Annotated in this window: 41 protein-coding genes and 2 tRNA genes (1 of these 43 cut by a window edge); 24 read left to right on the top strand and 19 right to left on the bottom strand. The window is 67.3% G+C overall.

The window, feature by feature from the left end; all coding sequences use genetic code 11:
* The 3 genes from SMN802W_RS0112210 to SMN802W_RS0112220 form a co-directional block, all read right to left on the bottom strand.
* Positions 1-461, bottom strand: the 5' portion of a protein-coding gene (locus tag SMN802W_RS0112210) for a glycosyltransferase (RefSeq protein WP_026326070.1). The gene continues 676 nt to the left of window position 1, outside the view; 461 of the gene's 1,137 nt are visible here — the first part of the coding sequence; its start codon is at positions 459-461; its stop codon lies off the left edge, out of view.
* A 40-nt stretch (positions 462-501) separates the two neighbouring features.
* The gene (locus tag SMN802W_RS0112215; RefSeq protein WP_019517199.1) at positions 502-1,659 is read right to left on the bottom strand and encodes a glycosidase; all 1,158 of its coding nucleotides are present in this window, start codon (positions 1,657-1,659) and stop codon (positions 502-504) included.
* A gap of 85 nt (positions 1,660-1,744) precedes the next feature.
* Positions 1,745-2,662 carry an alpha/beta fold hydrolase gene (locus SMN802W_RS0112220; protein WP_051083596.1) on the bottom strand — a complete coding sequence of 306 codons (918 nt, stop codon included), beginning with the start codon at positions 2,660-2,662 and terminating at the stop codon, positions 1,745-1,747.
* On the opposite strand from SMN802W_RS0112220, the gene SMN802W_RS0112225 reads away from it, so the two are divergent.
* The 9 genes from SMN802W_RS0112225 to SMN802W_RS0112265 all read left to right on the top strand — a co-directional run bounded on the left by SMN802W_RS0112225 (position 2,661) and on the right by SMN802W_RS0112265 (position 12,005).
* Positions 2,661-4,070 (top strand): protein adenylyltransferase SelO family protein, encoded by a 1,410-nt coding sequence (locus tag SMN802W_RS0112225; protein WP_019517201.1) that lies wholly within the window; start codon positions 2,661-2,663, stop codon positions 4,068-4,070. The genes SMN802W_RS0112220 and SMN802W_RS0112225 overlap by 2 nt on opposite strands.
* Positions 4,063-5,472: a succinylglutamate-semialdehyde dehydrogenase gene (astD, locus tag SMN802W_RS0112230; protein ID WP_019517202.1), complete on the top strand. Its 1,410-nt coding sequence runs from the start codon at positions 4,063-4,065 to the stop codon at positions 5,470-5,472. The genes SMN802W_RS0112225 and astD overlap by 8 nt, the downstream gene beginning before the upstream one ends.
* A 44-nt stretch (positions 5,473-5,516) precedes the next feature.
* Entirely contained in the window at positions 5,517-6,470 is a 954-nt protein-coding gene (locus SMN802W_RS0112235; RefSeq protein WP_019517203.1) for a DUF808 domain-containing protein, read from the top strand.
* A 70-nt stretch (positions 6,471-6,540) separates the two neighbouring features.
* Positions 6,541-7,329 (top strand): uroporphyrinogen-III C-methyltransferase, encoded by a 789-nt coding sequence (gene cobA / locus SMN802W_RS0112240; protein ID WP_019517204.1) that lies wholly within the window; start codon positions 6,541-6,543, stop codon positions 7,327-7,329.
* A 10-nt stretch (positions 7,330-7,339) separates the two neighbouring features.
* Positions 7,340-7,636, top strand: a complete 297-nt coding sequence (locus SMN802W_RS0112245) for a DUF2849 domain-containing protein (RefSeq protein ID WP_026326071.1) — start codon at positions 7,340-7,342, stop codon at positions 7,634-7,636.
* A complete protein-coding gene (locus SMN802W_RS0112250; RefSeq protein WP_019517206.1) occupies positions 7,636-9,267 on the top strand; it encodes a nitrite/sulfite reductase in 1,632 nt (543 codons plus the stop codon). The genes SMN802W_RS0112245 and SMN802W_RS0112250 overlap by 1 nt, the downstream gene beginning before the upstream one ends.
* The gene (locus SMN802W_RS0112255; RefSeq protein WP_019517207.1) at positions 9,260-9,736 is read left to right on the top strand and encodes a DUF934 domain-containing protein; all 477 of its coding nucleotides are present in this window, start codon (positions 9,260-9,262) and stop codon (positions 9,734-9,736) included. Before SMN802W_RS0112250 ends, SMN802W_RS0112255 begins: the two co-directional genes overlap by 8 nt.
* Entirely contained in the window at positions 9,729-10,487 is a 759-nt protein-coding gene (locus SMN802W_RS0112260; RefSeq protein ID WP_019517208.1) for a phosphoadenylyl-sulfate reductase, read from the top strand. Before SMN802W_RS0112255 ends, SMN802W_RS0112260 begins: the two co-directional genes overlap by 8 nt.
* Before the next feature lie 156 nt (positions 10,488-10,643).
* The gene (locus tag SMN802W_RS0112265; RefSeq protein ID WP_156818868.1) at positions 10,644-12,005 is read left to right on the top strand and encodes a DUF4403 family protein; all 1,362 of its coding nucleotides are present in this window, start codon (positions 10,644-10,646) and stop codon (positions 12,003-12,005) included.
* A 9-nt stretch (positions 12,006-12,014) separates the two neighbouring features.
* On the opposite strand, the gene SMN802W_RS0112270 is transcribed toward SMN802W_RS0112265, so the two are convergent.
* Positions 12,015-13,505, bottom strand: coding sequence for a replicative DNA helicase (locus tag SMN802W_RS0112270; protein WP_019517210.1), 1,491 nt, complete (start codon positions 13,503-13,505; stop codon positions 12,015-12,017).
* 115 nt (positions 13,506-13,620) lie between these two features.
* Between SMN802W_RS0112270 and SMN802W_RS0112275 the strand changes: the two genes are divergently transcribed.
* Both SMN802W_RS0112275 and SMN802W_RS0112280 read left to right on the top strand, forming a co-directional pair.
* Complete coding sequence (locus SMN802W_RS0112275; protein ID WP_019517211.1) at positions 13,621-14,103, top strand: UPF0262 family protein; 483 nt, start codon at positions 13,621-13,623, stop codon at positions 14,101-14,103.
* A 3-nt stretch (positions 14,104-14,106) separates the two neighbouring features.
* Positions 14,107-14,571, top strand: a complete 465-nt coding sequence (locus SMN802W_RS0112280) for a cytidine deaminase (protein WP_019517212.1) — start codon at positions 14,107-14,109, stop codon at positions 14,569-14,571.
* Positions 14,572-14,826: 255 nt separating this feature from the next.
* Here SMN802W_RS0112280 and SMN802W_RS0112285 read toward each other — a convergent pair.
* From SMN802W_RS0112285 to dksA, 3 genes are all read right to left on the bottom strand, one after another.
* Positions 14,827-14,913 (bottom strand) — tRNA-Leu (locus SMN802W_RS0112285).
* Between the two features lie 79 nt (positions 14,914-14,992).
* The gene (locus SMN802W_RS17025) at positions 14,993-15,367 is read right to left on the bottom strand and encodes a PilZ domain-containing protein (protein WP_019517213.1); all 375 of its coding nucleotides are present in this window, start codon (positions 15,365-15,367) and stop codon (positions 14,993-14,995) included.
* Positions 15,368-15,445: 78 nt separating this feature from the next.
* Positions 15,446-15,898: an RNA polymerase-binding protein DksA gene (gene dksA, locus SMN802W_RS0112295; protein ID WP_019517214.1), complete on the bottom strand. Its 453-nt coding sequence runs from the start codon at positions 15,896-15,898 to the stop codon at positions 15,446-15,448.
* Positions 15,899-16,256: 358 nt separating this feature from the next.
* Here dksA and SMN802W_RS18360 point away from each other — a divergent pair, with 358 nt between their 5' ends.
* Positions 16,257-17,177, top strand: a complete 921-nt coding sequence (locus tag SMN802W_RS18360) for a hypothetical protein (RefSeq protein ID WP_162140018.1) — start codon at positions 16,257-16,259, stop codon at positions 17,175-17,177.
* 78 nt (positions 17,178-17,255) lie between these two features.
* On the opposite strand, the gene SMN802W_RS0112305 is transcribed toward SMN802W_RS18360, so the two are convergent.
* Positions 17,256-17,765 (bottom strand): host attachment family protein, encoded by a 510-nt coding sequence (locus SMN802W_RS0112305; protein WP_026326074.1) that lies wholly within the window; start codon positions 17,763-17,765, stop codon positions 17,256-17,258.
* 88 nt (positions 17,766-17,853) lie between these two features.
* Here SMN802W_RS0112305 and serS point away from each other — a divergent pair, with 88 nt between their 5' ends.
* The 4 genes from serS to tyrS are packed head-to-tail and all read left to right on the top strand — an operon-like array spanning position 17,854 to position 22,366.
* On the top strand, positions 17,854-19,125 hold the full coding sequence (gene serS / locus SMN802W_RS0112310; RefSeq protein WP_019517217.1) for a serine--tRNA ligase: 1,272 nt from the start codon (positions 17,854-17,856) through the stop codon (positions 19,123-19,125).
* On the top strand, positions 19,125-19,892 hold the full coding sequence (surE, locus tag SMN802W_RS0112315) for a 5'/3'-nucleotidase SurE (protein WP_019517218.1): 768 nt from the start codon (positions 19,125-19,127) through the stop codon (positions 19,890-19,892). The genes serS and surE overlap by 1 nt, the downstream gene beginning before the upstream one ends.
* Positions 19,893-19,896: 4 nt before the next feature.
* Positions 19,897-21,102 carry a M23 family metallopeptidase gene (locus SMN802W_RS0112320; RefSeq protein ID WP_019517219.1) on the top strand — a complete coding sequence of 402 codons (1,206 nt, stop codon included), beginning with the start codon at positions 19,897-19,899 and terminating at the stop codon, positions 21,100-21,102.
* Positions 21,103-21,139: 37 nt separating this feature from the next.
* Entirely contained in the window at positions 21,140-22,366 is a 1,227-nt protein-coding gene (tyrS, locus tag SMN802W_RS0112325) for a tyrosine--tRNA ligase (protein WP_019517220.1), read from the top strand.
* A gap of 8 nt (positions 22,367-22,374) precedes the next feature.
* On the opposite strand, the gene SMN802W_RS0112330 is transcribed toward tyrS, so the two are convergent.
* Both SMN802W_RS0112330 and recG read right to left on the bottom strand, forming a co-directional pair.
* A complete protein-coding gene (locus SMN802W_RS0112330) occupies positions 22,375-22,812 on the bottom strand; it encodes a DMT family transporter (protein ID WP_019517221.1) in 438 nt (145 codons plus the stop codon).
* Between the two features lie 9 nt (positions 22,813-22,821).
* On the bottom strand, positions 22,822-24,876 hold the full coding sequence (recG, locus tag SMN802W_RS0112335) for an ATP-dependent DNA helicase RecG (protein ID WP_019517222.1): 2,055 nt from the start codon (positions 24,874-24,876) through the stop codon (positions 22,822-22,824).
* Positions 24,877-24,969: 93 nt separating this feature from the next.
* Between recG and SMN802W_RS0112340 the strand changes: the two genes are divergently transcribed.
* On the top strand, positions 24,970-25,248 hold the full coding sequence (locus SMN802W_RS0112340; RefSeq protein ID WP_019517223.1) for an FAD assembly factor SdhE: 279 nt from the start codon (positions 24,970-24,972) through the stop codon (positions 25,246-25,248).
* Positions 25,249-25,294: 46 nt separating this feature from the next.
* Positions 25,295-28,747 (top strand): transcription-repair coupling factor, encoded by a 3,453-nt coding sequence (mfd, locus tag SMN802W_RS0112345; RefSeq protein ID WP_019517224.1) that lies wholly within the window; start codon positions 25,295-25,297, stop codon positions 28,745-28,747.
* 4 nt (positions 28,748-28,751) lie between these two features.
* Here the strand turns inward: mfd and SMN802W_RS17030 are convergent, their stop codons facing one another.
* Positions 28,752-30,002, bottom strand: a complete 1,251-nt coding sequence (locus SMN802W_RS17030; protein WP_019517225.1) for a GGDEF domain-containing phosphodiesterase — start codon at positions 30,000-30,002, stop codon at positions 28,752-28,754.
* Between the two features lie 106 nt (positions 30,003-30,108).
* On the opposite strand from SMN802W_RS17030, the gene moaA reads away from it, so the two are divergent.
* The 3 genes from moaA (at position 30,109) to SMN802W_RS0112365 (ending at position 32,047) form a co-directional block, all read left to right on the top strand.
* Positions 30,109-31,122: a GTP 3',8-cyclase MoaA gene (gene moaA, locus SMN802W_RS0112355; RefSeq protein ID WP_019517226.1), complete on the top strand. Its 1,014-nt coding sequence runs from the start codon at positions 30,109-30,111 to the stop codon at positions 31,120-31,122.
* Complete coding sequence (locus tag SMN802W_RS0112360; protein WP_019517227.1) at positions 31,119-31,898, top strand: NAD kinase; 780 nt, start codon at positions 31,119-31,121, stop codon at positions 31,896-31,898. Before moaA ends, SMN802W_RS0112360 begins: the two co-directional genes overlap by 4 nt.
* 74 nt (positions 31,899-31,972) lie before the next feature.
* Positions 31,973-32,047, top strand: a tRNA-Asn gene (locus SMN802W_RS0112365).
* Positions 32,048-32,256: 209 nt separating this feature from the next.
* Here the strand turns inward: SMN802W_RS0112365 and SMN802W_RS0112370 are convergent.
* Entirely contained in the window at positions 32,257-32,499 is a 243-nt protein-coding gene (locus SMN802W_RS0112370; RefSeq protein WP_019517228.1) for a hypothetical protein, read from the bottom strand.
* 471 nt (positions 32,500-32,970) lie between these two features.
* Between SMN802W_RS0112370 and SMN802W_RS0112380 the strand changes: the two genes are divergently transcribed.
* A complete protein-coding gene (locus tag SMN802W_RS0112380) occupies positions 32,971-33,534 on the top strand; it encodes a CC0125/CC1285 family lipoprotein (protein ID WP_019517230.1) in 564 nt (187 codons plus the stop codon).
* A 213-nt stretch (positions 33,535-33,747) separates the two neighbouring features.
* On the opposite strand, the gene secA is transcribed toward SMN802W_RS0112380, so the two are convergent.
* The 3 genes from secA to SMN802W_RS17645 all read right to left on the bottom strand — a co-directional run bounded on the left by secA (position 33,748) and on the right by SMN802W_RS17645 (position 37,496).
* Entirely contained in the window at positions 33,748-36,483 is a 2,736-nt protein-coding gene (gene secA / locus SMN802W_RS0112385; RefSeq protein WP_019517231.1) for a preprotein translocase subunit SecA, read from the bottom strand.
* Between the two features lie 106 nt (positions 36,484-36,589).
* The gene (locus SMN802W_RS17035; RefSeq protein ID WP_156818869.1) at positions 36,590-36,844 is read right to left on the bottom strand and encodes a hypothetical protein; all 255 of its coding nucleotides are present in this window, start codon (positions 36,842-36,844) and stop codon (positions 36,590-36,592) included.
* A 58-nt stretch (positions 36,845-36,902) separates the two neighbouring features.
* On the bottom strand, positions 36,903-37,496 hold the full coding sequence (locus SMN802W_RS17645) for an energy transducer TonB (protein WP_019517233.1): 594 nt from the start codon (positions 37,494-37,496) through the stop codon (positions 36,903-36,905).
* A 53-nt stretch (positions 37,497-37,549) separates the two neighbouring features.
* On the opposite strand from SMN802W_RS17645, the gene argJ reads away from it, so the two are divergent.
* Both argJ and SMN802W_RS0112405 read left to right on the top strand, forming a co-directional pair.
* Positions 37,550-38,770, top strand: coding sequence for a bifunctional glutamate N-acetyltransferase/amino-acid acetyltransferase ArgJ (argJ, locus tag SMN802W_RS0112400; RefSeq protein ID WP_443208880.1), 1,221 nt, complete (start codon positions 37,550-37,552; stop codon positions 38,768-38,770).
* Positions 38,770-39,570, top strand: a complete 801-nt coding sequence (locus SMN802W_RS0112405) for an inositol monophosphatase family protein (protein WP_019517235.1) — start codon at positions 38,770-38,772, stop codon at positions 39,568-39,570. Before argJ ends, SMN802W_RS0112405 begins: the two co-directional genes overlap by 1 nt.
* 226 nt (positions 39,571-39,796) lie before the next feature.
* Here the strand turns inward: SMN802W_RS0112405 and SMN802W_RS0112410 are convergent, their stop codons facing one another.
* The 4 genes from SMN802W_RS0112410 to SMN802W_RS0112425 form a co-directional block, all read right to left on the bottom strand.
* Positions 39,797-39,976: a hypothetical protein gene (locus SMN802W_RS0112410; protein WP_019517236.1), complete on the bottom strand. Its 180-nt coding sequence runs from the start codon at positions 39,974-39,976 to the stop codon at positions 39,797-39,799.
* Entirely contained in the window at positions 39,973-40,329 is a 357-nt protein-coding gene (gene trxA / locus SMN802W_RS0112415; protein ID WP_274543661.1) for a thioredoxin, read from the bottom strand. Before trxA ends, SMN802W_RS0112410 begins: the two co-directional genes overlap by 4 nt.
* A gap of 15 nt (positions 40,330-40,344) precedes the next feature.
* Positions 40,345-43,788, bottom strand: a complete 3,444-nt coding sequence (addA, locus tag SMN802W_RS0112420) for a double-strand break repair helicase AddA (protein WP_019517238.1) — start codon at positions 43,786-43,788, stop codon at positions 40,345-40,347.
* Positions 43,778-45,077: PD-(D/E)XK nuclease family protein (locus tag SMN802W_RS0112425; RefSeq protein ID WP_019517239.1), on the bottom strand; the 1,300-nt coding region annotated here is incomplete at its 5' end. The genes addA and SMN802W_RS0112425, both read right to left, overlap by 11 nt.

The following is a 45,077-nucleotide window of genomic DNA, read 5'->3' on the forward strand; positions in this document are numbered from 1 at the left end:
TCCAGGCTGGTCGACGGCACCACCAGCGCGTGCGCCGCGCCAAGTGCGAGGCGGCGATAGATGTTGCGCTCGCGCTTCAGTCCGCCCGCTTCGTCGGCGTTGAAGCCGTCCTCGTGGTGGACGAGCGGCGGTGCGCCTTTCGCGAACACGCGCCTGGCCATCACGCCATCGATCGCGCCCCAATTGTAAGTCAGCACCAGATCGAACCCACGCATATAACGCGCGATCGCCTCGTAGCGCGCGACCGATGGCCGTCCGGTGAGCGGCGGCGCGTTCTGCGCAATCTCGTAAGCGATGCCGCGATTGATCCGTGCGCGTGCGCCCAGCGCCGCGGGCATTGCCGACACAATCGTATGCCGCGCGCGGTCGCCGAACGCGTTCATCAGCCGGACCGCGCGCGCCTCCTTTCCGCCCAGATCGAAGGTCGAATGAAGGTGCAGGATCGAGATCGGCCGCGTCATGCGCGCCGGCATAACCCGCGAGACGCTAACACGCACCTACCTAGGCGGGTGGCGAGGCGCGCAGGCTGTTCTTCGGAATGTGCGTGATCCGGCACGCGAGATCGGCCTCCCCGCTCGCGACGATCCAATGGTCGCAGCCATCGACGATGCCGGTCGTGAACACGACATTGTCGAGGTACATCTGCTCTGCCAGCGGCTGGGTCAGCGCCGGTCTGGGCTCGATCAACGGCGTGTGGCAGGTGGCGATCGTCTTGGACGGATCGTCGAGGTCGAGCAGCGACCAATAGGTGCGATAGATGCCGACCGCGCCGCTCGGCTCGACGCCGTGCCACAATGTCAGCCAGCCCTCCTGCCCCTCTACGCTGGCGCGCACCGGCTGCGCGCCGCCACCCATCCGCGCGGTCGCGACCGTCGCGGCGTGCGGGCGGATGCCTGGCTCGTCACACGGCTTCCAGTGCAGTAGATCGGGTGAGGTCGCGAGGTTGATCGACGGTCCCGCGCGCCACGGCGAGTCCGGCGGATAGGCGAAATACAGGTCGCCGAGCGGCCGCGTCTGCGCCCAGAACTTGCCCGCAATCTGGCCTTCGAAGATCAGCATGTCCTTGTTCTGGTGGTCGAGCACCACTCCCTCCAGCTGCCAGTCGAGCGCGTCGTCGCTGGAGTACAGCGTCGTTCCCTGCCGCTCCGGACTGACCGAGCAGCTGGTCATGTAGTAGCGATTGTCGACGCGGCTGATCCGCGCATCCTCGACGCCGTAGCATTGATACGGCCGCTGCGGCGCGATCGCGCGGTCGTAGTGGATCTGCTCGACCCGCGTGCCATCCGCATTCAACTCGACCGGCAGCAGCCACGACAGCGAGGTCAGCGCCATCACCTTCCAGCCGCCGCCGCGCATCATGAACGTGCGCGGGTCCTTCGTATCGACCAGCTGCAACGGCCAGGCGTCGAGCGCGTAGGCGCCATCGTCCCAGCGGATCGCGTGGACGTGCCCATCCCTGATCGGCTGGCGCAATGCCTCGGCCACCCGGACCATCATCAACAGATTGCCGTTCGGCAGGCGCGTGAGCGCGGGATTGAACGCGCCCAGCACGTAAGTCTCGGCGTCGATCCTGCCGGAAAGCGGCGAGCGCGACAGGTCGACGTCGCGCGGATCGAAGATCAGCGCGTCGTGCGCGAACTCGGGTGCACCTTGCGTCACGCGTAAAGCCGCCAGCACACTTGGGTCAGTCGGGTCGGGAGCATGGCACGTCCTGATCGGTCATCCGCCCGAGACGATCGAGCGATCAGGCGGGTTCCGCGATCCGTTCGAGCAGTTGCTCGACCGCGGCGAGCGCAACCGGCTCTGACAATGTCGGCACGTGACCGACACGCGGCACCGTGACCAGCCTTGAGTGCGACGCACTCGCCGCCATCCGCTCGGCGGTCGCGGCCGACAGCATGTCCGATCGCTCGCCACGCACGATCAGCGTCGGCACGTGCGACAAGGCAGCGAAGGCGCGCCACATGTCCGGCCCCGCCTCGTTGCCGGGCAGTCGGAACGGCTCCGCAATGCGCGCGTCGTAATCGAGCACGACGCGCCCGGCGCTGCTCAGGCGGTAGATGCGCTTTGCCATCGCAAGCCAATCCTCGATCCGCCAGTCGGGATATACGGCGCCGCTCGATTCCTGCAGCCCGCGTGCGGCGTGCATCCAGGTTGGGTGGTTGCTCGATTTGCCGACATAGCCGCGCACCCGCGCCAGCCCCGCCGGCTCGATCTCGGGTCCGATGTCGTTCAGGACCGCGCCTGCGATCCGGTCGGGCATCATGCCGGCAAGCAGCATCGCGACGATCCCGCCCAGCGACGTGCCGACCGCGACGAACCGGTCGATCCCCGCCGCCTCCACCAAGCCCGCGATATCCTGCGCATAGGTCAGCGGGACATAGCTCATCGGATCCTTGGCGTAGCCGCTTTCGCCGCGCCCGCGGAACTCGACCGCCAGCACGCGCCACTCAGGCGACAGCTGCTGCGCCAGCGCCGCGAAGTCGCGCGCATTGCGCGTCAGCCCGGGCATGCACAGGAGTACAGGCTTGCGCGCGTCACCCGGATAGTCGCGCGCATGCAGCCGCAATCCGTCGGCCGACCACCAGTAGAAGTCCGCGAAACTCGCCTCGTTTCCTGCCACGCTTGTACCCCGGTCGCCGTGGCCCCCATATCGACGCATGCCGACCGACCCGCAAGCGTACCGCCCGCAGATGACGATCATGCAACTGGGAGACGGCTTCTACGATCCGGTCGACGCGGCCGCTTTCCCGCAGACGATCCTGCGCTTCCGCAACGATCGCGCGGCCAACGAGGTCGGTCTCGACGCGCTGAGCGACGAGGAGTGGCTGACGCACTTCGGTCGGTTCGTGCCCTTGCCGGACACGCTGCCGCGGCCGCTCGCGCTGCGCTACCACGGCCATCAGTTCCGCACCTATAATCCCGATTTGGGCGACGGGCGCGGCTTCACCTTCGCGCAACTGCGTGACCGGCGCGGCCGACTGATGGACCTCGGCACCAAGGGTTCGGGCCAGACGCCGTGGAGCCGTTTCGGCGATGGTCGCCTGACGCTGAAGGGGGGCGTGCGCGAGGTGCTGGCGAGCGAGATGCTCGAGGCGCTGGGCGTGCCGACCTCGCGCAGCTTTTCGTTGATCGAAACCGGTGAGGCGCTGGAACGGGGCGACGAACCCTCGCCCACGCGCTCGGCGGTGTTGGTGCGGCTGAGCCACGGCCACATCCGCATCGGCACGTTCCAGCGGCTCGCCTACCACCGCGATGAGGGCGGCTTGCGCAAGCTCACCGCCTATGTGCTGCGCAACCTTTACGGTGAGGACAACGATGATCCCGTGCGCCTGCTCGACCTGGTCGTTCAGCGCACCGCGACGCTCGTCGCACGCTACATGGCGGCGGGGTTCGTCCACGGCGTGCTCAATTCGGACAACATCAACGTGACCGGCGAAAGCTTCGACTACGGCCCGTGGCGGTTTGCACCCACGTGGGATCCAGGCACCGTCGCGGCCTATTTCGATCACGCCGGGCTCTACGCCCTCGGTCGCCAGCCCGAAGCGATCCATTGGGATGCGATGCAGCTGGCGGTATCGCTGCGCCAGATCAGCGACGCCGAACCGCTGATCGCGGCGCTCGACCGCTTTCCCGAGCATTACCAGCGCGCGGTCACGTCCGCGATCCTGTGGCGGCTCGGGCGACGCTCACGCGAGCACGAGCGCGATCGCGCGCTGGTGCAGGCGGTCGAGCGTGCGCTGCGCGGCACTGGCGTTCAGATCGAACGCTTCTTCTTCGACGTGTTCGCGCAAGCACTGCCTGCGAGCTACGGCGCGCAATGGGACGACGTACGCGCCGCGCTCGACGGCTACGAACCGCGTCGAGCGCGCGACCACGCCTTCTGGGATGGTGAGCCGTGCGCGATGCTGATCGACGAGGTTGAGGAAAAAATCTGGGCCGCGATCGATCGTGACGACGATTGGCAGCCATTTCATGCCAAGGTGACACGCATCCGCCAAATGGAACAAGCGCTCGGCGACTGCCCCTTTTACTCGCCCCTTATTACGGTAAGGAACCGAAATGGGTGAGTTGATCTCGTTTGAGCCCGCGACGGGTGCAGAACTGTGGCGCGGCGCGACGAGCGATGTCGACCTGGAGGTCGCAACCGCGCGCGACGGCTGGGTCGCCTGGGCGGCGCGTCCCGTCACCTTCCGTATCGAGACGATGCGCCGCTTCGCCAACGTGGTGCGCCAGCGTGCCGACGCCTTCGCCGACGTGATCGCACGCGAAACGGGCAAGCCGCTGTGGGAAGCGAAGACCGAGGTCGATTCGGTCATCGCCAAGGTCGACATATCGGTCAGCGCCTATGCCGAGCGGACCGCGCAGCGGCGGATGGACGCGCCGATGGGCAGCCGCATGGCGCTCCGCCACAAGCCGCATGGCGTGCTGGCGGTGCTCGGCCCCTACAATTTTCCCGCGCATCTGCCCAACGGGCACATCGTGCCGGCGCTGATCGCGGGCAACGCGGTGGTGTTCAAACCGTCGGAGAAGACGCCCGCGACCGGCGTGTTCCTGTGCGAGTGCATCCACGCCGCCGGGGTGCCCGAGGAATGCATGCGCGTCGTGATCGGCGGCCCCGACGAAGGCCGGAAGCTCGCCGCGCACGACGGGATCGACGGCCTGCTGTTCACCGGCTCGGCACGCACCGGCCTCGCGCTCAACCGCGCCTTTGCCGAAAAGCCGGAGAAGATCCTCGCGCTCGAGATGGGCGGCAACAACCCCATCATCGTGTGGGACACCCCCGACCTCGCCACCGCTGCGGTGCTGGTGGCGCAATCGGCCTTCACGACCGCCGGCCAGCGCTGCACTGCGGCGCGCCGCCTGATCGTGCAGGAAAGCTTGGCCGAGGAGTTTCTGGCCGAGCTCAACCGGCTGACCGGGCGTCTGATCGTCGGTCGCCCGCACGACGATCCGCAGCCGTTCATGGGTCCCGTGATCGACAACGAGGCGGCCGACGGGCTGACCGAAAGCTTCCTCGCGCTGATGATGCGTGGCGGTCGTCCCATCCGCCACATGGCGCGGCCCGATCCCGATCGACCTTTGCTCACGCCGGGCATCATCGACGTGACCGACCTGCCGGATCGCCCCGATATCGAGCTGTTCGGCCCCCTGCTCCAGGTGATCCGCGTCGATGATTTCGACGCCGCGATCGCGGAAGCGAACAATACCCGCTACGGCCTGTCCGCCTCGCTCGTCAGCCAGACGCCGATCCTCTACGACCGTTTCTGGGCGGGCGCGCGCGCCGGGATCGTCAACTGGAACAAGCCGACCAACGGTGCGTCATCGTCGGCACCGTTCGGTGGCATCGGCTGGTCGGGCAACCATCGCCCAAGCGCTTATTATGCGGCGGACTATTGCGCCTATCCCGTCGTCTCGAACGAGGCGGAGGCTGCGCGCGCATCGATCGGCATCGGGCTCGCCGACGCATAGACCGTCGCCAACGCGGCAGAAAATACAAACGGGGGAATGACAACATGGCAAGCGGGCTGGTCGCATTGCTCGACGATATCGCGGGCCTGACCCGCCTCGCCGCCGCCTCGCTCGACGACGTGGCGGGTGCCGCAGCGAAGGCAGGCACCAAGGCGGCGGGCGTCGTGGTCGACGATACCGCAGTGACGCCGCGCTACGTCGTCGGCTTATCACCCAAGCGCGAACTTCCGATCATCGGCAAGATCGCGCTCGGCTCGATCCGCAACAAGCTGCTGTTCCTGCTCCCCGCCGCACTGATCCTCAGCGCATTCGCGCCATGGGCGATCACGCCGCTGCTGATGCTGGGCGGTCTGTACCTCTGCTTCGAGGGCGCGGAGAAGGTGATCGAGGCCGTGTCGGGCGGGCACGGCGAGGAGGAAGAAGCCGCGCCGACCGATCCGGTCGAGTTGGAAAAGCAGAAGGTCGCGGGCGCGGTCCGCACCGACTTCATCCTTTCGGCCGAGATCATGGCGATCGCGCTCGGCGAGGTCAGCGACACGCCGATCCTGACGCAGGCGATCACGCTGATCATCGTCGCGGTGGCGATCACCGCAGGCGTCTACGGCGTCGTCGCGCTGATCGTGAAGGCGGACGACATCGGGCTTCATCTCGCCAAGCAACGCTCGGGCGCGCTCCAGGCGATCGGGCTCGGGCTGGTGAAGGGCGTACCCGTCATGATGCGCTGGCTGGCGGTGATCGGGACCGCGGCGATGATCTGGGTCGGCGGCGGCATCCTGCTGCACGGGATGGAGGAGCTCGGTCTCGCCGGGCTGGCCCACGTCGTTCACCACGCGTCCGAGGTGGCGGGGAAGTCGACGGGCGCGCTCGGCGGCGCGGTCGCCTGGATCGTCACCGCGGCCTTGTCGGGCGTGGTCGGGCTAATCGTCGGCGGACTGGTCGCGCTGATCGTGCACCACGTGCAACGGGCACGCGGTAAGCACGGCGACGCGGCGCACTGAAACCTCGACTACGCGCGGCGCAAGCCTTGCTGGTTTGCTTGGGCGCGCCAGTGAGGCCATCTGCCAAAGCATGGCAAGTCTGCTTGATCCCGACGCGCGCGGTCGCGTCATCCTCGTCGGTGCGGGTCCGGGCGATCCCGGGCTGCTGACCGTCCGCGCGGTGGAGGCGCTCAAGTGCGCCGATGTCGTCGTCCATGACGGCTTGATCGACCCACGCGTGCTCGACATCGCGCCTGCCACGGCGCAGCGCATCTCGGTCGCGAAGCGCCGCGCGCGCCACACCCTGCCGCAGGACGCGATCAACGCGCTTATCGTCGCGCACGTCCGCGCCGGATCGGTCGTCGTGCGGCTGAAGGGCGGCGACCCGTTCATCTTCGGGCGCGGCGGCGAGGAGGTCGAGGCGGTGCGCGCCGCTGGCCTGCCCGTAGAGGTCATCCCCGGTGTGTCGGCGGCGCTGGGTTGCGCGGCGGAGGCGATGCTGCCGCTCACCCACCGCGACCATGCCAGCGCGGTCAGCTTCGTCGCCGGACAGTGCAAGGGACTGAGCGAGCAGGATTGGTCGGGCCTCGCCGGCCAAGGCCGCACGCTCGTCATCTACATGGGCGTCGCAACCGCGGATCAGATCGCGGACAAGCTGATGGCGGACGGAGTCGCGCCCGATATGCCGGTCGCGGTGCTCGAAAAGGGTACGCAGCCCGACCACCGCGCGTTGCGTACCCTGCTCGCCGATCTCGGCGCGATGATGACGCGCGAGCGTGTCGCCAGCCCCGCGATCATCGTCGTCGGCGAGGTGGTCGAATTGTCAGATGCCGAGAACCGGTTGGCGGGCTATGTCCGCACCGCGGAGACATTTGCGTGAAGGTAATGGCGTGAAACTGGTGACGGGCAACGATCTGCCGAGCGGCGACGTGATCTGGTGGACAGGCCAGGGTTGGTCGCGCCACATCGAGGAAGCGGTGGATGCCGGCGACCATGCCGAGGCGATCGCACGCGCGGAGGAAGCTTCGCGCCGCGTCAACGTGCCTTATGTAATCGAGGGTGTCGCAACTGCGGACGGCCCCCGACCTGCACACATCAAGGATCGTATTCGCGCGCTCGGGCCTACCGTCCGCCCCGACCTGACATTGAAGCCGGCTGATCCCACTGCCGGAAGCTGGGTAATCTGATGTACAAGTACGACGAGTATGACCAGGCGATCGTCGATGCGCGCGTCGACGAATTTCGCGATCAGGTGCGCCGCCGCCTGGCGGGCGAGATCACCGAGGACCAGTTCAAGCCGCTTCGGCTGATGAACGGCCTCTACCTCCAGCTTCACGCCTACATGCTGCGGATCGCGGTGCCCTACGGCACGCTCGACAGCCGGCAGATGCGGATGCTTGGTACGATCGCGCGCAAGTACGACCGCGGCTATGGCCATTTCACCACGCGCCAGAACATCCAGTTCAACTGGATCAAGCTGTCCGACGCGCCCGACATCCTGGCCGAGATCGCCAAGGTCGAGATGCACGCGATCCAGACGAGCGGCAATTGCATCCGCAACATCTCTTCCGATCAGTACGCCGGCGCCGCCGCCGACGAGGTCGCCGATCCCCGCCCTTGGGCCGAGCTGCTGCGTCAGTGGAGCACCTTTCACCCCGAATTCAGCTACCTGCCGCGCAAGTTCAAGATCGCGGTGATCGCAGCGGACGAGGATCGCGCGGCGATGCGGCTGCACGACATCGGCATCCAGCTCGTCATGCGCGACGGTGAGCTGGGCGCGCGGATCTTTGCGGGCGGCGGCATGGGCCGCACGCCGATGATCTCGCACGAAATTCGCGACTTCGTGACTGCCGACGATTTGATGAGCTATCTCGAGGCGGCCTTGCGCGTCTACAATCGCTACGGCCGGCGCGACAACATCTACAAGGCGCGGATCAAGATCCTGATCCACGAGATCGGCGCCGATGAATACCGCCGCCAGGTCGAGGAGGAGTTCGCGCTGGTCAAGCAGCTCGGGCTCGATCCGCCGCGCGCCGAGCTGGAGCGGATCACCGCAATGTTCGCAAGCCCCGCGTTCGAGGCGGAAGCGTCGACCGAGATCAACCGCAGCGATCCCGATTTTGCGGTCTGGCTCGACCAGAACGTCAAGCCGCACAAGCAGCCCGGCTACGCGATCGTCAACGTGTCCCTGAAGCCGATCGGCGGCATCCCGGGCGACGCCTCGGCCGACCAGATCGACGTGATGGCGACCCTCGCCGAGCGTTACGGCTTCGACGAGTTGCGGGTGACTCATGCGCAGAACATCGTCATACCGCACGTCCGCGTCGCCGACCTGAAGGCGGTGTGGGAGGCACTGGTCGAGGCCGGGCTCGCCGAGGCGAATCTCGATCTCATCAGCGACATCATCGCCTGCCCCGGCCTCGATTATTGCAGCCTCGCCAACGCGCGATCGATCCCGCTGGCACAGAAGATCGCCGAGCGCTTCGCCGACCCGGCACGGCAGCGCGACCTGGGCGAGCTGAAGCTCAAGATCTCGGGCTGCATCAACGCGTGCGGGCATCATCATGCCGGTCACATCGGCATCCTGGGCGTCGACAAGAAGGGCGTGGAGAACTTCCAGCTGTTGCTCGGAGGATCGGGTGCGGAGGACGTGAGTCTGGGCAAGATCACCGGTCCGGGCTTCAGCGAGGACGGCGTCGTCGACGCGATCGAGCGCGTCACCAACACCTACATCGAGGTGCGTGAGACCGGCGAGCGTTTCGTCGACACCTACCGGCGCGTCGGCATGGAGCCGTTCAAGGAGGCGATCTATGGCTGATGGTTTCGATCCCGACCAGACCACGACGACCGACAGCGGCGGCGGCGTGCAGCTGCGCTTCCGCGATGATGAGGTACACGAGGAGCCCGCGGTCACGCTCGACTCGTTCCTGGTCGGTCAGTCGAACGCGACCGCCGTCCGTATCGAGCCCGGCGACGATGCGCGCGAACTGCTGCCTTCGCTCGACCGTATCGCACTCATCGAGGTGTCGTTCCCGAGCTTCCGCGACGGGCGCGGCTATTCGGTCGCGCGTATCCTGCGCGAGGCGGGATACACCGGCGAGTTGCGCGCAGCGGGCGACGTGCTCGTCGATCAGGTGCCGCTGATGCGCCGCTGCGGCTTCGACAGCTTTGCGCCCGAAACACCGATCGACGGCGAGACACTGCGCCGCTCGCTCGACCGCTACGACTACCATTACCAGAAAGCCGCCGATGCATCGGTGCCGGTATGGAAGCTTCGTCATGGGTGAGCCCGCACGCCAGCTCGACACGATCGACACCGGTCGCGTCTACACCGCCGCCGATGCCGCAGCCTACGCCGCACGCTTCTCGGGTGCTTCGGCGCAGGAGATGCTGCGTGAGCTGCTGACCGGCGAATTGAAGGGGCGGATCGCGGCGGTGTCGTCGTTCGGCGCGGAGTCGGCGGTCCTCCTCCATATGATCGCGGAGGTCGACCGCGACGTACCGGTCGTGTTCACCAACACGCAGAAGATGTTCGGCGAAACGCTCGCATACCGCGACGAACTCGCCGAGCGGCTGGGCTTCACCGACCTGCGCGTGTTCCGCCCCGATCCGCGTCTGCTGCGGCTGAAGGACGACAAGGGCCTGCGCTGGTCCTACGACCCCGACGGCTGCTGCGAGTTGCGCAAGGTCGAGCCGCTGCGCCGTGCGCTGCTGCCGTTCGATGCTTGGATTTCGGGTCGCAAGGGGTTTCAGGCGTCCACCCGTCGCGCGATGCCGCGGTTCGAGGAAGATGACGGCCGCTTGAAGATCAACCCGCTGTCGGCCTGGACCAAGGCTGATCTCGACGCCTATTTCGACGAGCACGACCTGCCGCGGCACCCGTTGGAGGCGCAGGGTTACCCGTCGATCGGTTGTGCGCCCTGCACCTCGCGCGTGCAGCCGGGCGAGGACCCACGCGCCGGTCGCTGGCGCGGCTGGGACAAGGTGGAATGCGGCATCCATGTGCCGGAGAAGCCGGGTGAGGAACCCGCCTTCTAGGCTGCGGCTCGTTTCGGTACTGGATCGAATCGGCCCGATCTTGGTTTAGCGATCGTGCCACGCCTGCTCATATGCCTGCTGCTCATCATCCCACTTGCGGCATGCAACCGGCAGGTCGGTAACGCCGCCCCGCCCCGCGTGACGGGCGCGATCACCATGCCCGAACAACCTTCGACGATTGTCGTGCCCGTCGATGCCGACCTCGATCAACTCGAACGCGGGCTGGAGCAGCGCACGCCGCGCCAGCTATGGACGATCGACCGTCACCTCGACACTTGCGTGAAGGCGAGGCGGGTCAACCTCGGCATCGCCAAGGTAAGGGTCACGCCCGACCTCGGCTGTCGCGTCGTCGGCACCGTCACCCGCGGGCCGGTATACGTCGGCGGCAGCGGCGATCGGCTGGTCGTCACGCTGCCGATCCACGCCCGGATCTCGGCAAAGGATGTCGGCGGCGTTGCGGGGGAGACCGCAACCGGCAGTGCGATCGTCCGCGCGACCGGGCGCATCTCGATTTACGGCGACTGGCAACCGACCGCCAAAATGCAATTGTCATACGACTGGACGCAGCCGCCCGGCATCCACCTGCTGGGACAACGCATTACCTTTACCGACAAGGCTGACGAGAAGCTGCAGCCCATGCTCGCGAAGCTGGAGCGCGACCTGCCGGCGGAATTGTCGCGGCTGCATCTGCGAAGCCAGCTTGAACAGGTCTGGGACCAGTCGTTCACGACGCTCCAGCTCAGCCAACGCAACCCGCCGGTGTGGATGCGGGTCGCGCCGCGTCGGCTCGGTTACGGCGGCTACCGGATCAAGGGACGCGAGCTGCGGTTGACGTTGCGGGCGGACGCGTTGACGCAGACATTCGTCGGCCACCGCCCGCCTGATCTGACGCCGACAGCGCTACCGCCCCCGTCATCTGAGCTCGGCACACCCGGCTTGCGTTTCTTCACCCCGGTGCTCGCCGATTACGCCCAACTCGAACCGGTGGTGCAGCGCACGCTGCGCAAGCTGGCCGTGCGTGGCATAAAGCTGAAGGGGATCGGAGCAGTCGATGCAGAGTTCGGGCGCGTCACCGTTTATGCGACGAGCGACAACCGGATCGCGGTCGGTGTTCATGCAAAGGTCAAGGCGCGCTCAAGCCCGATCGCCTCGGCGGAGGGCGAAGCCTGGCTCGCCGCGCAGCCGTACAACCAACCCGAATCGCAGCTCGTCCAGGTCCGCAACGTCGAGTTCGCGACCAAGACCAACTCGCAGCTGGTCGACCTGCTCGCTGCCTTGTTCGCCGATCCAACCGTGCGCGCCGGCATTGCCGATGGCCTCGCCCACGATTTCGCGCCCGATTACCGAAAGCTGCTCGTCAAGGTGGAGCGCGCGATCGGCGAGCGGCGCGAAGGCGATTTCGTGCTGCGCACCCGGATCACCGGCGTGCGCAACGGCCGCATCACCGCAACCGGCGCCGGGCTGTTCATGCCGGTCGCGGTCACCGGGCAGGCGGACATCAGCTACCGTCCGCACTGATCGATCCGTTCAATATCCGGCATAGTCCGAGAAGCGCGTGATCGTCGGGTCGAACTTCAGGATAACCTTGCCGGTCGCACCGTGGCGCTGCTTGGCGACGATCAGCTCGGCCAGGCCGTAGACGCGTTCCATGTCGGCGGCCCAGGCGGCGTGGTCCTCGAACATCTTGGCGTTGTCGCCTTCGACCGGGCGCTTGGGCTCCTTCGCCGCGACGTAATAGTCTTCGCGGAACACGAACCACACCATGTCGGCGTCCTGCTCGATCGAGCCTGATTCGCGCAGGTCGGACAGCTGCGGGCGTTTGTCCTCGCGCTGCTCGACCGCGCGGCTCAGCTGCGAGAGTGCCAGCACGGGCACGTTCATGTCCTTTGCCAACGTCTTCAAGCCGCGGCTGATCTCGGAGATTTCCTGCACACGGTTGCCGTCGGACGACTTGCCCGAGCCGGACAGGAGCTGGAGGTAGTCGATCACCACCAGCCCGATCTCGTTGTTGTGGCGGCGTTGCAGGCGACGGACACGAGTGTGGAGCGAGCCGATCGAGAGACCGCCGGTATCGTCGATGAACAGCGGCAAATTCTCCAGCTCGGCGGCGGCGGCGGCGAGCTGCTCGAACTCCTGCTTGCTGATCTTGCCCATGCGCAGCGCTTCCGAGGAGATGCGCGACTGTTCGGCGAGGATGCGCGTGGCGAGCTGGTCGGCCGACATTTCGAGGCTGAAGAAGGCGACCTTCGCGCCGACCGACTTCGACGGCGGAATGCCGTCGCGCATGTCATGCATCCAGCGCTGCGCCGCGTTGAACGCGATGTTGGTGGCAAGCGACGTTTTGCCCATGCCCGGACGCCCGGCAAGGATCATCAGGTCGGAATGATGCAGGCCGCCGATCTTCTGGTTGACGCTGTCGAGGCCCGTGGTGACGCCCGAAAGGTTGCCGCCCCAGTTGAGCGCCTTTTCGGCCATCTTGACGGCCATGGTGCTCGCCTGCGCGAACGATTTGATGCTGTTCTCGGTCGCGCCATCGGCCGCGACCTTGAACAGTTCCTCTTCCGCCAATTCGATCTGCGCGCGAGGATTGACCTCTTCCGACGTGTCCATCGCGCGATCGACGAGCGTGCGCCCTACCGAGACGAGCGAGCGCAGCATGGCCAGATCGTAGATCTGCTGCGCGAACTGCCGCGCGCCGATCAGTCCCGCACCCGAGCCCGTAAGGCTGGCAAGATAGGCCGGGCCGCCCAGCTCCTTCATGCCTTCGTCGGCGTCGAACATCGGGCGCAGCGTGACGGGCGTCGCCAGCATGTCGGCGGCGCGCAGCGTCTTGATCGCAGCGAACACGCGGCCGTGGACGGGCTCGTAGAAATGCGCGGGTTCGAGCCGGTCGACCAGATCGTCGGCAAGGCGATTGTCGATCATCATCGCGCCGAGCATCGCGGCCTCCGCCTCGACGTTGCGCGGAAGCTGAACGGGTTCGACCGGAGCCGGCTGCGGAAATGCCAATGTCGCCATCGCGGCGTCATACCCGGTCGGGACGATTACCGAAACCGTCGCGGCGGTGAATGCCGGTGATAACCCGCCTCGCCGACGCGTTGTCGCGCGCGCGCTTCGTGGCTATCGAGACGATATGGCCGATCCGCGGATCATCGACATTCAGCTAGACGAGGGCACGATCCTGTGGCGATCGGCCGATATCGAGCAGGAACGCCGGATCGCGATCTTCGACCTGATCGAAGAAAATCATTTCGCGCCGCAGCGTGCCACGCCCGACGATTACGCCGGCCCGTACCGCGTGCTGCTCTCGGTCGAGGAAGGCCGGCTGGTCATCCAAATGAAGCGCGCCGACGACACGCCGATCGAGACGCTGATCCTCGGGCTCGCCCGCTTCCGGCGTCCGATCCGCGACTATTTCGCGATCTGCGACAGCTATTTCCAGGCGATCCGGCAATCGACGCCCGCGCAGATCGAGACGGTCGACATGGCGCGGCGCGGTATCCACAACGAGGCGGCGGAACTGCTGAAGGAGAGGCTCGACGGCAAGATCGAGATCGATTTCGACACCGCCCGGCGGCTGTTCACCCTTATCTGCGTCCTCCATATCAAGGCCTGACCGATGTTCCCCGAAGAAGCGAACGGCGAAGCAACCCGGCTGATCGCCGCGGCGCGCGAGGCGGCGCGCCACGCCCACGCGCCCTATTCGCGCTTCGCGGTCGGCGCGGCCGTCTTGCTGACCGATGGCAGCGTCGTCACGGGTGCCAACGTCGAGAATGCGAGCTACGGCCTGTCGCTCTGCGCCGAAACGGTCGCGATCGCGAGCGTCAGTGCGTCGGGACGGCTGCGCGAGGTCGTCGCGGTCGGGGTGATCGGCGGCGCGATGGATGCCGAAGGCCGCGCGACCGGCAGCGATCCGGTCAGCCCGTGCGGGCGCTGCCGGCAAGTCATCAACGAGGCGGCGCAGATGGGTGGCCGCGACGTCGCCGTCTATTGCGGCGGCGCGCTAGGTGACACGATCGTGCGCTATCGCCTGTCCGAATTGCTACCCGACGCGTTCGGACCTGCCGACCTCGGCGTCGGTTGAAAGGTCGCAGCGCAACGCAGGTGCGCGCGCCTGCGTGCGGGCGCGTGATGGCACGACGATAATAAAGAGCGCGGTCGCTGTGGCAGGCCGATGGCGTGTAGGACAGCTGCGTCGTGCACGTTCAGCGGCGTAGCAGATGCTCCGGCAACCGTTAAACGCGTTCGCGCTGCCGTACCTTTGCACGGCCGTTGGCGACGGCCGTCTTCGGCAAGTGCCGATCGAAAGATCGAGAAAGAATGAATGAGCCACCAAAGGTGGTACGGGCGGTCGGGCTCGAACCGACACTCTGTCTCCAGAACCAGATTTTGAGTCTAGCGCGTCTACCAATTCCACCACGCCCGCGTGGGTGACGCCCCTGTGACAGGCTATTTCGCGCCCGTCCAGATGGTTTGTGACACGGCGTATGCGACCGCCGTGGCGATCAGCGCTTGAACGCGCCCTTGCCGAACCGCTTCACCGTCGGTTGCGAATCGCCGGGCGACTTGCGTGCGCGTTGCGGATCGATCTCGCGGTCAAAAGCGACACCGGCGCGCCCCTCGATCTGCCAGGCGATCCGCCCCGCGATCCAGCCGAGGCCGCGCACCTCGACCTCGACATCGCCCTCGGGCGCGACCGGATAAGGCAGTTCTACCATCAGCCCGCCCGCAGACAGGTTGCGCACGCGCACGTCGACGGGCTGCTTGCCCGCCATGCGCATCTTCGCCATCAGAAACAGGCTGTCGCGGCCGCGCGTCGCATCGACCCCGGCGTTCACGCCTGGATCGGGCTCGAACACGCTTTTTCCCAAATGCTCCATCAACCCCACCGCCTGTCGGTCCGATCGCCGTCGTAGCCGCGCGGCGGTAAAGAACCGCTTACCATGGGGCAGGTCCGATCAATCGTCGCGAGAGATCTTTTCGTGCCGCTCATGCCGCTCCTGCGCCTCGACGGTCATCGTCGCGATCGGACGGGCTTCCAGCCGCTGCAGGCTGATCGGCTCGCCGGTGACCTCGCAATAGCCGTATTCGCCTTCCTCGAGCCGCCGCAGCGCCGCGTCGATCTTGGATACCAGCTTGCGCTGCCGGTCGCGGGTGCGAAGCTCGATCGACCAGTCGGTTTCGCTCGACGCGCGATCGGTCAGATCGGATTCACGCAGCGAATCGATCTGCAACTGCGACAGCGTGCCCAGGCTTTCGCGCAGGATCGCTTCCTTCCAATCGTACAATTTCTGTCGGAAATACGCCTGCTGGCGCGGGTTCATGAACGGTTCGTCGGCGCTCGGCCGGTAACCATTATTGTCATCAACCGCGACCGCGGCTTCTTCGATACGATTCAACACCGTAGCCATCGACACTCTCCCGCCTGCGCGCCAGGAATGATCGTCAACACCGCTGGTGCGCCCCCTGCCGGGGCCTATAACCGCGGTCGTACACGACGACAAGCGAACAGGTTAGTTTCCGTAAGATCGTGTCGCTGACGCCGGCCTGAACGAAATTCCACGCCCCTTCCGATTCAGTCCCAGCGTGACACGTTAACCATGTTGTCGGCCGAGGCCACGCGATACATGATGCGCAAAGCGTGACATTGGTGGTTAAGGGCGTTGCACTTAAGCCTTTGTTTTGCACTTTGGTGCATGGGCGGAGCGATAGCGCTGCTTTGGGTTTTTCCGCGACGGTTCGCATCGTCGCCAACGAGAGAGTGATGGCATGTCTGTGCGGATGGCGTTGGCAAAACTTTGCGCGTGCACCTGCGGTGGCGCACTGATCGGTGGTGGTGCGGTGCACGTGGCGGAAACGGCCAAGCATCGCACGGCCTACGCGAAGAAGGCGACCAACCGCGTCGTCCGTCGCAGCTACGCCAGCAAGGGCAGCGTTCGTCGCATCGTGCGCAGCGCGGGCAACAATTGTGCGGCGACGACGGTGACGGTCGCCAGCACTGGTGCACCGGTTCCGGTGCCCCTGCCCGAGCCGGTTCCCGCGTTCGTCGGTGGCGGCGGCGCGGTCGCAGCGCCGATCGGCGGCGGCGGCTTCTACGGCGGTGGTGGCGGCGGGTTCTTCGCCGGCGGTTTCTTTGGCGGGTCGGGCGGCAGCAGCGGCAGCAGCGGCGCCATCGTGGTGTCGTCCACCTCGACCTCCAGCTCGACCGGCGGCGCGGTCGTCGGCATCGACAATTCGAACAAGAACGAGAACAACGTCGACAATTCGAGCAAGAACAACAACGACAACTCGAGCAATAATTCCAGCAACAACAACAACTCAAGCAATAACACGAATAACAACAACAATCAGAACAGCAACGAACAGAGCCAGAATCAGAACCAGGAACAACAGCAGAACCAGGGCCAGCATCAATCTAGCTCAACCAGCACGTCGAGTTCGACCAGTTCCTCAACTTCCTCGTCGTCCTATGGCTCAAGCTCGAAGGGCTGGGGATCGAGCCACGGCTGGGGATCGAACAACGGCTGGGATCATGGCTGCAAGGGCGGTCATTGCGCCCCGCCGCCGGGATCGAGCAACGGCACGCCTGCGCCAGTTCCCGCGCCGCCGATGATGTTGCTGTTCGGCGCCGCGGCCGCCGCGCTGGTCGCGCGCAAGCGGCTGGCGAAGCGCGAGACCGTGGCAGCGTAATCCCGATATTTGCGGGCGATCGGAAAAGGGGCCGGTGCAGCACATGCACCGGCCCCTTTTTATGTGTGATCGAAGCGTTCAGGCGGCCTGCAATGCTTTTTCGATCTCGTCGATCGGGTGGCCGGTCAAATCCTTGTCGAGCTCGCCCGACAGGCGACGCTCCACCTCCTTATGGTAGTGCTTGCGAAGCTCGCCCAATGTCTTGGGTGGCGCGACGACGATCAGCGAGTCGTAATTGTTGGCGAGCGCGCGCTTCTTAAGCAACTCGGCCGCGTCCGCGGCGAAACGGTCCTCCTCCAGCTGGTGGAAGTCGGTCTCGCCCATGCTGCCGCGCCCCGCGGCGAACTGCGCGCCACCACCGCCCGCGTTGCCCGAGCCGCCTTGCGCGCCGCCATGCGCACCCGCACCCGATTGCGTCGATGAGGCCGCGCCGGCAGCGTCGGTCTTCTGATCGCGATCGGCGGGGTTCGGCTTTTCCTGCGCAGTTTCGACGACCAGGTTCGGGTAATCCGCATCGCCCTCGTTGCGCAGGAACAAGAGCTTGCGTCCGTCCGCCACCAGCACGACGGATTTATGAGGGACCTGCATCGCGTTCTCCTTTGTTTCGCCCCGATCCAACGCTGCCGTCCCCGCGCGGGTTGCGCCGGTCGGGGGCGGTTGCCATAGCTCGGCCACCATGCACGACATCCGCCTGATCCGGGACGATCCCGCCGCCTTCGACGCCGCGCTTGCCAAGCGGGGGCTGGCTCCGGTTTCAGCCGAGGTGCTGGCGATAGACGAACGCTCGCGCACGCTGACGACCGAGGTCCAGACGGTGCTCGCACGGCGCAACGAAGCGTCAAAGGCGATCGGCACGGCGAAAGCGCGGCGCGACGATCCGACCGACCTGATGGCGGAGGTGGCGGCACTGAAGGAGCGCTTGCCCGAACTTGAGGCGGATCAAAAAGCGGTGGCCGCGGCGCTGGTCGACAAGCTGGCGACGATCCCGAACCTGCCGGCGAACAATGTGCCGACGGGCAAGGACGAGAGCGACAATGTCGAGCTGAAACGCTGGGGCACGCCGCGCACGTTTGACTTCGCCCCGAAGGAGCACGCCGATCTCGGCCCGGCGCTGGGGATGGATTTCGAGACCGGCGCGCGCTTGTCGGGTGCGCGCTTCACCTTTCTGCGCGGCGGCATGGCGCGGCTGCACCGCGCGCTGGCGCAGTTCATGCTTGACCGCCACGTCGAAGATAACGGCTATGTCGAGTGCAACCCGCCGGTGCTGGTCGGCGATGCGGCGATGTACGGCACCGACAAGCTGCCCAAGTTCGCCGACGATTCGTTTCGCACGACCGATGGCCGCTGGCTGATCCCCACCGCCGAGGTCAGCCTGACCGCGTCGGTCGTCGATCGCATCCTGGGCGACCTATCAGAGCCGATGCGGATGACCGCGCACACGCTTTGTTTCCGCAGCGAGGCGGGCGCCGCCGGGCGCGACACGCGCGGCTTCATCCGGCAACACCAATTCGAGAAGGTCGAGCTCGTCACCGTCTGCCGCCCCGACGACAGCGACGCCGAGCATGAGCGGATGACGCGGTGCGCGGAAGGCGTGCTCGAAGCGCTCGACCTTCCCTACCGCCGGCTGCTGCTGTGCACCGGGGACATGGGGTTCGGCGCACGTCGCACCTACGATTTGGAGGTGTGGCTGCCCGGACAGGACGCGTGGCGCGAAATCTCGTCATGCTCGACCATCGGCGATTTCCAGGCGCGGCGCATGAACACGCGGTTCCGGCCCGATGGCGAGAAGGGCACGCGCTTCGTTCATACGCTGAACGGTTCGGGTCTGGCGGTCGGGCGGACGCTAGTGGCGGTGCTGGAGAACTACCAGCAAGCGGACGGATCGATCACGGTGCCCGCGGTGCTGCAACCGTATATGGGCGGCGTCGAGCAGCTAAGCCCACGCTGATGCGCATCCTGCTCTCCAACGACGACGGCTATCACGCGCCCGGCCTTGCGGTGCTGGAGCGGATCGCGGCCGAGCTCTCCGACGATGTCTGGGTGGTAGCGCCGGCGGAGGAGCAGTCGGGGACGGGCCGATCGCTCACGCTGACCCGCCCGTTGCGGGTGCGCAAATTCGCCGAGCGGCGCTTCGCGGTCAGCGGCACGCCGACCGACGCGGTTATGCTGGCGCTTGCCGAGTTGATGGACGGCAAGCCCGACCTGATCCTTTCGGGGGTCAACCGCGGCGGCAATCTGGCCGAGGACGTGATGTATTCGGGCACCGTCTCCGCCGCGATGGAGGGCGCGCTCGCCGGTATCCGCTCGATCGCGCTCAGCCAGCGGTACGCGGCGGTCGAGCCGGGCGACGACGTGTCGTTTGCGGTGGCGGCGGCATGGGGCGCGCGCACGATCCGGCCGCTGCTCGACATGGAATGGACGCCGCGCACGGTCGTCAACATCAACTTTCCCGCGGTCGAGCCTGAGGCGGTGCGCGGCGTCACCGCCGTGCGTCAGGGGCTGCGCGATTACGGGCGTGTCCGTTTCGAGACGCGGCGCGACCCGCGCGGCTACGATTATCGCTGGATGTCGCTCGGCGGCATGACGACCCCGCCTGCACCCGATACCGACCTGTCGCGCGTCGCCGATGGCTGGATCACCGTTACCCCGCTGCATCTCGACCTGACGCACGAGGCGTCGCTGGCATCGCTCTCCCGCGTGTACGGCGAGGCATAGGGGAATGCGGCGGGTCGCGGCGACGGGATGGCTCCTGCTCATCGGCGGCGCGCTGGCGGGCTGTATCCCGAACGGGGTCGATCGCGGCTACGATACGCCGCCGCCGCCGCGCGATGGTGACCGCTGGTCACGCGCGCTCGAGGAACAGGATCGGCCTTATGAGCGCAGTGTCGAAGCGCCGCCGCGCCGCATCGAGCGGCCGCGCCGCGATGCCGACCTGCCGCCTCCGCGCGACCTGCCCGCTGCCGACCGCAATGTCGCCGCGCGAACCGTGGTCGATCGCCAGACCGGCGTGGCGCAACTGCCTGCGCCAGCGCCTGCATGGGAGGCGCGTCCGGTCGAGGCCGACGCGCGCGAGGTCGAGACGCAGGAATATACTGTCGCGCCCGGCGACACGCTGAGCCGCGTCGCCGACCGCACCGGGGTCGCCGCCGAGGCGATCGCGCGCGCAAACGACCTGGTCGAGCCGTACACGATCCAGGTCGGCGAGCGGCTGACGATACCCGGCGGACGCTATCACCTCGTCCGCGCGGGCCAGACCGGCATCGCGATCGCGCGCGCCTATGGCGTGCCGTGGTCGCAGGTGATCGCCGCCAACCAGCTCGCGGAGCCGTACACGCTTCGCACCGGGCAGCGCGTGCTGATCCCCGGCACGTCGACACGCAGCGTCTCGGCCGCGCAGCGCGCCGCCGCCTTCACGCTCGACGTCGACTCGATCCTGACCGGCGGCGAGCCGGCGGTGGCAGTCAATCAGGCGCCGGCAAAGGCGGTCGCGACGCCGCGCCGCGTGCTCGCAGCAACCACCCCGGTCGCCGCCCCGCTCGGCTCGCCCGGCCAGTTCGCCTGGCCTGCGACCGGGCAGCTGATCCGCCGCTTCGGCCCCGGCGGATCGGGCGAGCGCAACGACGGGATCAAGATCGCGCTGCCCTTGCAGACACCGATCAAGGCGACCGCCGACGGCACCGTCGCCTATGTCGGCGACGGGATCGCCGCGCTGGGCGGATTGGTCATCGTCCGCCACGGCGGCGGCTGGACCTCGGTCTACGGCCACGCGAGCAAATTGCTCGTGCAGCGCGGACAGGCGGTGAAGAAGGGGCAGACGATCGCGCTGTCAGGCGACACCGGCTTCGCCGACCGACCGGAGCTACATTTCGAGCTGCGCAAGGGTCGCACCCCGGTCGACCCGATCAGGCAGTTGCCGTCACGCTAGCGATTGCGTCCGCGTTGATGCTAAGCGCGCCGCCGACATGACCGACTACAACTCAGACCTGCTCCGCACGCTCTCGACGCGCGGTTACATCCACCAGATGACCGACGCCGCCGCGCTCGACGCGCTGGCGGCGAAGCAGGTCGTGCCCGGCTATATCGGCTTCGATCCCACCGCCCCCTCGCTCCACGTCGGCAGCTTGGTGCAGATCATGATGCTCCGGCGGATGCAGCAGACCGGGCACAAGCCGATCGCGCTGATGGGCGGCGGCACCGGCAAGATCGGCGACCCGAGCTTCAAGGACGAGGCGCGCAAGCTGTCGTCGCAGGACACGATCGACGCCAATATCGCCGGCATCCAGCGCATCTTCGACCGCTTCCTGACCTTCGGCGAGGGCGAGACCGACGCGGTGATGGTCAATAACGCCGAGTGGCTCGATCAGCTCGAATACATCCCGTTCCTGCGCGAGGTGGGCCAGCATTTCTCGGTCAACCGGATGCTCGGCTTCGATTCGGTCAAGCTGCGGCTCGACCGCGAGCAGTCGCTGAGCTTTCTCGAGTTCAACTACATGATCCTGCAGGGCTACGACTTCGCCGAGCTCAACCGCCGCCGCGGCGTGCGCTTGCAGATGGGCGGGTCGGACCAATGGGGCAATATCGTCAACGGCGTCGACCTCGCGCGGCGGATGGACGGCGCGGAGGTCTATGGCCTCACCACCCCGCTGCTGACCAAGGCGGATGGCTCCAAGATGGGCAAGTCGGTCGACGGCGCAGTGTGGCTGCACGAGGACCAGCTGCCGCACTTCGACTACTGGCAGTTCTGGCGCAACACCGATGACCGTGATGTCGGCCGCTTCCTGCGGCTGTTCACCGACTTGGCCGTGGACGAGATCGCGCGACTGGAAGCCTTGGGCGGCGCAGAGATCAACGAGGCGAAGAAGGTGCTCGCCAACGAGGCAACGGCGCTATGCCGCGGGCGCGCCGCGGCCGACGAAGCCGCGGAAACGGCGCGTCGCACCTTCGAGGAGGGCGCGAGCGGGGCGACGCTGCCGTCGGTCAACGCCTTGGGCTCGATCGCGCTGGTCGACGCGCTCGTCGCGCTCGGCTTCGCCGGATCGAAGGGTGAGGCGCGTCGGCTCATCAAGGGCGGCGGCGCACGGGTCGCGGGCGAGAAGGTCAGCGACGAGGCCGCGGTCGTGACAGTCGGCGCTGAGCCGGTCCGCGTCTCCGCGGGCAAGAAGCACCACGGGCTCGTCAATCCGGGCTGAGCGGACGCTCAGCCGCGACGCACGACCACCACGCCCAGGATCACCAGCGCGACACCGATCGCTCTCATCGGGGTGATCGGCTGCTGCGGCAGGCCCAACAGCCCGAATCGATCGATCAGCATGGCGGTGACGAGCTGGCTCGCGACTGCCGCGGTCAGCGTGACCCCAAGTCCCAATCGCGGCGTCGCGAAGGCGAGCGCGGCGACGAACGCCGCGCCGTAGAACCCGCCCAGCCACGCCCACCACGGCGCGTTCCTAGCCGCCGACACGGGCGTGCGATCAGCCAGCCAGATCACGAGCAGCGCCGCGGTGCCGACCGCGAACGAGATCAGCGCGGCGAGCCACACCGATCCCGACACCTTGGCGAGCGCGGCGTTGGTCGGCGGTTGCAGCGCGACGCCGATCCCGGCGATCAGCACGGCCAGGATCGGGAACAACGCCTGCATTTTGTCTCCTCACCCCGATCGGAGCAGCTGCACCCCCTGATCACGATCGAACAGGTAGAGCGCGACGCGTGCCGCCTGCCCGCGCGCGCCGGCGAGACCACCGTCGCGGTCGATCAGCAACCGCGTGTCATCGGTCGCGGACGGCAGAAGTTCCCCGAGCAGTTCGGGCGTCGCGAGCCGGAACACCGCCTCCCCTGACTGGCGCGTGCCGAGCAGTTCGCCGCCACCGCGCAGCCGCAAATCCTCCTCGGCGATGCGGAAGCCGTCGTTGGTCTCGCGCATCAGCGCGAGCCGCGCGCGTGCCGTTTCACTCAATGCCGAGCCACGCAGCAGCAGGCAGACCGACTTGCCGCCGCCGCGGCCGACCCGCCCGCGCAATTGGTGCAACTGCGCCAGCCCGAAACGGTCGGCATGCTCGATCACGATCAGCGTCGCATTGGGCACGTCGACGCCGACCTCGATCACCGTGGTCGCGACCAGCACGCCGAGTTCTCCGGCAGAGAAGCGCGCCATCACCGCGTCCTTCTCGGCCGGCTTCATGCGGCCGTGGACCAGCCCCACCCGATTGCCGAAGCGCGATACCAGTGTCTCCGCGCGGGCCTCGGCGGCTTGCAGGTCGCTCGTCTCGCTTTCCTCGACCAGCGGGCAGACCCAATAGGCCTGTTTTCCCTCCGACAGGTGCCGGCCGAGCGCGTTGACGACCTCGTCGGTGCGCTCCTCCAACATGACCCGCGTCTCGATCGGCTCGCGGCCGGGCGGCATTTCGTCCAACTGGCTCTGGTCCATCTCGCCGTAGCGGGCGAGCGTCAGCGTGCGCGGGATCGGCGTCGCGGTCATCGCCAGCACGTGCGGCGGCACGCGCCCCTTGTCCTGCAACAGCAGGCGCTGCGCGACACCGAAGCGATGCTGCTCGTCGACCACGACGAGCCCCAGGTCCTTGTACCCGACCGCCTCTTGGAAGATCGCGTGCGTGCCGACCAGCAGGTCGATCGATCCGTTGGCCAGCCCCATCAGCGTCGCCTCGCGCGCGCGGCCCTTGTCGCGCCCGGTCAGCACCGCGATCTCGACCGGCAATCCGGCGAGCAGGCGGCGGAGCGAGTCGTAATGCTGGCGCGCGAGGATCTCGGTCGGTGCCAGCATCGCGCCCTGTGCACCCGCCTCGATCGCGATCAGCAGCGCCATCAGTGCGACCAGCGTCTTGCCCGCACCCACATCGCCTTGCAGCAGCCGCAGCATGGGAGCCGATTGTGCCAGATCGCCCTCGATCTCGCGCACCGTGCGCGACTGCGCGCCCGTCGGCGTATAGGGCAGCCGCAGCAGGTCGCGTAAGCGCCCGTCACCCGCGAGCGCCCGCCCGCGTCGTCGTCGCGTGTCGGCGCGCACAATCGAGAGCGCGAGCTGGTTCGCGAACACCTCGTCATAAGCGAGCCGCGCGCGCGCCCTTGCATCCGCCGGGTCGGCGTGGACGCGCGCGATCGCCTCGTGCCAGTCGGGCCAGTCGTGCTTGGCCTTGAGGCTCGGCTCGATCCATTCGGGCAGCACCGGCACGCGCGTCAGCGCCTGCGCGACCAGCGCCGCGATCCGCTTCGACGTGATCCCTTCCGACAACGGATAGATCGCCTCGCGCTCACGGAGCCCGTCGCCGTCCTCGATCTGCTCCGGATGCACCATCTGGAGCTGATCGCCATATTGCTCCAGCTTGCCCGACACGCGCTTCGCCTCGCCAATCGGGAACAGCTTCTTCGCCCAGCCCGACGAGCCGCCGAAGAAGGTTAGGCTGATGGTATTGCCGTGTGTGTCGGTAGCCTGCACCCGCGTCGGCGCGCGCGGCGAGCTGCTGGTGCGGTATTCGCGCGCCGTCAACGTGATGACGATCGTGCGGCCGACGTCGCCCTGCATCAGCTCGTCGCGCGGCAGCCGGTCGATCCAGCCGGTCGGCAGATGAAACAGAAGATCGATCACGCGCGAAATCCGCAACCGTTCGAGCGGCCGCGCGAGCGAGGGCCCGACGCCCTTCAGCGACGTGACCTCGGCGAACAGCGGATTGAGGATATCGGGACGCATGACTACATGCGCTGACCTAGTCAGCCGCTCCCCGACTTGCCAGAAAAAGCGTGTCGGGCCGGGCGCCTCAACCCTCTGGCCCGGAGCGCACCCATGACCGATCCCAAGAGCGAACAACCTATCCGCATCAAGCGCCTGCGCTTCCGTGCCTGGCACCGCGGCACGCGCGAGGCCGACCTGATGATCGGCGGCTATTTCGACGCGCATCACGCGTCGTGGTCGGCGGACGAGCTCGACTGGTTCGAGGCGCTCTTGGAGGAACAGGACGTCGACATCATGGGCTGGGCGATCGGATCGATCCCCTGCCCGCCGCAGTGGAACGGACCGATGATGCAGGGCATGCGTTCGCTCGACTTCGTGCCCCTGCCCTGAACAAGCGCCTGACCGCTACACCCCATCACAGACGGATAGCCGCCACTTGCCCGAATTGAACACGATCCTCGACGCCACCGTGCCGCTGACCTTGTCGGGGGTGCCGTCGGGGTTCCTGCCCTCGCTGCTGGCCGACATTGCGCGCGCGGCGCACTTGCGCGCGGTCTATGTCGCGGCGGACGAGGCGCAGATGCGCGCCGTGGCGGCGACCGCGACGTGGTTCGCGCCCGAGCTCGAGATCGTCCAGCTGCCGGCGTGGGATTGCCTCCCCTACGACCGCGCTTCGCCGACGCTACGCATCATGGCGGAGCGGATCGGCGCGCTGCACCGGTTGCAGGCCAAGCCGAAAGGCCCGCAACTCGTCCTGACCACCGTCAACGCCGCGACGCAGCGCACGCTGACCCCATTCCGCATCCGGCAGTTGGTCGCCGAATTGAAGCCCGGCGCCCGGATCGACCGCGACAAGCTCGCCGCGCTGTTGCAGGCGAACGGCTACGTCCGCACCGACACCGTTCACGATCAGGGCGAATATGCCGTGCGCGGCGGCATCGTCGACCTGTTCCCCAGCGGCGAGGAACAGGCGCTCAGGCTCGACTTCTTCGGCGACGAGATCGAGACGGTCCGCACCTTCGATCCCGCCGACCAGCGCACGACCGGCCGCGTCGACGGCTTTGTGCTGCTGCCCGCGTCAGAAGCGCTGCTCGACGAGGAAAGCGTCAAGCGCTTCCGCACGCGCTACCGCGAGAAGTTCGGCGCGACCGCGACTGGCGATCCGTTGTACCAGGCGGTCAGCGACGGAAGGCGGCTGGCCGGCATGGAACACTGGCTGCCGCTGTTCGAGGACAAGCTGGCGACGCTCTGGGATCACCTCGGCGACGCAGTCGTCGTGCGCGACAGCGGCGCGCCTGCCGCAGCCGAGGCGCGGCTTGAAGCGATCGCCGACTATTACGAGAACCGCAAGCGCGCCGAGGCGGCCGAGCCCGGCAGCTATCGCGCACTACCCGCCAAGACGCTCTACCTCGACGCCGACGAATGGCAGGCCGAGGTCACCGCTGCGCCGGCGCACCTCGTCTCGCCCTTTCACGAGCCGCCCTCGGCGCGCGTGCTCGACTTCGAGGTCGACGGCCCGCGCGACTTCGCGCCAGAGCGCGCCAATCAGGCCAACGTGTACGAGGCAGTGGTCGCGCACGTCGCCCGGCTGAAGAAGGAAGGCCGAAAGGCCATTCTCGCCAGCTATTCGGTCGGCGCGCGTGAGCGGTTGAAGAGCCTGCTCGAAGATCACGATCTGGTCGGCGCTCGCCTCGCCGACACATGGCAGGAGGCGCTGGGCACGGCCGAGCGCGGTGTGGCGCTGACCGTCGTTGCGCTCGATCACGGCTTCACCGCGCCGGGTGTCGCAGTGCTGACCGAGCAGGACATGCTGGGCGACCGGCTGGTTCGCCGTGCCAAGCGCCGTAAGTCGGCCGACGCCTTCCTCGCCGAACTCGCGACGCTCTCGCCCGGCGATCTGGTGGTCCACAGCGACCACGGCATCGGTCGCTACGAAGGACTGATGCAGATACCCGTCGGCAAGGCGCCGCACGATTGCGTGGCCTTGAGCTACGCCGGCGGCGACAAGCTCTACGTGCCGGTGGAGAACCTGGAAGTGCTGTCGCGCTACGGCAGCGGCGAGGATGGCGCGTCCCTCGACAAGCTCGGCGGCGAGGCGTGGCAGCGGCGCAAGAGCCGGATGAAGGAGCGCATCCGCGAGATCGCGGGCGAACTCATCAAGACCGCGGCCGAGCGCGCGCTGCGCCCGGGCGAGGTCGCCGAGCCCGACAGCGCCGGCTACCCCGCCTTCGTCGATCGCTTCCCGTACGAGGAAACCGACGATCAGGATCGCGCGATCGGCGACGTGCTGGCCGATCTGGCGGCGGGCAAGCCCATGGACCGCTTGATCGTCGGCGACGTCGGCTTCGGCAAGACCGAGGTCGCGCTGCGCGCCGCCTTCGTCGCAGCGATGGCGGGGATGCAGGTCGCGGTAATCTGCCCGACGACGCTGCTCGCACGACAGCATTTCACCAACTTCTCGGCGCGGTTCGAAGGCTTCCCGATCAACATCGGGCGGCTCTCCCGCCTCGTTCCCGCGGCGGAGGCGAAGAAGACCAAGGAGGGGCTGGCGGACGGCAGCATCGACGTGGTCGTCGGCACCCACGCGCTGCTCGCCAAGGGGTTGGACTTCAAGCGTATCGGCCTCGTCATCGTCGACGAAGAGCAACGATTCGGGGTGACGCACAAGGAGCGGTTGAAGGCGCTCCGTGCCGACGTTCACATGCTGACCCTGACCGCCACGCCGATCCCCCGAACGCTGCAGATGGCGATGTCTGGCCTGCGCGAACTGTCGGTGATCCAGACCCCGCCGGTCGACCGGCTCGCGGTGCGCACCTATGTCATGCCGTGGGATCCGGTCGTGCTGCGCGAGGCGCTGCTGCGGGAGCATTATCGCGGCGGGCAGAGCTTCCTCGTCACGCCGCGGATCGCCGACCTGCCCGACATCGAGGATTATCTGCGCAAGGAAGTGCCCGAAATACGCTTCGTCGTCGCACACGGGCAGATGAGCCCGACCGAGGTCGAGGAGCGGATGAGCGCATTCTACGACAAGAAGTTCGAGGTGCTGGTCTCCACGTCGATCATCGAGAGCGGCATCGACATCGCGTCGGCCAACACGATGATCGTCAACCGTGCCGACCGCTTCGGCCTGGCGCAGCTCTACCAGTTGCGCGGCCGGGTCGGCCGATCGAAGACGCGCGCATACGCCTATATGGTCAGCCCGCCCGAGCGACAGATGACTGAGGCGGCCGACAAGCGCCTGAAGGTGCTGTCCGATCTCGACACGCTGGGTGCGGGGTTCCAGCTCGCCAGCCACGACCTCGACATTCGTGGTGCGGGCAATCTGCTCGGCGACGAGCAGTCGGGGCATATCAAGGAGGTCGGCTACGAACTCTACCAGTCGATGCTGGAGGAGGCGATCATGGACGCCAAGGCGGGTGGCCTGCGTGACGCACCACGCGACTTCTCGCCGCAGATCACGGTCGATGCTCCGATCCTGATCCCGGAGGAATATGTCCCCGACCTCGACCTGCGGATGGGGCTGTACCGCCGCCTGAACGAGGTCGACGAGCGTGCCGGACTGGACGCGTTCGCCGCCGAGATGATCGACCGTTTCGGGCCCTTGCCGGAGGCGACCGACAACCTCGTCAAGATCATGGAGATCAAGCTCAACGCAAAGAAGGCATGCGTGGCGAAGCTCGACGTCGGACCGAAGGGCGCGCTGGTCGCGTTCCACGACGACAAGCCGCCCAACGTATCGGGGCTGCTCGCCTATGTCGACAAGCTGGGGCCGATTGCCAAGCTGCGCCCCGACAGCAAGCTGGCGGTCAGCCGCGCATGGGGCGATCCGCAGGCGCGGCTGAACGGCGCGCTGCAACTGTCGAAAGGGTTGGCGAAGGCGGCCGCCTGACGCGCTACGCCACGCCGACCAGTCGTGCGAGGGTGGCGCTGTCGAGTGCAGCCGAACACAGGAAGCCCTGATAATAGGTGCAGCCGCGCGCTTCGAGCAACGCGCGCTGCTCCTCCGTCTCGACGCCCTCGGCGATCGTCTCCAGCCCGAGCGCGTTCGCGATCGCGATCACGCCCTCCACCACCGCTCGGTGTCGTCGGTCGCCGACGATGCTTTGCGTCAGCCGCAGGTCGATCTTGAGGTAATCGACCGGCAGCGCGGTCAGATAGGCGAGGCTCGAATAACCGGTGCCGAAATCGTCGATCGCGACACGGCAGCCGCCGTCACGCAACGTCGCCAGCAACTCGGTCGCGCCATCGAGATCGTCGATCAACCCGCCTTCGGTGATCTCCGCAGTGACGCGCGCGCGTGCGATGCCGCTCGTATCGACGCGGGCGAGAAAGCGCGCGGCGAAATCGGGGCGCGACAGATCGGCTGCGGTGACGTTCACTGCGACGCGCAAATGCTTGAGCGCGTCGGACCACCCCGCGGCACTCGCCAGCGCGCGCGCAAGGATGTGGTCGGACAGGACGAGGCCGAGATCGGCCCGATCCGACGCTGCCAGCAGCGTCTGCGCGCCCAGTTCGCCGAGTTCGGGATGGTTCCAGCGCGCCAGCGCCTCGACACCCTCGATCCGGCCGTTTCCGAACGCGACCTGCGGCTGGAACAGCACGGCGATCTCGTCGCGCTCGATCGCGCGATGCAGGTCGGCGGCGAGCTGCGCGATCGGGCGATGCGGTGCGGGCGGCGCGATCCGTGTCGTCGCGCCTTCGAGCACGCGCGCGTCGGCAAGCGCGGCGCGCGCGCGTGCGACCAGCGCCTCGGCTTCCTCGCCCTGGCCGCTTGCCACGCCGATCCGGGTGCCGACATGGACGGTGGTCGCACCCACCGCGAAGGGCTGCGCCAGCGCGAACTCGATCGCGGCGATCAGCGGATGCGCCGCCTCGAACGGCAACGGCAGCGCGAGCGTGAACACCGCACCTTCGCGGCTCAGCTCCAGGTCATCGGTCGCGGACAACACGCGCCCGAGCCGGTCGATCGCGACCTTGAGCAGCGCGTCGCCGGTGTCGCGTCCGTAAGCGGCGTTGATGATTTCGAAACTGGCGAGCGCGACGATCGCGACCGTGACCGGACGGTCGTGCGCGATCCACGCATCGATGACGGGACTGGGTGTTGGACCCTCGTGTCCGCGCCGCGCTAAACTGTTTTCCCCCAAAGGACTTCTTCCTCCCACCCGCCACGCGTGTAGCGCGGCGCAACCAAGCCGCCAATCGTTCGTCCTGCTCTTGTGACCCGCCGTGACCCCGCTTAGCTCTACCTCCATGACAACCGAACCGAACAGCGCGGAGTCGTCGCTGATCGACGGCTTTGGCCGGACGATCCGATACCTGCGCGTCTCGGTGACCGATCGCTGCGACCTGCGCTGTCGCTATTGCATGGCGGAGAACATGACGTTCCTGCCACGGTCGCAGATCGCCTCGCTTGATGAACTAGCCATCATCACCGAACGCTTCATCGCACGCGGCGTCGACAAGGTGCGACTGTCGGGTGGAGAACCGTTGGTGCGCCGCGACGTGATCGATCTCGTCCAGCGGCTCGGTCGTCACGTCGGGTCGGGGCTTAAAGAGCTGACGATGACCACCAACGGCACGCGGCTGGCCGGATATGCCGGGCTGCTGGCGGGTGCCGGTATGCGGCGGATCAACGTCAGCATGGACACGCGCGACCCGGACAAGTTCCGCTTCATCACCCGCCATGGCGACGTCGCGCAGGTGCTGAATGGGATCAAGGCGGCCACCGAGACGGGTCTGCGCGTCAAGATCAACATGGTCGCGCTCAAGGACTTCAACGAGCACGAGATCGGCGACATGCTCGCCTGGTGCGTCGGCGAGGGTCATGACCTGACGTTGATCGAGACGATGCCGCTCGGCGATGTGGAAGAGGATCGCACCGATCGGTTCATGCCGCTGACCGTGGTCAAGGAGATGATCGAGGCCCGCTTCGCACTGTCGCGTGACCTGAACGGCACCGGTGGTCCGGCGCGATATTGGCGGGTCGATGGCTCGGACACGCGGCTCGGCCTGATCTCGCCGCTGACCGCCAACTTCTGCGACGGATGCAACCGGGTGCGGCTGACGACCGAGGGCAAGCTTTACACCTGTCTCGGCCACGACGATCAGCGTGACCTGCGCGCGGCGCTGCGCGAGGGCGGGACGGCCGGACTCGACGCTGCGATCGAGAGCGCGCTGGTGACCAAGCCCCGGCGACATGACTTCCGCATCGAGCGCGACGGTGCGCCGGCAATTGCGCGTCACATGAGCGTCACGGGGGGATGAACGACTACCCGCGGCGGGCGCTGCTCGCCTCGCCGACACCGCCCGCGCAGGCGGCGCGTGCCGAACTCGCCGACGCATGGGACTGGGTGCCGGTCGAGGAGGCCGATCTGGTCGTGGCGCTCGGCGGCGACGGCTTCATGCTGCAGACGCTCCACATGCTGCTCGAACGGCGCAAGCCGATCGTCCCGGTGTTCGGCATGAACCTCGGCACCGTCGGTTTCATGATGAACGAGTGGCGCCACCATGGCCTCGAAGAGCGCATTCGTCGCGCCAAGGCGTTCAAGGTCACGCCGCTCACCATGACCGCGACCGGGATCGACGGGCGCGTCCACTCGCTGCCAGCGATCAACGAAGTGTCGCTGCTACGCGAGACGCGGCAGACCGCTAAGCTGGAAGTGTCGGTCAACGACCGCGTCGTGCTCGAGGAACTGTCGTGCGACGGCATTCTGGTGGCGACTCCCGCCGGATCGACCGCGTACAATCTGTCGGCACATGGCCCAATCCTGCCGCTCGGCTCGGCGATGATCGCGCTGACGCCGATCAGTGCGTTCCGCCCGCGGCGCTGGCGTGGCGCGATCCTGCCCGACAAGGCGCGCGTTACCCTGCGGGTGCTTGATGCGGCCAAGCGTCCGGTGTCCGCCGTGGCCGATCAGCGCGAGTTGCGCGATGTCGCCTGTGTCGAGGTTTGCATGGACCGCGCGCGCGAATTGACGTTGTTGTTCGACCCGGAACACGCGCTGGACGACCGAATCTCGATGGAGCAATTCGTCGTCTGAAAAGTCATCGCGAATGACCCGAAAAGGGTTGCACGTCGAAAATCAGCGTTTATAGACGCGGCTCCGCGCAGCGTTCCCTGATAGCTCAGCGGTAGAGCTCTCGACTGTTAATCGAGCGGCCGTAGGTTCGAATCCTACTCAGGGAGCCATTTTTCGCGATCAGGCAGCGCTGGACGACAGCGCCGGCTGCACCCACTTGAGAAAACCATCGCGTCGGCGCAGATGCGCTGATCATCCGAGCGTGAGCGCGGACGCAAGGATGCGCCCGACGCGCGTCGACGCGACGGCCCTCATATTCCGGGAGCGCAATCGCGCGCCCAAAGAACGCCCGGTGCGCAAGGCACCGGGCGCAGCAATCTCAGTTGCTGTCAGAATTGTCGTCGTTGACGATCGCGATGACGCCGATCGCAACGATGCCCGCGAGGATCGCGAGGCCGACGAAGCCGAAGCCACCGGCCAGCTCGTTCTGCTTCGCCGACGGGGTGCTGGCGCGGACGCTGTTGCCGACCGACAGGCTGGCGGCGGGGTTGGCGGTGGCGGCAAGCGCAGGCGATACGGACAGCGACGCGACGGCGGCAGCCGCCAGGAACTTCTTCAGCATGGTCAATTCTCCTTCGATGATCGGCCCGGCTGCGTGGTTACACTACTGACGGTCCCGACGACACACACGTGTCGGGCAACACCAAACCTTGCAAGGCGCAATTAGTGCCAGTCATCGTTGTCAAAGTGGCCGGTTGCCGCTTTTTCTTGCCAGCTTGTTGTGTTCGCGCCACAGTGAGGCGCTGATACATAAAGATACAATTAGGCGAGGATTACCGATGTTGATGATCGAAGTCGCGATGGGCATTGTTGCTGCGTCCTTCATTGCAATTCCGCTCGCACTTGCGCGGTTCGGAAAACCCGCGGGCACCGAGATCGAGAAAAGCTAGCCTCCGAGAAGGGCCGGATCGCCGCCGGAGCCATTCCGTTCATCGCACGTTCCACTCGGGTCGGCTATATGGCGCTGATCGCGCCCAGTCGGGTGTGAGCGGAGAGATGTGAGATGTTGAGGAGATTGGGTCGCAGGGCGCTGGTGGTTGCGTTGGCTGCGAGCACGACCGTCGTCGCAGGGTGCGCGACCGAAACCGCCTACCGTCCAGCGACCGGCTCGGGCTTCTATCGCACCGGTTATAGTGACACCCGCATCACGCCGAACCGTTTCCGCGTGACCTTCGCCGGCAACTCGGTCACCGATCGTGATGTGGTGGAGCGGTACCTGCTGTTCCGCGCCGCCGAGCTGACGACGCAGAACGGCTTCGACTATTTTGTCATGGCCGATCGTGACACCGACCGGCAGGCGCGTACCTATTCGACGCCGGGTGCCTGGGGCCCGGGCTTCGGACCGTATGGCGGCCTTTGGGGCCCGCGCTGGGGCTTCTACGGCAGCTTCGGCTATCGCTCCTGGGATCCGTTCTGGGGCGGACCGTGGGGCGGTTGGGGCGGCGGCGCTGACATCCGTACTGTCGATCGCTACGAGGCGAGCGCTGAAATCGTGATGTTCCGCGGCAAGCCGCAACCGGGCAATGTTCGCGCCTTCGATGCGCGGCAGGTCATCGAGACGCTCGGGCCCACGATCAAGCTGCCTCAGGCGCGCTAAGCCCGCCGCTGTAACAATCAAAGGCTCCCTGCCGTCGGCGGGGAGCCTTTTTCTTGTCGGCAACTTCGGATTTAGGCTGCTGATGCGGTCTTCGATCTGTGGCGAGGAAGCCCGACATCGCACGTGCCCGCCGAGCGACTTCGCGCATGTGCCGTCAACGTAATGGGTCCCCGGACGTTTGCCGCACACCCAGCGCGATAGACTAGGCGGGTGTCAAACCGCCCCGTGACAGTGCTTGTACTTGCGCCCCGAACCACACGGGCACGGCGCGTTGCGGCTGACCTGCCCTTCCCATGCTGCGGGATCGTCCCCGACATCGACCGGATTCGGCTGCACCATCTGCATCGGCGGCAGCTGCGTCTGGATCAGCCCCAATGTGCCAGCGTCAATGTCGGCCGAATTATCCTCGCCGGTGAACGGGTCGAAGTGCGTCGTGATGAAGTCGGGCAGTTCGGGAAGCTCCGGCAGCGGCTCCATGCGGAACTGCGCCTTGGCGATCGTCTTGGTCACGTCGACGCGGATGCTGTCGAGCATACGCTGGAACAGCGAGAACGCTTCCTGCTTGTACTCGTTAATCGGCGTCTTCTGTGCGTAAGCACGCAGGTGGACGACCTGACGCAGCGCATCGAGCGTTGCCAGATGCTCCTTCCAGTGATGATCGAGGTTCTGCAGAAGGATCGACTTCTCGACCTGCGTCCACGTCTCGGGCTCGAGATCGGCCGCCTTGGCCGCGACTGTCGCATCCGCCTCGGCCTGGACACGCTCGGTCACGATCTCGGGATCGATCGCTTCCTCGGTCAACCACTCGTCGACCGGCGGCTGGATGTTGAGCACCTCGGCAAGCTGCTCCTTCATCCCCGCGATGTCCCATTGCTCGGGGTATGAGTTGGGCGGGCACGCATCGCCGACGATCGCGTTGACCGTTTCCGCGCGCATGTCCTCGACCACGTCGCCGACCGTGTCCGCGTCCATGATATCGGCGCGCTGCTCGTAGATTACCTTCCGCTGGTCGTTCATCACGTCGTCGTATTCGACGACCTGCTTGCGCACGTCATAGTTGCGCGCCTCGACCTTCTTCTGCGCGGTCTCGATCGCCTTGCTCAGCCACTTCGAACCGATCGCCTCGCCGTCCTCCAGATTGGAGCGCATCATGCGTGCGAACAACGTGTCGGGACCGAAGATGCGCAGCAGATCGTCCTCGAGGCTGAGGTAGAAGCGGCTGAGCCCCGGATCACCCTGCCGCCCCGAGCGGCCGCGAAGCTGATTGTCGATGCGCCGGCTCTCGTGCCGCTCGGTGCCGAGCACGAACAGCCCGCCCGCCTCCAGCACGCGCGCCTTCTCCGCCGCGATCTCCTGCCGGATCTGCTCCAGCGCCGCCTCCCGCTCGGGGCCTTCCGGCATACCGGCGAGCTCGTCTTCAGCGCGGAATTCAAGGTTGCCGCCAAGCTGGATGTCGGTGCCGCGACCCGCCATGTTGGTCGCGATCGTCACCGCGCTCAGCCGTCCGGCCTGCGCGACGATATGCGCTTCGGACTCGTGGTAGCGCGCGTTCAGCACCGAATGGTCGACGCCCTCCTGAGTCAGGAACTCCGAGAGAAGCTCGGACTTCTCGATCGACACGGTGCCGACCAGCACCGGCTGGCCCTTGCTGGCATGCTCGCGGATCTTCTTGGCGATCGCGCGGAACTTGTCGTGCGTGTCCTTGTAGAACTCGTCCTCCTCGTCGACCCGGTTGATCGGCCTGTTGGTCGGGATCGTGACGACGTTCATCTTGTAGATGTCGAAGAATTCGGCCGCTTCCGTGGAGGCGGTGCCGGTCATCCCCGAGAGCTTGGGGTACATGCGGAAATAATTCTGGAACGTGATCGAGGCCATGGTCTGGTTCTCGGGCTCGATCTGCACGCCCTCCTTTGCCTCGACCGCCTGGTGGAGGCCGTCCGACCAGCGGCGTCCGTCCATCATGCGGCCGGTGAACTCGTCGATGATGATGACCTTGTCGTCCTTCACCAGGTAATCGACGTCGCGCTTGAACATCATGTTCGCGCGCAGCGCCTGGTTGAGGTGGTGGACGACCTGCGTGTTCTCGAAATCGTAGAGGTTCGCGCCTTCCAGCAGGCCGGCGTTCTCCAGGATACGTTCGACCTTCTCGGTCCCGTCCTCGGTCAGGACGATCGTCTTCTGCTTCTCGTCCTTCTCGTAATCGTCTTCCCCCAGCTGCTTCACCACCGCGTCGACGCTGATGTACAGCTCGCTCTTGTCGTCGGTCGGGCCGGAGATGATCAGCGGGGTGCGCGCCTCGTCGATCAGTACCGAATCAACCTCGTCGACGATCGCCATCGCGAACGGGCGCTGCACCATGCTGGCACGCTCGTACTTCATGTTGTCGCGCAAATAGTCGAAGCCGAATTCGTTGTTGGTGCCGTATGTGATGTCGGACGCATACGCCTGCCGCCGCTCCTCGTCCGAAAGATTGGGTACGATCACGCCGGTGGTGAGCCCCAGGAAGCCGTAGACGCGGCTCATCCAGTCGGCGTCACGCGCGGCGAGGTAATCGTTGACGGTGATGACGTGGACGCCCTCGCCCGGCAGCGCGTTCAGATAGGTCGCGAGCGTCGCGACCAGCGTCTTGCCCTCGCCCGTGCGCATCTCGGCGATCTCGCCGCGGTGGAGCACGATGCCGCCGACCATCTGCACATCATAATGCCGCTGGCCAAGCACGCGGCTCGCCGCCTCGCGCACCGTCGCGAACGCCTCGGGCAGGAGCTGATCGAGCGTCTCGCCGTTTGCCAGCCGCTCGCGAAACAGTACGGTTTGGTTGGCGAGTGTCGCATCGTCCATCGCCTGCAACGCGGGTTCGAACGAGGCGATCTTGGCGAGGATGGGGTTGAGCGACTTGACGTAACGGTCGTTGGACGACCCGAAAAGCGACTTGGCGATGCCACCGAACATGGGTGTGGATCCTGTATCTGAACGCGGGCGCAGGCGCCGTCGATCGGCTGCCCACGCGCTGAGGGGAAAACGGCAGGGAAGCGGCGGTAGCTCCGCCGCGGCGCGCTTATTCGCGCCGACGCCCGGCAAAGGCGGGCTCGGCCGGGAGCAGCGTCCAGCCGCGCGTGATCGGCGCAGCGGCGGCGCGCGCGAGTGACGCGATCGCCTGCACGGGACGAGCGAGCAGCACGACGCGCGCGGCTGCGACCGGACGCGCCACCTTCTCCTGCGCCACTGCCTGCGCGAGCTGCGGCTGGCGCGCGCTGCTACCGATGCCGGTCAGCGCCGACAGCAATGCAGACAGGAGGAGGAACAGGTTCACGTGCCCGGACATAAGGCGGCGCGCGGCACGCGTCCACCGCTCGCGTGCAACCACGCGCTCAGTCGCGCGGCAGCACCCAGCGTACCGGCAAGTCGATTGTCGACTTGATCGCCATGCCAGCCTCGTCACGTGCGGGCTCGAACACGCCGCGATCAAGGAGGATGCTGCACGTGGCCACATCCAGACGGTTACTGCCGCTCGACGTGACGATGCCGCATGATTTCACAAACCCATCGTCGCCGATCGATATGCGCGCGACGGTGCGGCCTTCTTCCCCCGCCCTGATCGCGGTGGGTGGATAGGAACCAGCATCGAACCACCTGCCCGGGTTGCCCTTCGGCCTGCTTGCCCGCGGTGGCAGCGTGATCGTCGACGGCGGTGGCCCGGCGCGGACCGGCCTCGGAACGTAGACGGGCGGCCGCGCGACAACGGTCGCGGGCTTGCGCTGCGACCACCAGTTCGATGCATCCTCCGCGAGCCACAGCGTCGTCACGCCGCGCAAGGCGATCAGCACCGCCACGAGGGCGACGATCAGCCACGTCAGCCGCCTGCCCGAGCCGACGAACCACGGCTGCGGTCGTGCGTGACTGGGGCCGAGCCCGTTCTGCGCGCGTGCCTGCCGCCGCGCCAGATCCTCCAGATCGTCGATCAATCGCCCTACCCCCCACCGTCGCGGCAGCTTATGACGCGCGGATGTCCCAGTCGATGCCCTCCTCTCCGCTCGCGCAGCCCTTCCCCGACATGCCGCCGATCGCCGGCGTGACGGTGCGCACCGCGCGTGCACGCTACAAGGCGTGGGACCGCTGCGACCTGACCTTCGTCGAACTGGCGGCGGGCACCGCTGTCGCCGGCGTGCTGACGCAATCGAAATGCCCGTCGCCCGAGGTCGAATGGTGCCGCCGTGCATTGGTGATGGGCGAGGCACGCGCGCTGGTCGTCAACGCGGGCAATTCGAATGCCTTTACCGGCAACCGCGGGCGCGCCGCGGTCGAGGCGATCGCCGCGCGGACCGCCGCGCAGCTCGGGTGTCAGCCATCGGACGTGTTCGTCGCGTCTACGGGCGTGATCGGTGTGCCGCTGCCGATCGACAAGGCCGAGGCCGGGCTCGACGCCGCCTTTGCCGCTGAGCCGGTCGGCTGGCGCGACGCCGCCGACGCGATCGCGACCACCGACACCTTCGCCAAGGGAGCAAGCGCGACCGCGGTCGTCGACGGGCGCACGATCACGATCGTGGGCGTGATCAAGGGCTCGGGCATGATCGCGCCCGACATGGCGACGATGCTGGGCTTCATCTTCACCGACGCCGCGGTCGCACCGGGCTATTTGCAGGCCGCGCTGTCGGCGGCGAACGAGCGCAGCTTCTCGTGCATCACGGTCGATGGCGACACCTCGACCAGCGACACCGTGCTCGCGTTCGCGACCGGCGCGGCGGGCAACGCGCCGCTGACGAGCGACGAGGATGCGGGCGCCGACGCGTTCCGCGCCGCGCTCGCCGACGTGTGCCGCCAACTCGCGCTGCTCGTCGTGCGCGACGGCGAAGGCGCGTCGAAGCTGATCGAGATCACCGTCGAAGGCGCGGAAAGCGATCGTTCGGCGCACCGGATCGCGATGAGCATTGCCAACTCGCCGCTGGTCAAGACCGCGATCGCGGGTGAGGACGCGAACTGGGGCCGCGTCGTCATGGCGGTCGGCAAGGCAGGCGAGCCGGCCGAGCGCGACCGCCTGTCGATCCGCTTCGGTGCGACGCAGGTCGCGCAGGGCGGGCTGGCGGTCGAGGGCTATGACGAGGCGCCGGTCACCGCACATCTGAAGGGTCAGGAGATCGAGGTCGGCGTCGATCTGGGTCTCGGCGACGGCGCCGCGCGCGTGTGGACGTGCGACCTGACTCACGGCTACATCAGCATCAACGCCGATTACCGCAGCTGATGGACGCGCTCGATCGGGCAATCCCGCCGCTGCTGGAACGCGTCGCCGCCGAGATCATCCTGCCGCGGTTCGGCCGTCTGTCCGCCGCGCAGGCCGCGGAAAAGACGCCGGGCGACTGGGTGACGATCGCCGATCGCGAGAGCGAGGCGGTCATCACCGAAGAATTGACTCGGCTCGATCCCGCTGCGCGCGTGGTCGGAGAGGAAGCCGCCTCGGCCGATCCGTCGTTGATCGAGACGGTCGCCAGCGGGCGCGTCTGGCTGGTCGATCCGCTCGACGGCACCAACAACTTCGCCGAAGGACGCGAACCGTTCGGGATGATGGTGGCGCTGGTCGAGGACGGCGTGGTGCAGCGCGGCTGGATCTACGCGCCGGTGACGAAGCGGATGTGCTTCGCCACGCGCGGCGCAGGCGCATTCATCGACGGAACGCGCGTGTCCTGCGGCGAACGCACCCGGCAACCGATCGCCACCTACTCGAACTATTGGTTCACCCCTCAGCAGTGCACCGCGATCGAGGACGCGGGGGCGGGCGTACTCGACCTGCGTCACGGGCTTCGCTGCGCGGCGGCGCAATATGCCGCGCTGGTCGATGGCACCCACGATATTGCACGGTTCGAGCGGATCTATCCGTGGGACCATGCCGCGGGATCGCTGTTCCTGACCGAAGCCGGCGGCCATGTCGCACGCCCGGACGGACGTCCCTACGCGCTGACCGATACCGGACAGGGATTGCTCGCCGCCGCGTCGCCTACCTTGTGGGAGCGCGGTGCGCAGGTGCTGGGTGCGCCTACCGACTGAGCGACTGGCGCCTCGCCGGCAACACCTCCGTGGCTGGACCCAGGTCGCGTTGGGACACGATCCTGATCGCGCGGATCGCGCTACGTTCGCCATTGGTCGGCGCGCAAGGCGAGGAAAGATCGCCGGAAGCGGGCGGGGCCAAACGCTCCGCGCCGATCAGCTCGATTTCGAATATGTGGCCAAAAAGCCATGGAGCTGCGGTTGCGGATTGTTGCGCGCCCTCGCGCTAAAGCCATGCGAACGGCGTTCGTGGCGCGATCTCGCCGACCACGATATTTTCGTAAAAGTACGGCGCCTTGAAGTCGTTAACGAGAACGCCCTTCATGCGACGTGGACGCAACGGCGCACTCCACCCGCAACAGTCAACCGGCGCCGCCGCGAAAAGCAGCAGCGCCGCGAGGATCACGCCAGCTCACCCTCAAGCCATGCCTTGATCCGGCCCTTGGGCTCGGCGCCGACCTTGGTCGCCGCGGGAACGCCGCCCTTGAACAGGATCATCGTCGGGATCCCGCGCACGCCGTACTGGCCCGGCGCGTCAGGATTCTCGTCGATGTTGATCTTGGCGATCGTCACCTGCTCGCCCAGCTCGTCGGACAGCTCCTCCAGGCTCGGCCCGATCATCTTGCACGGTCCACACCACTCGGCCCAGAAATCGACCAGCACGGGCTTGTCGGCCGACAGCACGTCGTTCTGGAAGCTGGCGTCGGTGATCTTCTTGGTAGCCATCGTAAACTCCTTATGTCGTTGCTGATCTAGGATGCGCGGTTCGCGCGCTCAACCATCCGTGACCAAGCTTTGCTCCGCCGCCGCCAAGCCGCGCTTGCCGCGCGTCAGCGCCGCCGCATCCAGCGGGATCAGCACCGGCCCGCTGGTATAGAGCAACGCGACCTCGACCACGCGATCCGGGAAGATCACCTGCAACGCCGCCTGATAGGCGGCCATCTGCTTCAAGTGATAATCGGGCACTTGCGTAGCATCGCGCGGCACCTGCCGCCCGGTCTTGTAGTCGATGACGCGGACGCGGCCGTCCTCGATCAGCAGCCGGTCGACCGTCCCCGACACGACGCGCGTGGTGGAAAGTACCGCGCTGATCGGCGCCTCGGCAAGCGCATCGGGTCCGAACAGGTCGGCGAAGTTGGGATCGCCGAGCACCCGCAGCACCGGTGCGATGATCGCCGCCTGATCCTCGTCGGGAACCCCGCGCGAGGCGAGCCAATGCCGCGCCGCCGCGTCGCGTCCCGCAGGGTCAACCACCGGCAGCCGCTCGAACAAGGCGTGCATCATTGTGCCGCGCTCGGCTGCGGCGCGCATCTCGGGCGTCGGCGGCGCGTCGGCGGCATCGTCCTCGCCGAGCGACGAGGGCGCGAGCGGGCGCGGCGGGCGCTGTTCCTCCGGCGCCATCTCGCGCGCCCAGGCGGGCAGTGGCAGCATGTCGCTCGCCACCTCGGCCTTGGCGCGACGCAGCGGTACGGGCGCGCGGGGTACACGCCCCTCGAACACGCGCGGTCCCTCTTCCGGCTTGGCCACGCCCAGCGCGTCGAGCGTCCGCGCGGTCACCGCATACCAACTCGACGGCGGCGCCTCGCCCTTCCATTTGGCGCTAAGCGAGCCGGTGACGACCAGCCGCTCCTCCGCACGCGTCGCCGCGACGTAGAACAGACGCCAATGCTCCTCGCGCTCGCGCCGCTCGGTCTCGCTCAGCGCCGCATCGATCTCGCCCGCACGCTCCGCTTTTCGCGGGCGGAACACCGGTATGCCCTCTTCAAGCCCGCCCGGCTGCCACAGCACGGTCGAGCGCGGCGCGGAGTCCGGGTCCGCGGTCGCGTCCGCCAGGATGACGAGCGGCGCCTGCAATCCCTTGGCGCCATGCGCGGTCATCACGCGCACGGCGTCTAGCGGCGCGGCCGCATCGCGCACGATCTCGACCTCGTCGCGCTCGAACCAGTCGAGGAAGCGTTGCAGCGACGGCGTCGTCGTGGTCTCGAAATCGAGCGCGGCGTTGAGCAGTTCCTCGATCGGGTCGCGCGCCTCCTCGCCCAGCCGCGCCAGCAGCTTGCGCCGACCTTGCATCGGCCCCGACAGGATCATCTCGAGAAACTGATACGGCGTGCGGAAGTCGGAACGCGCGAGCATCGTGTCCAGATCGCCCAGCAGCGTCGGCACCGTTTCCGACAAGTGTCGCCACAGCGTCCCCTTGCGCGGCACCGCGCGCGCGAGCAGATCGTCCTGCGTCCAGCCGATCAGCGGCGAGACGAGCAGGCTGGCAAGGCTCAAATCGTCGTCGGGTTGCAGCACGAAGCGGATCGCGGCGAGCAGGTCCTGCACCGCCAGCGGCGCACTCAACCGCAATCGGTCGACGCCCGCGACCGGCACGCCCTCGGCATAAAGCCGCGCGACGAGCAACTGCGCCAGCTCTCCGCGCCGCTTGACGAGGATCATCACGTCCTCGGGCCGAAGCGGATTGCCCTTGCTCTCCAGCGTCATTCCGCCATCGAGCCAGCCGCGTACCAGCTTGGCGATCCGCGTCGCGTTTGCGCGCACCGCGTCGTCGATCCAGCCTTCCTCGCCGCCCTCTTCCGCTTCGCTAGCCCCGGCGGCAATCGCAGGAAGCAGCATGACCTGTCCCGGCCCGGCGATGCGGCTGCCGTGCGGCGGGATCATGTCATCCCCCGCGAAATGCGTCGCGCCGACCTGCTCGATCGCGGCATCGACGAACTCGAGCACCGGCGCGGTCGAGCGGAACGAGTCGACCAGCGACAACCGGTCGAACGGCAGCCCGCGCTCGCCCGCCTCCATGTCGTCATCGCCCGCGACCATCGCGGCGCGCGCCTCGAAATAGCGTTCGGCCGCCATGAAGTTGACCGGATCGGTTCCCTGGAAGCCGAAGATCGCCTGCTTGGTGTCGCCAACCGTGAACAGCGTGCGGACCGAGGGCGCGTAGACCCCGCGCCCGACGAAATATTCATCCACCAGCGCGCGGATGATCGTCCACTGCGCGACATTGGTGTCCTGCGCCTCGTCGACCAGCACATGCTCGGTGATCTGGTCGAGCTTGTAGCGGATCCACTCGCCGATCCCTTCCTGCCTGAGCAGGTTGACGGTTGCGCGGATCAGATCGTCGAAGTCGACCGCCCCCGCCCGCCGCTTCGCCGCGGCATAACCGCGCGCATAATCGCGCCCAACCTCGAGGGCGCTGCCCAACAGGTCAGCGTAGGCGGCGCGGACCTGTAACCCCAGCAGGTCGGCGCACGCGCTGCCCAGTTCCTCCGCCAGCGCGGCGTAGTCCGCCTCCGCCGCGATCAGCTTCGCCGATGCCTTGCGCGGCTCGCCCGTGCCGGTGCGCACCACCGCCATCAACGCGCCCAGCTGCTCGGCCCGCGCTGCGTCGCCGGCGGCGAGCCACGCGGCAACCGCGTCGGCGTGCTTCAAACCCGTCGCCGTACCCCAGGCAGCGTTGGCTGCGGCAATGCGCCGGATCGCGCCCTCGTCCAACCCGGCGCAACGCTCACGCACGTGCGCGCCCATGTCGCCAAGCGGGACGCCCAGCGCACCGCGGATGAACGCTCCGACGCCGCTCGGCAGCGCCTCAAGCGCACTGCCCGCGCGCGCGCACTCGTGCAGAAACTGCTCCGCCCCCTGCTCACCCAGCCGGACGCTCAGCGCGCCGATGGTCGCGACCGGTCCCTCGCGCCCGTCGCGCTCAGCGGTAACCAGCAGGTCGGACAGCGCCTGCCGCCGCAGCAGCGCCTCCTCGCGCGGCTCGATCGGGCGAAAACCGGGGACGAACCCCGCCTCCACCGGAAATGATGCGAGCAGGCTCTGGCAGAAGCCGTGGATCGTCAGGATGCGCAAGCCCCCGCCCGGCGCGTCGAGCACCTTGGCGAACAGCGTCCGAGCGCGCGCAATCTGCGCCTGCCCGCCCGGCTCGCCCAGCGCGCGCAGATCGGCGAAGAGCGCCACGTCGTCCATCCGCACCCAGGCGGCCAGCCGCCGGCTGATCCGCGCCGTCATCTCCGCCGCGCCTGCCTTCGTAAAGGTCAGGCACAGGATCGCGGACGGATCGGTCCCGCCCAACAGCAATCGGAACACGCGCGCGGCGAGCACCTGCGTCTTGCCGGTGCCGGCCGACGCGGAGAGCCACACGTGCGCGTCAGGGTTGCTCGCGCGCTGCTGATCGCCCTGCAAGGCGGGCAAGGGGGCGAGCGCGTCAGCGTTCACGGCCGTACCATTCGTTGCGGCGCATCAATTGGTCATAATCGGCGAAGGGCGCGAATTCGGGATGCAGCTTGGCGACGAACGCCTCTTCGCCGGTCAGCCAGCGCGCCGCCGCTTCGGCGAAGCTGTCGCGCGCGGCGCGCGTGAAATCGTCGGTCATGATGCGCCCGTGCTTGCCCGCGGGGTCGGCGGGACTGGTCACCGCGCCGAAGCCGTCGCGGCCCTTGGCGAGCGACCAATATTCGAACCCGCCCGCACAGCCCGATACGCCTTCAAAGGCCCCCTCCTCCACCATCGCGCCGAGCAGGCCCAGCTGCAGGTTGAACCCGCCGCGCACCGCCGCGACCGATGGCGCCTTGCCGGTCTTGTAGTCGACCACCACCAGCGACCCGTCGGCGGCACGATCGACGCGGTCGAACCTCCCCGTTAGCTTGATGCCCGACAGCACCGCATTGCCCTGCCCTTCCGCCGCCAGGATGTCGCGCCCCTCGGCGCGATTGGCCTGCATCGTCGCCGCGATCCACTCGATGCCGGCGATCAGCCGCGGTTGCCACAATGCCCGCAGCAGCGGGTGCGCGGCGGGATCGTCGAGCATCGCCAGCGCGCGCGGCACCAGCCGATCGGGGGCGCAGGCATCGTGCTCGGCCCATTCCTCCAGCACGCCGTGCACCGCGGTGCCGCGCCACGCCGCACTCGGATCGGCGTCGACCGCGTCGAGCGGCATCAGCTTCAGGATGCGCCGCGCGTAGAAGGCAAAGGGATCGGCCTTCAACCGGTCGACCTCCGTCACCGAGATGCTCTTGGGCCTCAGTTCTGCACGCGGCACCGGCGCGGGTCGCTCGGCCGGCTCAGGCGTTGCACCGTCATCGAGCAACCGCGTCCACCGCTCCAGCCGGTGCGCACGCACGAACCGCTCACCCGCCATCGCCTCCAGCCGCAACCAGAAGCGTGAGGCGAGCGCTGGGCTACGCGCGTCGCGCCGGCTGCGCGTGATCAGCACGCGCGGTGCGCCAAGCCCTTGCCCGAAATCATGCGCCGCAGTGCCGATCGCGCGCTGCAACCCCGACAGGCCCAGTTCGGCGCGGATGCGCGGCGCGAGCCACGGATCGGGCGGCGGGTTGCCCGGCCACACGCCCTCGTTCAGGCCGCCCAGGATCATCAGGTCGGCGGTCTGCAACCGCGCCTCGATCAGGCCGTAGATCGCGAGGCGCGGATGCTCGCCCTGGATCTGCCTGACCGCGACCTCGTCCATCAGCAGCCGCAGCAGCGGCGCGTATCCGGCGGCGGTCGCG

It is taken from the genome of Sphingomonas sp. Mn802worker, from assembly GCF_000382485.1.
Taxonomy (GTDB): Bacteria; Pseudomonadota; Alphaproteobacteria; order Sphingomonadales; family Sphingomonadaceae; genus Sphingomonas.

Excerpts from the sequence above, each read along its gene's own strand:
- SMN802W_RS0112225 (WP_019517201.1), top strand. The coding sequence starts at position 2,661 with ATGCCGACCGACCCGCAAGCGTACCGCCCGCAGATGACGATCATGCAA.
- SMN802W_RS0112220 (WP_051083596.1), bottom strand. The coding sequence starts at position 2,662 with ATGCGTCGATATGGGGGCCACGGCGACCGGGGTACAAGCGTGGCAGGA.
- astD (WP_019517202.1), top strand. The coding sequence starts at position 4,063 with ATGGGTGAGTTGATCTCGTTTGAGCCCGCGACGGGTGCAGAACTGTGG.
- SMN802W_RS0112235 (WP_019517203.1), top strand. The coding sequence starts at position 5,517 with ATGGCAAGCGGGCTGGTCGCATTGCTCGACGATATCGCGGGCCTGACC.
- cobA (WP_019517204.1), top strand. The coding sequence starts at position 6,541 with ATGGCAAGTCTGCTTGATCCCGACGCGCGCGGTCGCGTCATCCTCGTC.
- SMN802W_RS0112250 (WP_019517206.1), top strand. The coding sequence starts at position 7,636 with ATGTACAAGTACGACGAGTATGACCAGGCGATCGTCGATGCGCGCGTC.
- SMN802W_RS0112255 (WP_019517207.1), top strand. The coding sequence starts at position 9,260 with ATGGCTGATGGTTTCGATCCCGACCAGACCACGACGACCGACAGCGGC.
- SMN802W_RS0112260 (WP_019517208.1), top strand. The coding sequence starts at position 9,729 with ATGGGTGAGCCCGCACGCCAGCTCGACACGATCGACACCGGTCGCGTC.
- SMN802W_RS0112265 (WP_156818868.1), top strand. The coding sequence starts at position 10,644 with ATGCCCGAACAACCTTCGACGATTGTCGTGCCCGTCGATGCCGACCTC.
- SMN802W_RS0112270 (WP_019517210.1), bottom strand. The coding sequence starts at position 13,505 with ATGGCGACATTGGCATTTCCGCAGCCGGCTCCGGTCGAACCCGTTCAG.
- SMN802W_RS0112275 (WP_019517211.1), top strand. The coding sequence starts at position 13,621 with ATGGCCGATCCGCGGATCATCGACATTCAGCTAGACGAGGGCACGATC.
- SMN802W_RS0112280 (WP_019517212.1), top strand. The coding sequence starts at position 14,107 with ATGTTCCCCGAAGAAGCGAACGGCGAAGCAACCCGGCTGATCGCCGCG.
- SMN802W_RS17025 (WP_019517213.1), bottom strand. The coding sequence starts at position 15,367 with ATGGAGCATTTGGGAAAAAGCGTGTTCGAGCCCGATCCAGGCGTGAAC.
- dksA (WP_019517214.1), bottom strand. The coding sequence starts at position 15,898 with ATGGCTACGGTGTTGAATCGTATCGAAGAAGCCGCGGTCGCGGTTGAT.
- SMN802W_RS18360 (WP_162140018.1), top strand. The coding sequence starts at position 16,257 with ATGTCTGTGCGGATGGCGTTGGCAAAACTTTGCGCGTGCACCTGCGGT.
- SMN802W_RS0112305 (WP_026326074.1), bottom strand. The coding sequence starts at position 17,765 with ATGCAGGTCCCTCATAAATCCGTCGTGCTGGTGGCGGACGGACGCAAG.
- serS (WP_019517217.1), top strand. The coding sequence starts at position 17,854 with ATGCACGACATCCGCCTGATCCGGGACGATCCCGCCGCCTTCGACGCC.
- surE (WP_019517218.1), top strand. The coding sequence starts at position 19,125 with ATGCGCATCCTGCTCTCCAACGACGACGGCTATCACGCGCCCGGCCTT.
- SMN802W_RS0112320 (WP_019517219.1), top strand. The coding sequence starts at position 19,897 with ATGCGGCGGGTCGCGGCGACGGGATGGCTCCTGCTCATCGGCGGCGCG.
- tyrS (WP_019517220.1), top strand. The coding sequence starts at position 21,140 with ATGACCGACTACAACTCAGACCTGCTCCGCACGCTCTCGACGCGCGGT.
- SMN802W_RS0112330 (WP_019517221.1), bottom strand. The coding sequence starts at position 22,812 with ATGCAGGCGTTGTTCCCGATCCTGGCCGTGCTGATCGCCGGGATCGGC.
- recG (WP_019517222.1), bottom strand. The coding sequence starts at position 24,876 with ATGCGTCCCGATATCCTCAATCCGCTGTTCGCCGAGGTCACGTCGCTG.
- SMN802W_RS0112340 (WP_019517223.1), top strand. The coding sequence starts at position 24,970 with ATGACCGATCCCAAGAGCGAACAACCTATCCGCATCAAGCGCCTGCGC.
- moaA (WP_019517226.1), top strand. The coding sequence starts at position 30,109 with ATGACAACCGAACCGAACAGCGCGGAGTCGTCGCTGATCGACGGCTTT.
- SMN802W_RS0112360 (WP_019517227.1), top strand. The coding sequence starts at position 31,119 with ATGAACGACTACCCGCGGCGGGCGCTGCTCGCCTCGCCGACACCGCCC.
- SMN802W_RS0112370 (WP_019517228.1), bottom strand. The coding sequence starts at position 32,499 with ATGCTGAAGAAGTTCCTGGCGGCTGCCGCCGTCGCGTCGCTGTCCGTA.
- secA (WP_019517231.1), bottom strand. The coding sequence starts at position 36,483 with ATGTTCGGTGGCATCGCCAAGTCGCTTTTCGGGTCGTCCAACGACCGT.
- argJ (WP_443208880.1), top strand. The coding sequence starts at position 37,550 with ATGCCCTCCTCTCCGCTCGCGCAGCCCTTCCCCGACATGCCGCCGATC.
- SMN802W_RS0112405 (WP_019517235.1), top strand. The coding sequence starts at position 38,770 with ATGGACGCGCTCGATCGGGCAATCCCGCCGCTGCTGGAACGCGTCGCC.